Below are 46,255 nucleotides of genomic sequence, written 5' to 3'. Positions count from 1 at the left end.
GACCGGCGGTCGAGGCCGCAGAAATCCCTCGACGGCCTGGTCGGCGCCTGCAAAGTGGCCCTGGCTTCCGGCGCACTGCCCGCCACCGGAGGGCTCCGGCCCCAGGTCATGGTCACCATCGATTACCGCGACCTCCTCGAACGCCTCCAACGAGACACCGGCACGGCCGCCGACGGGGCCGGCCAGGTCAGCGCCACCGGCCAGTTCGAGCGGGCCGGAACCACCGGACCGGGCCAGTTCGGCCGGGTCGGAGCCACCGGACACGGCCCCGGGGCGGGATCGCTCGGGTTCACCGGCACCGGGACGCTGGCCTTCACCGGCCCCGTCACCGCCGCGACCATCCGCAAAATCGCCTGCGACGCGGACATCATCCCCGTCCTGCTCGGAGCCCAGGGCCGGATCCTGGACATCGGCCGCACCAGCCGGATCTTCCCGCCCCACCTCCGCAAAGCCATCACCGCCCGCGACCAGGGCTGCGCCTTCCCCGGCTGCACCATCCCCGCACCCTGGTGCGAAGCCCACCACATTAACTACTGGTCCACAGGCGGCACCACATCCACCGACAACGGAACGCTCCTCTGCTCCCACCATCACCACCTGACCCACAAAGAACAATGGTCCATCCAGATCCGTGCCGGGATCCCGTGGTTCATCCCGCCACCCCACCTCGACCCACGCCAAACACCCCGAAGAAACCACTACTTCAGAAGCTGAACGGCGCACCCGGAGTTGCTGAACGGCGCACCCGGAGTAGCTGAACCACGCACCCGGAGTTGCTGAACGGCGTACCCGGCCGACCGGAATCCGAACGGTCACACGATAGGGGAGCCCAGCAGGGCCGCCGCGTCCGGCCGTGACTGCAGCGAAGGTGTCATGCCGCCTGGGCTCCGAGACCGACGACCCGAGACCGACGACCCGAGACGGACGACCCGAGACCGAAGTCCGAGAGGGAAGGCCGACGGCCGAAGACCTGCGGCCCGGGGCTGTGGACCGGACGTTGGGCCACGGAGGCGGCATCGGTCGCTAGAGGAACCGCACAGCAGATGCGATAGTGACGGGATGATTAACCAGCAACAGCTCTGGGACGACGAGACCGCGAGGAAGTACGACACGCCTGGAGAGGGAATGTTCGCGCCCGAGGTTCTCGGCCCCACGGTAGAGGTCCTGTCGGAGCTCGCGGGTGACGGTCCGGCCATCGAATTTGCCATTGGCACGGGCCGGGTTGCGATTCCGCTTTCGGAAGCGGGGGTTCAAGTCAGCGGTATCGAACTGTCCCACGCGATGATCTCCCGTTTGCGTGAGAAGGCCAGCGAACGCAACATTCCCGTCGTTCAGGGCGACATGACCGAGGCATTGGCGGGGGAGAACTTCTCGCTTGCATTCCTGGTGTTCAACACCATCGCCAACCTCTTGACGCAGGACGATCAGGTGCGCTGTTTCCAGAACGCTGCGCGTCATCTTGCGCCTGGCGGGCGCTTCGTCATAGAGCTCTGGGTGCCACAACTCCGCTCACTGTCGCCCGGCCACGGTGGGACGGTTGAAGAGAGCGAGCCCGGGTATCTCCTAGTCGATACCTACGATGTGCTGAATCAGCACGTCATCTCGCACCATGTGCGGTTCGCCCCGGAGCTAGCGGACGGTCAGGAGGCGCGGATCGGACGGACGCCGCACCGGTACGTCTGGCCCAGCGAGCTGGATCTCATGGCCCGGCTGGCCGGGTTCGAGTTGGAATCCAGGTGGGCGGACTGGGATGGCAGCGAGTTCACCGGAGAATCCCGCAGCCACGTCTCGGTGTACCGGCTTACTTCACCCTGAAGGACCGCTCAGCCGGTCTTGAAGGGGATCGGGGTGCCCGGCGGGAACGGGACAGTGCCCTGGTCCGGCGTCATCGTAAACCAACCGTCGTTTTGCTCGGTCAGGAAGAAGAGATGCCGGCCGCCGACGTCGAGCGGGTCGCCGTCGGGATAGGACTTTCCGCAAGTCACCGGCATGGACGCGATACGGACCGGGCCCTTGCCCAGGCTGCCTTTGAGCACTTTCTCCACTTCCACCACGTGGACATTGGCCTGGTAACCGTAGATCCGGATCTCACCGTCTCTCTGGAGGGGCGTGCCGACCAGGACCGCGCCGGCGTGGTCGAAGCGTTGTTGCATGGTCTCGAAGCGGACCCAGTCAACGCAGGCGTCCGTGCGGGTGACAGGCACCAGCCAACACCCGCAAAGCAGCACGCCCAACACGACGCCGATCGTCGCTGTCCCCGCCAGTCTCCGCATGCTCGAACCTTAGCCGCCACCGGGAGTGCAGTCCATGAAAAGCGTTCTCCCAAGCGCCGCGACGGCAAGGGGCAATAGCCGCAGACCGGTGCTAGCGGATCAACGCGAAAACCCGCAACGGCTCAGGGCTGAAGTCAGCGCCTTCGGTGAAACCCAGGGCTTCGTAGAAGGCTCGCTGGCCCGGCTCGTTGTCGGTGAGGAGGACCGTCTGCCGGACGTGCCCGTACCGCGCCTGGACGGCTTCCAGCAGCGTCCTTCCCACACCGGTTCCTTGGAACGCCGGGTCCACGAGGATGTCCTGCAAGTAGCAGATGGTCGCATCGTCGGAGACGGCCCGGGCAAGCCCAACCAGTTCCCCTCCGACACTCCGGGCAGTGACCACAAACGAAGAATTCCGGATGGCCCGAACGAGCAGTCCCAGGTCCCGGGAGTAGGCGGCCCACCCGACGGATTCATAAAGCGCCAGCGCCTCGGCGTCGGTCACGTCGGCGCTGGCGGAGATAGAGAACTGGGGCATCGCACCAGTGTGGCATGCTGAACTTCGTGCACCCCCGGAATCCAACCGCTGCCCCCTCGCGAGTCCTCTTCTACGGCGTCACCGGGAGCGGGAAGTCCTCCGCCGCCCGTGCCTATGCGGCGAGAACGGGGCTCCCGGAGTTCTCTGCCGACGACGACATTGGCTGGCTTCCGGGCTGGCGGCAGCCGGACACCGCCGTGCAGCGGGAGCTCGCGGCGCGCATCGCCGGCCAGGACAAGTGGGTCCTGGACAGCGCCTATGGAGTGTGGCGTGACCTTGTTGTGCCGCGAGCGGAGCTGATTGTCGGACTGGACTATCCGCGCTGGCTTTCGCTGCTCCGGCTGCTCCGCCGCTCCTTTCGCCGGGTCATCGCCCGAGAGGAAGTCTGCAACGGGAACCGGGAAACGTTCGGCCGCCTCTTCGCCCTGGACTCGATCATCGGGTGGCATTTCCGCTCGTTCAGCCGCAAGCGACGGGTCATGCGCGAACTGGAGAGCAACCCTGGCACCGCCGAGGTCCGCATCTTCCGCCACCCGCGGGAACTCGAGGCGTGGCTCCAAGGGCTCCCGACAGCAGGCCCGCACCCAGCCGGGTAATGCCAGCCCCGCTCCTGGAGGCCCAATCCAGCGTCAGCGGACGCTATTTCTTCCCGAACAGTCCACCCAGCAGGCCGCCGAGGCCGCCGTCGTTCTTCCGGGGCTCAGCGTCCTGCGGCGCCTCTTCCTGAGGCTGGCCCGGGAGGTCAATGTCGATCAGCTCACCCGGTCGCGGCCCACTGCCGGACGGCTGGACCTGCGGGACAGCCTGCTCGGCGGCATTGCCGGCGTCCGGGGCTACAGCTTCATTGGCCGTCCGCTGCTGCCCGCCGCCAAGCATGCCCCCTAGGATGTCGCCCAGGCCGCCGCCGGCTGCGCCCGCGCCGCCGCCGAGAATTCCACCGAGGATGCCGCCCAGGTCAATGCCTCCGGCTCCGGTTCCGCCGCCGGCCTGGCCGCGACCGCCCAGGACCTTGTTGGCGAGGTAGGACATGACGATCGGCGCGAGCAGCGGCAGGAGCTTGCGGACCAGGTCCCCGCCCATGCCGCCGAGCTGCGCGGTTCCCGCCAGCTGGTTGGCGACCTGGTCCTGCTGGCCGCCAAAAACATGGTTGACGATCTTTTCGCCGTCGGCAGTGTCCACCTGCGCCGCATCGACGCCGCCGTCGACCAGCCCGTCGCGGTGCTGGCCGAGCGCGGACTCCAGCGAGGCCGCGCCCTCCGGAGCCTGTGCGTTGTTATGCAGTCCGGCGAGGAGCGTGGGCACGGCAGCCTCCACCGCGGCCTGGGCGGTCTGCCGGTCAGTTCCGAGCATGCTGGCAATTTGGTCTACCGGGATCTGCCCGAGGATGTCCTGAAGCTCAGTCATGGCGTTCTCCTTCAGCCGCGGGCCGGGCCGCGGACATTGTTGGCGGCGCCGGCAGCGTTGCCGTGGCCGAACTGGTGCCCTTGCATCGTAGCCCGGGGCGGGGGAGGCGGAAAGGCGTCCGCCGGAGCCCCGGGTGCCGTCCAAGAACCGGGGCGATAGCGGGTAATCTTAGAGAGTTCCGGAGCCGGTCCCAACCCTCCGGAGGAGTCAATGGCAGGCAGCAAAAGGCGAGGTAGATGGTCCACATCTGGAACGATCCGTCCGAAGTCCCGGCGGACTTCGGCCCGTCCGTGGTCACGTTCGGCAACTTCGACGGCGTGCACCGCGGCCACCAGCAGGTGCTCTCGCAGCTCATCCGTACCGCCCGCCTGAACCATGCCCGCGCCGTCGCCATCACCTTTGACCCGCACCCGGCGCAGGTCCACCGCCCCGAATCCGCCCCCGAGCTGATCATGGGCCTGGAGGACAAGCTCGTCGCCCTCGGCGAGGTTGGCCTCGACGCCGTCCTGGTGATGAAGTACTCGCTCGAACTGGCCAGCCTCACGCCGGAAGAGTTCGTCTCCTCCGTGCTGGTCGATGCGCTCAAGGCCAGCCACGTGGTGATCGGCCACGACGCCCGCTTCGGCCGCGGCAACTCCGGGGACCTGGACACCATGAAGGAACTGGGGGAGAAGCTCGGCTTCGAGGTCCAGGTCATCAGCGAGTTCGGTTCCGAAGGCTACCCGTTGCACGGACACCACGGCGGCGGACAAGACGACGGCGGCGCGAGCGACCGCCGTTGTTCCTCCACCTGGGTCCGGGAAGCGCTGCGGGAGGGTGACGTCGCCACCGCCGCCGCCGTCCTGGGCCGGCCGCACCGGATGCGCGGCGAGGTGGTCCACGGGGCAGCTCGAGGCCGCGACCTCGGTTTCCCTACGGCCAACCTCTCCTCCGATGCCAGCGGCTACATCCCCGCGGACGGCATTTACGCCGGCTGGCTCGTGGACCAGGCCGGCACGCGGTGGCCCGCCGCCATTTCCGTGGGCTCCAACCCGACCTTCGACGGCGTTAGCCGGCAGGTCGAGGCGCACGTGATCGACCGCCCGGAAGAGGCCGTCGAGGACTTCGATCTGTACGGCCAGACAGTGGTGGTCGAGTTCGTGGCCCGTTTGCGCGGCATGGTCGCGTACCGTGGCCCTGAGGCGCTGGTTGAGCAGATGCGGCTTGACGTCGTGCAGGCGCACGACATCCTTTTCGCCGGCTAGCGCGCCCCGTTTGGCAAGGAAGGCAAGACGTGACGATTGAGAAGAACACGCGGGAGCTGGACAAGGACATAGTCCGCGACTTCAGCGCCCGGATGAGCTACGCCTCGTACCTGCAGTTGCCGACGCTTCTCAGTGCCCAGCAGCCGGTCAGCGAGCCGGAGCACCACGACGAGATGCTGTTCATCATCCAGCACCAGACCACGGAACTGTGGCTCAAGCTCGTGCTGCACGAACTCCGCAGCGCGGCCGCCTGGCTGCGGGCGGACGACCTCGGCTCCGCGCTCAAGGCGATCGCCCGGGTCAAACACATCCAGAAAACCCTGACCGAGCAGTGGTCCGTGCTGGCCACGCTCACACCCACCGAGTACTCCCAGTTCCGCGGCTTCCTCGGCAACTCGTCCGGGTTCCAGTCCAGCCAGTACCGCGCGGTGGAATTCCTGCTCGGCAACAAGAACCGCAAAATGTTGCCGGTGTTCGAATCGGACCCCGAAGCCCACCGGATGCTCCAGGAACTCCTCGAAGCCCCGAGTATCTACGACGACTTCCTCGCCTACCTCAAGCGCCAGGGCTTCGACGTGCCGGCCTCGGTGCTCAACCGGGACGTGAGCCAGGCCCACGAGTTCTGCCCCGAGCTGGTCCCGGTGTTCAAGTACATCTACGAAAACGCCGCGAGCAACTGGGGCGCCTACGAAGCCTGCGAAGAACTCGTGGACCTGGAGGACAATTTCCAGCTCTGGCGCTTCCGGCACCTGCGCACCGTGCAGCGCACCATCGGCATGAAGGCCGGCACCGGCGGATCCAGCGGCGCCGCGTTCCTGCAAAAAGCCCTCGAACTGACCTTCTTTCCCGAGCTGTTCGCGGTCCGCACGGAGATCGGCCAGTGAGCGCCGAACCGGCGGCCCCCGCGGGCACCGATGCTCTCTGGCAGCGCGCGCTCGACCTCGACGCCGCGGATCCTCTTGCCTCCTACCGCGAGCACTTCCTCGGCACCGATTCGGAGCTGTCCTACCTCGACGGCAACTCACTGGGCCGTCCGCTCAAACGGACCGTCACGGACATCAGCAGCTTCATCCAGGACAGCTGGGGCGGGCGCCTGATCCGCGGCTGGGACGAGGAATGGCTGGAGCTCCCGCAAGCAATTGGAGACCAGCTCGGCCGCGCAGTGCTCGGCGCCGCCCCTGGGCAGACCATCATCGCGGATTCCACCACGGTGGTGCTCTACAAGCTGATCCGCGCCGCGCTGGCCGCCGTCACCGACCCCAGCCGCACCGAGATCGTGCTGGATACGGACAACTTCCCGACCGACCGCTACCTCGTCGAAGGCATCGCGCGCGAAGAGGGCCTCACCCTGCGCTGGATCGAGGCGGACCCGGCCTCCGGCGTGACCGTGGAGCAGGTGCGCGCCGCCACCGGCCCGGCCACCGCCGTCGTGGTCCTGAGCCAGATCGCCTACCGCTCCGGATTCCTCGCGGACCTTCCGGGCATTACCGCCGCCGTGCACGACGCCGGCGCGCTTGTCGTGTGGGACCTGTGCCACTCCGCCGGTTCGGTGGAGATCGGCCTGGACGCCGCGGACGTGGACTTCGCCGCGGGTTGCACCTACAAATACCTGAACGGGGGACCCGGCTCGCCCGCGTTCGCCTACGTCAACGCCCGGCACCTGCCCGGGCTGCAGCAGCCGATCTGGGGCTGGATGGGGCGCAAGGACGCCTTCGAAATGGGGCCCGGCTATGAGGCCGCTGCCGGCATCCGGGGTTTCCTCAGCGGCACCCCGGCCGTCTTCGGCATGCTCGCCATGCGCGGCACGCTGGACCTGCTCGAGGAAGTCGGCATGGCCGCCGTGCGGGAGAAGTCCCGGCTGCTGACCGCGTTCGCCGTCGAACTCCATGACGCCTGGCTGGAACCGGCCGGCGTGCGGCTGGCAACTCCGCGGGACCCGGAGCTGCGCGGCAGCCACATCACCGTGGACCACCCGGCCTTCCGGGAGATGACGGCGGTGCTGTGGGAGCAGGACGTGATCCCCGACTTCCGTGCACCGCAGGGCATCCGGATCGGTCTGTCGCCGCTGAGCACCTCGTTCGCCGAGCTGTACCGGGGCGTCGCGGCGATCCGCGGGCTGCTGGCAGACTCCGAGTAACGGTGGACGGCCCGCGGACTGTTTAGACAACTTCGACGGCGTGCCAGTAAACTAAACGTTGGATCCGGCTGCAGTCCGTGGCGGCTGGCTCTTGTTGTGCTGTGGAAGCCTTCCCAAGGGCGGGGATTTCCGGCGCGGCACACCCGGCAGTGAATTACTGATTCGGGCCTCACGGCACATCTCTAGGAGTTAACGTGGCACTTGAAGCCGCTGTAAAGCAGTCCATCATGAAGGATTTCGCAACGTCCGAGGGCGACACCGGCTCGCCGGAGGTCCAGGTTGCAGTCCTGACCCAGCGGATCAAGGATCTGACGGAGCACATGAAGGTGCACAAGCACGATTACCACACCCAGCGCGGTCTGCTGGCCATGGTTGGTCGTCGCAAGCGCATGCTCACCTACCTCAAGAACACTGACATCAACCGCTACCGTGCGCTCATCGAGCGCCTCGGCCTGCGCCGCTAGTCAGCTCTAGGGGGCGGCCCTTTCCATCGGAAGGGGCCGCCTTCTGCAAAAAAACTCAACAGGAGGATCAACCGCATCACGCATTCGCGGTCCTCGGTAGTGATCTCCGGGAACGGCTTCAAGGACTGAAGCCTTGGCCCGTGGGTCTCGATCGATGACCGGGTGCAGTGCAGTCCAGTAGACAGATGCTGGACTGGGTTGATGCGGCTGGACTCCGTAAATCAAGAAACGGAGGTGACTCTCTTGGAGGGTCCCGAAATCCAGTTCTCAGAAGCCGTCATTGACAATGGCCGCTTCGGCAAGCGGGTTATCCGCTTTGAAACCGGCCGTCTTGCCAAGCAGGCAGCCGGCGCAGCAATGGTCTACATCGATGAAGAGACCGCGCTGCTGTCCGCAACTACCGCCGGAAAGCACCCGCGCGAAGGTTTTGACTTCTTCCCGCTGACCGTCGACGTCGAAGAGCGCATGTACGCCGCGGGCCGCATCCCGGGCTCGTTCTTCCGCCGCGAAGGCCGTCCCTCGACGGAAGCCATCCTGGCCTGCCGCCTGATGGACCGCCCGCTGCGCCCCGCGTTCGTGAAGGGCCTCCGCAACGAGGTCCAGATCGTCGTCACCGTGCTGTCCATCAACCCGGACGAGCTGTACGACGTCGTCGCTATCAACGCGTCCTCGATGTCCACCCAGCTCTCCGGCCTGCCCTTCTCCGGCCCGATCGGCGGCGTCCGCGTTGCCCTCGTCGCCGACGAGCACGGCTCGCAGTGGGTTGCCTTCCCGAAGCACTCGCAGCTGGAGAACGCCGTCTTCAACATGGTTGTTGCCGGCCGCATCGCGGGCGACGACGTTGCGATCATGATGGTCGAAGCCGAAGCCACGGACAACTCCTGGAACCTGATCAAGGAACAGGGCGCCACCGCCCCGACCGAAGAGGTTGTTTCCGAGGGCCTCGAGGCCGCCAAGCCGTTCATCAAGGCTCTCTGCGAAGCGCAGTCCGACCTGGCAGCCCGCGCCGCCAAGCCGACCGTCGAGTTCCCGGTCTTCCTGGACTACCAGGACGACGTCTACGCCGCCGTCGAGTCCGCTGCCGCCGAGAAGCTGGCCGCTGTCTTCCAGATCGCCGACAAGCAGGAGCGCGACACCGCCTCCGACGAGCTGAAGGACGAGGTCACCTCTTCCCTGGCCGGCCAGTTCGAAGGCCGCGAGAAGGAACTGTCCGCAGCCTTCCGCTCCGTCACCAAGCAGGTCGTGCGCCAGCGCATCCTCAAGGACCAGATCCGCATCGACGGCCGCGGCCTGACGGACATCCGCCAGCTCACCGCCGAGGTCGAGGTCCTGCCCCGCGTCCACGGCTCGGCCATCTTCGAACGCGGCGAGACCCAGATCATGGGTGTCACCACGCTGAACATGCTCAAGATGGAACAGCAGATCGACTCGCTGTCTCCCGTGACGCGCAAGCGCTACATGCACAACTACAACTTCCCGCCGTACTCCACCGGCGAGACCGGCCGCGTCGGTTCGCCGAAGCGCCGCGAAATCGGCCACGGTGCCCTCGCAGAGCGCGCCATCATGCCGGTCCTGCCCTCCCGCGAGGAATTCCCCTACGCGATCCGCCAGGTATCTGAGGCTCTCAGCTCCAACGGTTCGACGTCGATGGGTTCCGTCTGCGCCTCCACGCTGTCCCTGCTGAACGCAGGCGTGCCGCTGAAGGCCGCCGTTGCCGGTATCGCCATGGGCCTGGTCTCCGACCAGGTTGACGGCCAGACCCGCTACGCAGCCCTGACCGATATCCTCGGCGCCGAAGATGCCTTCGGCGACATGGACTTCAAGGTTGCCGGTACCTCCGAGTTCGTCACGGCCATCCAGCTGGACACCAAGCTCGACGGTATCCCGGCGTCGGTCCTGGCCGCCGCCCTGAAGCAGGCCCGCGAGGCCCGCCTGCACATCCTGGACGTGCTGAACTCCGCGATCGACACCCCGGACGAGCTCTCCGAGTTCGCGCCGCGCGTCATCGCGGTCAAGATCCCGGTAGACAAGATCGGCGAGGTCATCGGCCCGAAGGGCAAGATGATCAACCAGATCCAGGAAGACACCGGAGCCGACATCTCGATCGAGGACGACGGAACTGTCTACATTGGCGCCACGAACGGCCCGTCTGCCGATGCAGCACGGTCCGCGATCAACGCCATCGCCAACCCGCAGGTCCCGGAAATCGGCGAGCGTTACCTGGGCACGGTCGTCAAGACCACGACCTTCGGCGCCTTCGTTTCCCTGACCCCGGGCAAGGACGGTCTGCTGCACATCTCCGAGCTGCGCAAGATCGCCGGCGGCAAGCGCGTGGACAACGTCGAAGACGTTGTTTCCGTTGGACAGAAGATCCAGGTGGAAATCACCAAGATCGACGACCGCGGAAAGCTCTCCCTCTCGCCCGTCGTGGCCGATGAGGAAGGGTCTGCGGACGCTGCCAACACTGAGGTCTCCGAGGAGTCCGCAGAGTAGTCTTTCCTGACCCAAGCAGCGGGGCCGGTGGATTCGTCCACCGGCCCCGCTGCCGTTAAAGGCAGGTAGGATTGCAGGCAGATTTGGCACGTTTCCCGTGACGGTTTTATTGAAAGGCCTTAATGACTGTCGTTCCCCTGCCGCTTGAGCAGAACCAGCACGCTGACACCCTCATCCACGGAGCCGACGGCGGCTCGCAGGTGCGTCGGTCGGTACTGCCCGGCGGCGTCCGGGTGCTGACCGAGGCAATGCCGGGGCAGCGCTCCGCGACCATCGGTTTCTGGGTCGGCGTCGGCTCGCGTGATGAGGCCCCCGGGCAGCACGGCTCCACCCACTTCCTGGAGCACCTGCTGTTCAAGGGCACCAAGCGGCGCACCGCGCTGGAAATCGCCTCCGCCTTCGACGAGGTGGGCGGGGAATCGAACGCCGCCACCGCCAAGGAGAGCACCTGCTACTTCGCCCGGGTGCTGGACACGGACCTTCCGATGGCCATCGACGTCATCGCGGACATGATCACCGGCGCCGTGCTGGACCCGCAGGAGATGGAGCAGGAGCGCGACGTCATCCTTGAGGAAATCGCCATGGACAGCGACGATCCCACCGACGTCGCGCACGAACACTTCGTCGCCGCGGTCCTCGGCACGCACCCGCTCGGCCGCCCGATCGGCGGCACGCCGGATGCCATCCGCGCCGTTGCCCGCGACTCGGTCTGGGACCACTACCGCCGTTACTACCGACCGGATGAGCTGGTCATCACCGCCGCCGGGGGACTGGACCACGACGTCGTCTGCGAACTCGTGGTGCACGCTTTGCACTCTGCCGGCTGGGAACTCGAACACGACGCCGCCCCCGTGCAGCGCCGCTCCACCGAACGCGCCTCGATCACCGGCACCGCGGGATTGCACGTGGTCAAGCGCCCGGTGGAACAGGCCAACATCATCATGGGCTGCCCGTCCCTGGTAGCCACCGATGACCGGCGCTTCGTGATGAGCGTGCTCAACGCCGTGCTGGGCGGCGGCATGTCATCGCGGCTGTTCCAGGAGGTCCGCGAGAAGCGCGGCCTGGTGTACTCGACCTACTCCTTCGCCTCCTCCTACGCCGACGCCGGCTACTTCGGCATGTACGCCGGGTGCACGCCGTCAAAGGTCCGGCAAGTCCTGGAGCTCCTCGGCGCCGAGCTGGACAAACTGGCCGAGGGCGGCATCTCCGAAGAGGAACTCCGCAAGGCCGTCGGCCAGCTCAGCGGTGGCATCGTCCTGGCCCTGGAAGACACCGGTTCGCGGATGTCCCGGCTGGGCCGCGCCGAACTGGTCTCCGGCGAGTACCAGGACATCGACGAGACCCTGCGGCAGATCAAAGCCGTCACCGCGGCCGAGGTCCAGGAGCTGGCGCGCGAACTCGCGGCCGCCCCGCGGACCGTCACCGTGGTAGGTCCCTTCGAGGAAACCGAGACGTTCGGCCTCTAAGCCGGTCCTCCCGCAGCTCGGGAGGGGTAATTGCCGGTCCTCCCGCAGCTCAGGCGGCGACGGGCGCGGGCTCCGGGACGCGGCGGCACACCGTGGTCATGAAAGGGCTGAAGTCGCTCGCGCTCCCTAGCCGCAGCCCGGCGGAGTGCGTCAGCTGGCCGTTCTCAACCCGCAGGGTGTGCCGGGCGGTACCGCGGTCGCTGCGCCGTTCGATGGTCAGGGTGCCGTCGTGCCAGCTGGCCCGGGCGGGCGCCTCCGGGGGCAGGCCCATGCTGTTGACGTGGTACCAAAGCGTATCGGGATGGTCGGGGTCCATGGTGAACACCCCGACGCCCTCGGTCTTGGCGCCGTCGGCGCCGGTATGGCGGTAGCTCATGGTCACAGCCAGGCCGGCTGCGGCGCGGGCGAAAACGACCTCGGCCGCGGCGGCCCGGGCGGGACCCCAGGCGGTGGCTTCCCACTGGGTGGTGCCGCTCCATTGCCCCAGGAATGCCTCAAGGGCCTCGTGTGCGCTGCCTGGCAGCGGTCGATCCATGCTTCCTCCGACTGGGCTTCGCTTCGGCTGGCCCCGCCACCATCATCACGCCGTGCCCCGCGGCTGTAAAGGATCGGACCCGATTGGGATCCGGGGGAGGGCTCGACGGTCCCGCTCCGGATCCGGGGGAGTGGCGGATGTTCCGCACCCTTCTGCGGGAGGGCCGTTGACGCACGCGGCGCCGGAAAGTTGCCGTTTCGTTACCGGGGCTGCCCCGAATCCCATTGACATGGTGTGAGCCGCGTCATAGGTTTGCCGTAATCTGAATCACCTTTCAGGTTCAGCTGCTACCTCCTGTCGGATCTCCTGCTGAGATTCCGCGGATTCTCAACGAAAGGCATCCCGTGACGGATACAAAGAAGTTCCTGATGGCCGCCGTGATGGCCACGGGGCTCGCCCTCAGCGCCTGTGCGCCCACCGCCGGGTCGGCTGCGCCGGCGGGCTCCGGCGGTGCCGGCAAAGCCGAGCCCGTCAACGTCGGCATCATCTATTCCAAGACCGGACCGCTCGCGGCGTACGGGGCGACCTACTACGAGGGCCTCCAGGCCGGCATTGACTACGCGACCGGCGGCACCGGCGAGATCAACGGCGCCAAGATCAACCTGACCTACGCGGACGACGCCGGCGACCCGGACAAGGCCGTCACCGCCGCCAAGGACATGATCGGCAAGGGCTACAAGATTATTGGCGGCACCGCGTCGTCAGGAATCGCCGTGAAGCTCGCGGAGCAGGCCCAGCAGAACAAGGTGCTGTACATCTCCGGGGCAGCGGCCACCGACGCCATCCAGGGCGTTAACAAGTACACCTTCCGTTCCGGCCGGCAGAGCCTGCAGGACGTCGCCACCGCCGGCACCTTTATCAACACCAACGGCAAGAAAGTCGTCGTCTTTGCACAGGACAACGCGTTCGGCCAGGGCAACGTCGCCGCCGTTAAGGCTGTCCTCGGAGCCAAGGGCGCCACTGTGGGCTCGGTCCTGGTCCCGGAAAACCAGGAATTGACCCCGTTTGCCCGTCAGCTCCTCGACACCAAGCCGGATATGGTTTTCGTGGCCTGGGCCGGGGCGACCACCGGCAGCATGTGGCAGGCACTGAGCCAGCAGGGCGTCTTCGACGCCGCCCCCGTCGTGACCGGCCTGGGAGACGCGTCCAGCTTCGGCGCCTACGGCCCGGCGAGCTCCAAGATCAGCTTCCTCAGCCACTACTTCCCGGGTGCCTCAGGCACCGAGGTGGAAAAGAAGATGATCGCCGCCGTCGAGAAGGCCGGCCACAAGGCCGACCTGTTCACCCCGGACGGCTTCGTCCTTGGCCAGCTGATCGCCCAGGCAATCAAGGAAGGCGGCGGGACGGACCCTGACGCCATGGTCAAGGCCCTTGAAGGCTTCAGCTTCGATGGCCCCAAGGGCAAGGAAACCGTGCGCGCGTCGGACCACGCCCTGGTCCAGGACATGTACCAGGCCAAGCTGGTCCAGAAGGGCGCCACCTGGGCTCCCGAGCTCGTCAAGGTGGTTCCCGGCGACACGGTCGCGCCGCCGGAAAAGAAGTAGCCGCCCGGCCCGTTGGGGCCAGGCACCCTTCCCCGGACCAGACCGCGAGAAACGAAGGAACCGTATGACAACCCCAGCCCTGCCCGCCCTTGCGGTGGATGGCCTTGGTCTGCAGATCGGCGGTGCGCGCATCCTCCAGGATGTGGGCTTCGCCGTCGGCGCCGGCGAGATGATCGGCGTCATCGGCCCCAACGGGGCCGGCAAGACCACCTTGTTCAACCTGATCTCCGGCGTGCTGCGGCCCACCGCGGGCAGCATTACGCTGAACGGCAGGGAGATCACGGCCGCGCCTATCCACCGCCGGGCCAAGGCAGGGCTGGGACGGACCTTCCAGACCTCCAACCTGTTTCCCCGGCTGAGCGTGCTGGAGAACGTCCGGCTCGCGGCCCAGGCGAAACTGGGCGGCAGCTTCAGCGTTCTGCGCTTTCCGTCGGCGTCGGACGAGGCCACCCGGATCGCGCGGGGCACCATCGCGGAGGTCGGCCTCACCGGCAAACTCACGACGGCGGCGGGGGACCTCTCGCACGGCGAGAAGCGCAAGGTCGAAATCGCCGTACTGCTGGCGACGGATCCCGCCGTCGTCCTGCTCGACGAACCGATGGCCGGGGTGGCGTCGGGGGACGTCCCGTCCCTCACCGCGATCATCCGGGGAATGCACCGGGACCGCGGCTGCACCGTGATGATGGTCGAGCACCACATGGACGTCGTGCTGGGCCTGGTGGACAGGGTGGCCGTGATGCACCACGGCAGCCTGTTGGCCCTGGACAGCCCGGCCGCCGTTATGGCCGATCCCACCGTGCAAAGCGCCTACCTCGGAGAACCCGTATGAGCCCCGCCACCGAACGCCCCGCCGCCGAAGCCCCGCCCATCCTGCGGGTCGAGGGCCTCAATGCCAGGATCGCCGGGCAGCAGGTGGTGGAGGATGTGTCCTTCACCGTCCCCGCGACCGGAATCACCGCATTGCTGGGCCGCAACGGCGTCGGGAAAACCAGCACCATCAAGGCCATCATCGGCCTGATCGACCGCGCGGGCATTGTCGAACTGGCCGGCGAACGGATAGAGAAGGAAGCGACCTTCAAGATCATTCAGCGCGGTGTTGGTTACGTCCCGGAGGACCGTGAGGTCTTTTCCGGGCTGACGGTCGCGGAGAACCTCCGGCTCGCCGAACGCGATGCCGCCCCGCGCCGGCAACTGGTAGAGGAACTCTTCCCGGACCTGCTGGCGCGCTCCGCCCAGATGGCCGGGACGCTGTCCGGCGGCCAGCAGCAGATGGTCTCGCTGGCACGGGCCCTGCTGAACACCAACAAGATCCTGCTGGTCGACGAGCCCACCAAGGGCCTCGCGCCCAAGATCGTCGGTGAGGTGGCGGAGACCCTGGCCGAGGCAGCCAGGACCGTCCCGATCCTGCTCGTCGAGCAAAACCTCCACGTGGTCCGCCAGCTGGCCGAGGGCGCCGTCGTGCTCTCCGGCGGACGCGTGGTCCACACCGGCCGCGCCCTCGACTTCCTCGATGACGCGGTGCTGATCCAAAGGCATCTGGGTGTCTCCAGCGAGACCGCGTCTCACCGGGACCCCGCGATGGACCCCGCCATGGAACCCGCCGCGGACCCCGCCGAGAAAGGCGCTGCCCTGTGAGCACCCTCGTCCTGCTGTTGTTCACCGGCCTCGGCCTGGGTGCACTCTACTTCCTCGTTGCTGCCGGCCTGTCCCTGATCTACGGGCTAATGGGGGTGCTGAACTTCGCGCACGGCGCCTTCCTGACCCTGGGTGCCTTTACCGGCTGGGAAATGGCCCGCCGCGCCGGCTCTGACAACTGGGGAATCTTCCTGCTGTCACTCGTCGTCGGGGCCGCCGCCGGCGCTGCGTTTGCCGCGTTCACCGAGTTCGTCCTGATCCGCAGGCTCTACCAACGCCACATCGAGCAGGTGCTCGTCACGCTGGGCCTGTCCCTCGCCGCCGTCGCGCTGTTTGACGGCACGTGGGGAACCGACCCGGTGTACATCCAGGGCCCTGCGTGGTTCAAGGACACTACCGACATCCTTGGCGCGCGGGTCCCCAACGACCGTTTCGTCTGCATCATCGCCGCGCTGTTGGTGCTGCTGGCGCTGGTGTTTTTCCTCAAAAAGACCCGCTACGGCATGATCATCCGCGCAGGCGTCGAAAACCGGTCCATGGTTACCGCCCTCGGCATCGACGTCCGCAAGGCCTTCACCCTCGTCTTCACCATCGGCGGGGCGGCGGCGGGCCTCGGCGGGGTTCTCGCCTCGCACTACTTCGGCTACGTCTCACCGATGCTCGGCGGCTCGCTGCTGATCTTCGCCTTCATCGTCACGGTGATCGGCGGCCTCGGCTCACTGACCGGCGCGGCCATCGCCGCCGTCGCCGTCGCTATCCTGCAGCAGTTCGCCAACTTCTACCTCGGCGGCACCGGTGACTTCGTCGTCGTACTGGCGCTGGCCCTCGTGCTGCTGTTCCGTCCCACCGGCCTGCTTGGGAGAACCGCATGACCACCGAAACTGACCCCAACAGCACCGACGGCACCAACATCGACGGCACCAACCCAGGACAGCCGGCGGCCGACGGCGCCGACGCCCGCCGGAGCCGGAAAGCCGCCGCGCAGGGAGGACCCCGCACCCCTTCCGACGGCGCACGCCCCGTCCCCGCGGGCCGCCGCCTCGCAGCGCGGGCCGCGGGCGCAGCCGGAGTGCTGCTCCTAGTCCTGCTCCCGCTGCTGAACATCTCCCTGCCAGGCGTGCTGCCCGGCCCCAGCTACACGCCCGGGTCCCTGCAGTTGCTGGCCATGTGCATGCTGATGGCAGCCGCCGCCCTGACCTACCACCTGCTCCTCGGCGTTGCCGGGCTGCTGTCCTTCGGGCACGCGCTCTACTTCGGCGCCGGGGTCTATGGCCTGGCGATCATTCTGCAGAACCTGGACATCCCGCTGCTGCCGGCCATGGGGCTCACGCTGCTGATGGTGGTCGTACTGGCCCACGTGGTGGGCAGCATCAGCCTCCGCGTCAGCGGCATCCCCTTCGCCATGGTCACGCTCGCGTTCGCCCAGGCCGGCTCGGTGATCGTCGGCCGTAACCCCGACGGCCGGACCGGCGGCGACGAGGGTATGACGCTGCGCACCGACAACCTGCCGGACTTCCTGGTGGGCGTGGTCAACACCCGCAACCTGTACTGGCTGGCACTGGCCGTGCTGGTTGCCGTGTTCGTCATCGTCACCTGGGTGCAGTCCTCCCGGGCCGGTCACACCGCGGCCGCCGTGCGCGAAAACGAACTGCGCGTCCGGGTCCTGGGCCTGCAGCCATACCTCGTGAAGCTGCTGATCTTCGTTCTCTCCGCGATCCTGGTCTGCGTGATCGGCATGGTCTTCCTGCTGCTGCAAAGCGGGGCCGTGCCGCGAGCCATCTCCTCGGACCTCACCATCATGCTGCTGGTGATGGTGGTCCTGGGCGGCGTGGGCTCGCGCTGGGGCGCTGTGGTCGGCGGCGTGTTCTACACCATCCTCGACCAGCGGCTTACGACACTCGCCAACTCCGAGGCCGTGAAATCCCTTCCGGACATCCTGCGGGTACCGTTGTCAGAACCGTTGTTCATCCTCGGCACGCTCTTCATCCTGGTGGTGCTCTTCCTTCCCGGCGGCCTCGCCGGAACCGCCGAGCGGCTGGCGCAGCGCCGCAGGGGCACCCGTGCCGGCAGCAGCGGTATCGAGACGCCCCAAAACATCCTGGAGGACGCTGCATGAGCAACCCGACCGGTCCGAACCAGGCCGACGGCCTGCACACCCTGGGCCGCTGGACCACCGACCGCAGCCTTTCCACGCCGCACCGGGTCGCCATCGACGACCGCGGCTGCACCCTGCTCTACAGCGAGCTGGAACGCCGTGCCTCGGCTCTTGCTGCCGGGTTCCGTGCCGCCGGTTACGCGATCGGGGACCGGATCGCGAGTCTCACCGGCAACAGCTCGGACCATGTGGTGGCCTTCTTTGCCTGTGCCAAGGCCGGGCTGGTCCTGGTCCCGCTGTCCTGGCGGCTCTCGCCCCGGGAACTCGCGGCGCAGCTCGAACTCGCCGAGCCCCAGCTGCTGCTGGTGGAAGGCGAGCTCGACTCGCTCGCCGCGGCGGCGTGCGCACTGCTGCCGCACCGGCCGCGGACCGCTGCCCTGGGCCCCGGCGGCGTCGAAAGGGCCGTCCCGCTGCCCTCGCGCGTGCGGCCGGCGCCCTCGGCCGACGCCGGCGCGCCACGCCGCGACGTGCGCGACGACGACGCCCTGCTGATGATTTTCACCTCCGGCACCGAGGGGGCCAGCAAGGCCGCCGTCCTGACCCACGCCAACTGCTTCTGGAACAACCTCTCGCTCTCACGGACCCTGGACATGGGCAGCAATGACGTGGTGCTGGCCGTGCTCCCGCAGTTCCACGTGGGCGGCTGGAACATCCAGCCGCTGCTGGCGTGGTGGGTCGGCGCCACCGTGGTGCTGGAACGCGGGTTCGATCCGGGCCGCGTGCTGCAGCTCATCGCCGAGCGGGGCGTGACCATGCTGATGGGTGTCCCCACCCAGTACCTGATGCTGGCCGAACACCCGGACTTTGCCCGGGCCGAACTCGGCAGCCTGCGCCACGCCGTGGTGGGCGGGGCGCCGATGCCGGCGCCGCTGCTGCGGATCTGGCACCGCCGGGGAGTGGCCCTGAGCCAGGGCTACGGCCTGACGGAGGCCTCGCCCAATGTGCTGTGCCTGCCGAACGAGGACGCCGAACGGATGGTGGGCTACTCCGGCAAGCCGTATCCGCACGTCGCCGTCGCCGTGGCGGACCCGGTCACCGGAGAAATCCTCGACGGCGCCGCCAGCGGCGAGCTGCTGGTCGGGGGCCCGGGCGTATTTGCCGGCTACTTCCGCGATCCCGCCGCCACGGCTGCCGTCCTCGCCGGCGGCTGGCTGCGCACCGGCGACCTGGTGGAGCGCGACGCCGAGGGGTACATCAAAGTCGTGGACCGGCTCAAGGACATCTACATCTCCGGCGGCGAGAACGTGGCCCCGGCCGAGGTCGAGGCCGCCCTGCTGGGCCACCCGGCGGTGGCGCAGGCCGCCGTCGTCGGGGTGGAGGACGCACGCTGGGGCGAAAGCGGCATGGGCTTCGTCGTGGTCCGTCCCGGGATGGCCACCGACGAGCAGGAGCTGCTGGAACACTGCGCCTCCCAGCTGGCCCGCTTCAAGGTCCCGGCCCGGATCGAGCTGGTCCCAGCGCTGCCACGCACCGCACTGAACAAGGTACTCCGCGCCAAGCTGCGCCAGGACCTGGCCGGTCGCGGCTCCGCGGCAGGGGGACGGGCATGAGCGCCGCGCCGCGCACCGCCCGCGGCACCCGTACCCGGGCCAAGCTGCTCGAGGCCGCGGAGTCCGTCTTCGCCTCCGTGGGCTACCACGAAGCCTCGATCGTCAAGATCACGGAGGCGGCCGGCGTCGGCCTCGGCACGTTTTACCTGTACTTTGACGGCAAACAGGCCATCTTCGACGAAGTGGTCGAGGACCTGAACCGGCGCGTCCGGCACGCCATGACCGATGCGGCCAAGAGCGCAGGTACCCGGCTCGAGGCGGAACGGGCCGGCTTCCGGGCCTTCTTCCGCTTCACCGCGCAGCACCCCGCCCTGTACCGGATCATCCGGCAGGCCGAGTTCGTCTCGCCCGGCGCGCTGCGTCTGCACTACACCCGGGTCGTGAACGGCTACATCGAGGGCCTGAAGGCGGCCCAGCTCAGCGGCGAGGTCCGGGAGATGGACCCCACCGTCGCGGCCTGGGCCCTGATGGGCATCGGTGAGCTGATCGGCATGCGCTGGGTCCTTTGGGACGAGGAGGGTGCCGAACCCGCCACCGGCGCCCGGCCCGACGTACCCGAAGAAGTCTTCGAGGAGATGATGCAGTTCATCGAACGGGCCCTTGCGCCCTCGCCCGGTTCCGCGCCAGGAACGGCCGCGAACCCCACACCGCCCCAGGAAGGGACAGCCCCATGACCCAGACAGCCAGCAAGGACACGTACCGCACCGCCGAAGTGGAGGTCCGCGGCGGCACGCTGCACACCGCCATCTGGGGCCCGGACGAACCCGACGCCCCGACCATCCTCGCCGTCCATGGGGTCACCGCCTCGCACAAGGCCTGGCCGTACCTGGCCGAGGCGCTGCCCGACGTCCGGATCATCGCCCCGGACCTGCGCGGACGCGGCCGCAGCAATGCTCTTCCCGCCCCGTACGGGATGCCCTCGCACGCGGAGGACCTCGCCGCGGTGCTGGCGGCGCTGGCCCCGGGGCCGGTCGTCGTCGTGGGGCATTCGATGGGCGCCTTCGCCTCGCTCGTCCTGGCGAACCTGTTCCCGGAGCGCGTCCGCTCCCTGGTGCTGGTGGACGGCGGACTGCCGCTCCAGGTCCCGGAGGGGATTTCCGACGAGCAGCTCATCTCCTCGGTGCTCGGCCCGGCTGCCGAGCGCCTCAACGCCACGTTCCCTAGCCGCGAGGTGTACCGGTCCTTCTGGCGGCAGCACCCGGCGTTCAGCGCCGGCTGGGGGCCGCTCGTGGAAGCCTACGTTGACTACGACCTCACCGGCGAGGAGCCGGAACTGCGGCCCGCCACGCGCTATCAGGCGATGGCCGAGGACACCGCGGAACTGCACCGGGGCGCCTCGCTGCTCAAGGCGCTGGCCGAACTCGCCGTGGACACCGTGGTCCTCCGGGCGCCGCGCGGGCTGCTGAACGAGCCGGCCGCCCTTTACGCGCCCGGCTACCTGGACGACTGGGCCGCGAAGCTGCCGTCCCTGCGGGTCCGGGAGGTGCCGGATGTCAACCATTACACGATCGTGATGGGCGAGGACGGCGCCGCGGCCGTGGCCGAAAGCGTGCGGGAGGCCCTGGCCGGCAGTTGAGGGAGCCTGTGGACGACGCCTAGCCGCCGGCGAAGGGCGGCAGCCGCCTCAGCCGGCGGACTCGAGGATCCGGGTTGTTGGAGTCCCCTGCAGTGCCGGGGCCGCAGCGGGCGAATTCCAGACACGTTCCTGCAAGCTGGCGAGCAGGGCTTCCGCCTGGACCCGCTGCCCGAAATCGAGCTCCACCACTACATACTGCGGATCGTCCACCGGCCGGCTGATGCGGTGCGCGGTAACCCCCGCCTCCGTCCGGTTGACGGGGTCACGGTCGAACGCTGTCTTCCACAAGTCGAAATCCTTGATCTTGTGCTCAATCTGCAAGGTGTACATCTCGAGTCCTCCTAACGTCTCTTCTGTGGCTGCGGGATATTCCACGGTAGGAGCCGCGGGCCGGCCCGCGGTATCCCAGATATCTGGGAGGCCGCCAGGGCCGCGCCGGGGTCCGGAGCGCCCTTGAGCCGGTCGATTCAGAAGGCGATGCCCAAGGTACATACTGATGTCATGACCACCAGCTGGGCGCTGAGCCGGAGTCTGGAACGCATCGGCAACCTCTGCCGGGACGTGCTGGATGACCATGAGCTGCGCCGGGGATTACTGGCTGAACTCGGAAGGACTGTACCATTCAGCGCCTATGCCTGGCCCTTGTCAGACCCGGAGTCGGCCACCGGTATCTCGCCGATGGCCAGGATTCCCTGCCCGGAAGAACTGCCCGAACTGATCCGGCTTAAATACCTGACGGCGGATGCCCGATGGACCTCCTTAATGCGTCAGCGCCGGCCGGCGACGACCCTGCTGCTGGCCACGGGAGGGCAGCCGGCGCGGAGCCGGCTCTGGAATGGGCTACTGAGGCGCTACGGCGTGACGGACGTGCTGTCCGTGGTATTCGCCGATAAACAAGGGTGCTGGGGCTGGCTCGACTTGTGGCGTGGAGACGATGAAGGCGCGTTTTCAGAGCCGGAGACCGATTTCCTGGCCACGGCGGCTCCGCTGGTGGCAGCAGGCCTGCGGCGGAGCCGGGCGGCACAATGGCGGCAGGGCGTCGACGTCGGTGCCGCGGCCCGGGCGGGCGTCGCTAAGCCCTTGCCGCCCCAGGCCGTGCTCGTCCTCGACGAGCGGCTCGCCGTGCGGGGCCAGACGGCTTCGGCCGCCGACTGGCTGGGGCTGCTGCAGCGCGGGCCCCGGCCCTACGAAGGGATCCCCGCCGAGGTCCTGAATGTCGCCGCCCAACTCCTGGCGGAGGAAGCCGGAGTGGACGACCACCCGGCGATGTCCCGCGTACCGGTGGGGCGCGGCGGCTGGGCTCTTTTGCGCTCCACCCGGATGGACCCCGGGACGGGGGCAACGCCTTCGCTCGCGGTGACCATCCAGGAATGCCCGGCGGCGGACCGGCTGGAAGCGTTCGCGCGCTGCTTTGCCCTGACGCCGCAGCAGCACCGGCTGCTGGGGCTCTCCGCGGGCGGCCTCAGTACCTCCGAGCTGGCAGCCGCACTGCAGATCCGCCCCTATACCGTGCAGGACCTTTTCAAGGCACTCTTCTTGGCCTGCGGTGTACGGAGCCGGGGCGCCCTGCTGGGGCTGGCCCTTGGAGCGGCGGCCGTGTCGCCTCCGGCCGCGGCAGCAGCTGACGGACAGTGATGACCAGGTGGGGCGCGCCTAGCCGCCGGCGAAGGGCGGCAGCACGTCGACGACGTCGTCCGGGCCCAGGACGGCGGCAGTATTGCGGACAGCCACCTCGTTGAGCAGGAAGCTGGAGCGGGAGAGGATGCGTGCCAGCGGCGGCGTGCCGGCGGGCGGTTCTGGGCGTTCGACGGCGAGGACCGCCTCGACCAGGGTGGCCAGCGTGGCGCCGTCGGGCAGCTCGAACTTTTCCTCGTCCATGCCGGCGGCAGCGCGCGCGGCAGCGAAGTAGCGTACGTTCACGGGTGGTTCAGCCTCCGATGGCGCTCATGCTGCGGTCCGGCTGGACGAAGTCCGGGGCGTCCAGTCCGACGTGGTCCATGCCGTGGGCCTTGGGCTTGAGCCACATGGCATCCTGCCAGCGCTCGGCGAGCTGTGCGTCGCTGGCACCGCCGCGCAGCAGCCCCAGCAGGTCGGTCTCCTCGCGCGAGAAGAGGCAGCTCATGATCTTGCCCTCCGCGGTGATCCGGGTGCGGCGGCAGTCCGCGCAGAACGGTTCGGTGACCGAGGCGATGATCCCCACGGTGCCCAGCACCGGGCCGGTGGCCTGGTCCGTGCCCGGCACGCGGGCGCGGACTTCGAATCGCTCGGCCGGGGCACCGTCGCGCTCCCGCGGATCGGCGCTGAGCACGTAGTCGACGGAGAGCAGGTCCCGGATCTCCGCGGCCGTGATCATGTTCCGGCGGGTCCAGCCGTGGTCGGCGTCGAGCGGCATCTGTTCGATGAACCGCAGTTCGTAGCCGCGGCCCAGGGCCCAGGCGAGCAGCGCGGGGGACTCGGCGTCGTTGATGCCGCGCATCAGCACGGCGTTGAGCTTCACGGGCCCCAGTCCGGCGGCCCAGGCGGCGTCGACACCGGCGAGGACTCGGCCCAGGAAAGGACGCCGGGTCAGCTGGGTGAAGGTTTCCTCGTGCAGCGAGTCCAGGGAGACGTTGATCCGGGTCAGCCCGGCTGCCTTCAGCCCGGCGGCCTTCTTGTCCAGCCCGACGGCGTTCGTGGTCATCGAGATCGGCAGGTCCGGGTGCGCCTGGCGAAGGGCCGAAATGATGTCCAGCAAGTCCGCCCTGACCAGCGGTTCGCCTCCGGTGAGCCGGAGTTCGCGGACCCCCAGCTGTTCGACGCCGATCCGCACAATCCGCACGATTTCCTCCGCCGTCATGACAGCCTGCTTGGACAGCCATTCGAGGCCTTCGGCCGGCATGCAGTAGCTGCAGCGGAGGTTGCATTTGTCCGTCAGCGAGAGCCGCATGTCGGTGGCGCGGCGGCCGTACCGGTCCACCAGCCCGGGAGCCATTCCGGCCGGGCGCCCGGCCGGCTGCGGCGCCGGTACGTTCGGGCCGGGGCCGCTTTCCGCACGGGGCTGGGGCATGCCAAGCTGAACACTCATAAAGTCAGGCTACGCCACTGCGGGCCAGGCATCACGCCCCGGAGCCAACGAACTGACGCCTGCGAACTTATGCTGGAAGCGTGAACACGTCCCAGGCCGTTCCATCTTCGGCCCCCAGCGGAACGCCGCAGCCCGCCCCGTGGCGCACCCTGTGGTGGGCCGCCGCTGCCGGGGTGGCCGCCGTCGGGGCCGGCGTCGTCCTGGGCGAACTCGCGGCCGGGCTGCTCAGCCCCTCGGTTTCGCCGGTCACGGCGGTCGGCGGCGCGGTGATCGACGCCGTCCCGCCGGGCGTCAAGGACTGGGCCATCTCGCTCTTCGGCACGGCCGACAAGCTGGCCCTGCTCGGCGGGATGGCGCTGGTGATCGCGGCGCTGGCCGCACTGGCCGGGGTGCTGGAATGGCGCCGCCGCTTCGCCGGGCTGGCCGTGATCGCCGTCTTCGGCCTGGTGGGCGTCGCGGCCGTGCTGACCCGGGCCGAGGGGAGCGCCAATGCCGTTCCCGTCCCGCTGCTGGCCGCCGCGCTGGGCATGGTGCTGCTGCGCTGGCTGATCCGCCGGCTCAAAGACTGGTTCGACGCCGGCCCCGCAGCGGAAGGCCCCGCAGCGGAAGGCCCCGCTGAGGCAGGCGCCGCAGATGGCGAACCGGCCGAGGTCACCAGGCGCGAACCGGCCGGCCGCCCTGCCCGCCGCCGCTTCCTGCAGTCCCTTGCGGTTACGGCGGCGATCGCGGGCGTGGGCGGGGTGCTTGCTTCTACATTGCGCGGCGCGGCGGCGGCCGTCGTGGAGCTGCGCGGCAGGCTGGTCCTGCCCCGCCCGGCGTCCCGTGCGCAGCCGATACCCGCCGGAGCCGAGCTGTCCCTGGCGGGACTGGACCCCCTGGTCACCCCGAACAAGGACTTCTACCGGATCGACACCGCCCTGCGTGTCCCGCTCGTGGATCCGCACGAATGGAAGCTCAAAGTCACCGGCCTGGTGGACCACGAGATCGAGCTGGACTTCGACACCCTGCTGGCCAAGCCCCTGACCGAGCGGTACATCACCATCGCCTGCGTCTCCAACGAGGTGGGCGGTGACCTGATCGGCAACGCGCGCTGGCTCGGCTGGCCGGTCCGGGAACTGCTGGCGCAGGCCGGGCCGAAACCGGGAGCGGACATGGTGCTCTCCCGCAGCGCGGACGGCTGGACCGCCGGCACGCCGCTGGAGGTGCTCACGGACACCCGGGACGCACTGCTGGCGGTGGGCATGAACGGGGAGCCGCTGCCGCTCGAGCACGGCTTCCCGGTCCGGCTCGTCGTGCCGGGGCTCTACGGCTACGTCTCGGCGACCAAGTGGGTCACCGAACTGAAGATCACCCGGTTCGCGGACGACGTCGCCTACTGGACCCCGCGGGGCTGGAGCGAGCGCGGACCGATCAAGACATCGTCGCGGATCGACGTGCCGCGGGCCGGCCGGAGCGTGAACGCGGGGACGGTGGACTTCGGCGGCGTGGCCTGGGCCCAGCACCGCGGCATCGGCAAGGTGGAAGTGCGGGTGAACCGTGGTGAGTGGAAGCAGGCCGAACTGGCACCCGCGATCTCCACAGACACCTGGCGCCAGTGGAAGCTCTCCCTGCCGCTGGGCCCGGGACAGTACGAGGTGCAGGTCCGCGCCACCGACCTCGACGGCGTCCCGCAGGCGGAGGAGCGCGCCCCGGTGGCGCCCAGCGGGGCCACCGGCTACCACACCGTTACAGTGGACGTGAAGTCCTAGCCAGCCGAGCCAAAGGTCAACAACGTATGCGCCGCACCGCCAACAGGCCCGTAACCGTGGAAGCCCACCGGGACAAGGTCCGGGCGCTGCTGGCGCCGCTCTCCGCCCGCGTCGACACCGTGCCGCTCCGGGAGGCGCTGGGCCGCGGACTGGCCCTCGGGATCACTGCCCCGCTGGACCTCCCGCCGTTCGCCAACTCGCAGATGGACGGCTTTGCCATCCGCAGCGCCGACGTGCCCGACGGCGGCGCCGAACTGCGCGTCGCGGATCCCGTCCCGGCCGGCGCACAGCCCGCCGGACTGGCCCCCGGCACAGCCGCGCCCATCATGACCGGAGCCATGATCCCGGCCGGGGCAGACGCCGTCGTGCCCATTGAGCAGGCCGTTCCGGATTCCTTCCCCGCCCCCGGGGAAGCCGCCACCGTCCGCCTGCCCGCGACCCCGGCGGGCACCTTCGTCCGCGACGCCGGCAGCGACATTGCCGCCGGGCAGCCAGCCCTGGCCGCCGGAACCTTCCTGGGCCCCGGCCAGCTGGGACTGCTGGCCGCGTTGGGCCTGAGCCAGGTGCCGGTGCACGCCGTTCCGAGGGTCTTGCTGGTGACGACCGGCGATGAGGTGGTGGAACCGGGCAACCCGCTGCAGCCCGGCAAGATCTACGACGCGAACGGCACCTTGCTCGAGTCCGCCCTCCGCCAGGCCGGCCTCCACGTCACCCGCACCGGCATCTCCGCCGACAACCCCGAGGAGCTGGCATCCCTGCTGCGCCGGCACGCGGCCGAGGTGGATCTGATCATTACCACCGGGGGAGTCAGCAAGGGCGCGTACGAGGTGGTCCGGCAGGCACTGGCGGGCCACGACGTCGAGTTCGGCGGCGTGGCAATGCAGCCGGGCGGCCCGCAGGGCATCGGCACCTTCGAGGGCGTGCCGGTCCTCGGCTTCCCGGGGAACCCGGTGAGCTGCCTCGTCTCCTTCGAAATGTTCCTGCGGCCCGTGCTGGCCGAACTGTTCGGCTCGCCGGCGCCGCGGACCGTGGTCCGGGCCCGGCTGGCCGAAGCACTGACTTCCCCCGAGTCCAAGCACCAGGTCCGGCGTGGCACCCTCGGCGCGGACGGCACCGTCCGCTTGGAAGGCGGCGCGGGATCCCATCTGGTGCACGCCCTGGCACACTCCAATGCCCTCGTTCAGCTTCCGGTGGGAACCGCGGCGCTCGCCGAGGGCGACGAGGTGGAAGTATGGATGCTGTGAACGAAGCAGATACCCCAGACAAGCCCGTGCTGACCCATCTCCGGCAGGACGGCACCGCGCAGATGGTCGACGTGTCCAACAAGGCCGAGACCACGCGGGAGGCCACCGCCACCGCCACCGTCAACAGCACCGCGGAGGTCCTGGCCCTGCTCGGTGCAGGTGAATTGCCCAAGGGGGATGCGCTGGCCGTCGCGCGGGTCGCCGGAATCCTGGCTGCCAAGAAGACCCCGGACCTGATTCCGCTCTGCCACCCGCTGCCGATCACCAAGGTGACTGTCGATTTTGAGCTCGCAGCCGAGTCCGTCACCGTGTTCGCCACGGTCAAGACCCGCGGTGTGACCGGGGTGGAGATGGAAGCCCTCACCGCTGTCTCCGTGGCGGCCCTGAGCGTGTACGACATGATCAAGGCCGTGGACAAGCATGCAGTCCTGACGGACATCAAGGTGCTGGCCAAAAGCGGCGGCAAGAGCGGGGACTGGACACTGTGAGCAGCACCGAACCGCACCGCCACGGCGAAGCCACCGGCCGGAAGGCCGGCATCGTGATCGCCTCCACCCGCGCCGCGGCCGGGGTCTATGAAGATCTCACCGGCCCCGTCATCGTCGACTGGCTGACCGAACACGGCTTCGAGACGTTTCCCGCGCTGGTAGTTCCCGACGGCGAGCCCGTCGGTGCAGCCCTGCGGGCGCTGCTGACCCAGCACCCCGCCGTCATCATCACCAGCGGGGGCACCGGCCTCAGCCCCACCGACGCCACCCCGGAACAGACGCTGCCGCTGCTGGACCGGGAGATCCCCGGCATCATGGAAGGCCTGCGGAGCGCGGGCACGGCCAAGACGCCGACCGCCATGCTGAGCCGCGGCCACGCCGGCGCCGCCGGCAGCACCTTCATCGTCAACCTCCCCGGATCCCCGAAGGGCGTCATGGACGGCCTGGGCGTGCTGGACCCGATCATCGGACACCTCTGCGACCAGCTGGAAGGCAGCCATGGACACTGAATCCGCCTTTGAAATCGTGCACGCCGTCCTCAGCGCCGAGCCCATCTCGGTGGACCAGGCCATCGCGGCGGTCGAATCGGACACGGCCGGAGCCGTGGTGAGCTTCAGCGGCGTCGTCCGCAACCACGACGGCGGCAAGCCCGTGCAGCGGCTCAGCTACAGCGCCCATCCCACGGCACACCAGGTGCTGGCCGACGTCGTCGCGCAACTCGTCGCCGAGCAGTCGGCGGCCGGGGCGGGCCAGCCGGGCCAGCCGGTCCGGATCTGGGCCGCGCACCGGACCGGCCCGCTGGAGATCGGCGATCCCGCCCTGGTCTGCGCCGTCTCCGCGGCGCACCGCGGACAAGCCTTCGCGGTCTGCGCCGAACTGGTGGACCGGATCAAGGAGCAGGTTCCGATCTGGAAGGAACAATTCTTCGCCGACGGCACTGTCGAGTGGGTCGGCGCGGGCGGGTAGGAGCCGCGGGCGGGGCGGGTAATGCACGGGTCCCGGTTCCAGCCGGGAAGCGCCACGGCGGTAGGGTTGATGCCATGACCGAACAACTCGCCGTCGCCGTCCTGGGCGCCAACGGGCGCATGGGCGCCGAGGCCGTCAAAGCCGTGGAAACCGCCGAAGACTTGAAGCTCGTCGCCGCCCTGGGCCGCGGTGACTCCCTCGACGCCCTGGTGGACTCCGGCGCCCGCATCGTGATCGACCTGACCGTGCCCGAGAGCACCGAAGCGAACGTCCGCTTCGCCGTCGAACACGGTATGCACGCCGTGGTCGGCACCACCGGCTGGGACGCGGAACGGCTGGCACGGCTGGAAGCGAACCTCGCGGGCCAGCCCGGCGTTGGCGTCCTCATCGCCCCGAACTTCGCCCTCGGCTCGGTCCTGGCGTCCGCGTTCGCCGCGAAGGCATCCCGCTATTTCGAATCGGTTGAAATCATTGAACTGCACCACCCGGAGAAGGTGGACGCCCCCTCCGGCACCGCCGTCCGCACCGCCCAGCTGATCGCCGCCGAGCGCGCCGGCGCCGGCGTCGCGTCCAGCCCGGATGCCACCACCAGCGAACGCCCTGGCGCGCGCGGCTGCGAGGTCGACGGCGTCCGCGTCCACAGCGTCCGGCTGCGCGGCCTCGTGGCGCACCAGGAGGTCCTGCTGGGCGGGCCGGGGGAGCAGTTGACCTTCCGCCACGACTCCTTCGACCGTGCCTCCTTCATGCCCGGCGTCCTGCTGGGGGTGCGCAACGTCGCGGCGCACCCGGGGCTCACCGTAGGCCTGGACGGCTACCTGGATCTGGGCCTCTGATGGCCACCCTCCTGGCGTCCTTCAAAGCCAACCGCACCAAGATCTGGGTGGGCGCGGTGACGCTCCTGCTGGTGTTCTACCTGGTGGTGTCCCTGCAGCGCTCGGTGCTGCTGCTTTCCGATTCGAACATGGTGGCGAAGGCCCTCGGTCTGGCCTATCTGCTGCTGCCGATCGTCGGGGCCTGGGCGCTGGTACGGGAGCTCTTGTTCGGGGCCCGGACCGAGCGGCTGGCCAAGATTCTGGAAGCCGAAGGCGGCCTGCCGGAGGACACCCTGCCGCGCACGCCTGCCGGCCGGATCATCCGCGAGGCGGCGGATCTGGAGTTCGAGAAATACCGGGCGGAAGCCGAGGCCGCCCCGGGGGACTGGCGCTCCTGGTTCCGGCTCAGCTGCGCCTACGACGCCGCGGGGGACCGCAAGCGCGCCCGCGCCTCGATGCGCGACGCCGTCCGCCTCTTCCGCGCCGGGTCACCGGACACCGGCGCCTAGCCGGGCGGACCTTGGCGGGTCGCTATCGGCCGGCGGACGACGGCGGCTAGCCGTTTCCCGGGCCTAGCGTGACCGTGCCCAGCGGCCGCGGCCCAGCTGGTTCGCGGCGTGGCCCACCCATTCCAGCGGTCCGCGCCAGGCTTGTGCCGCGAAAACGCCGCCAATGACCAGCGCGGCGACCGCCTGGGCCAAGTAAACGCCTTCCGTGCTCCACCCGGCGGGTAGTGGGTGTCCGTGCAGGGACGCCATCAGGCACACATGCGCCGTATACAGACTCAGGGTCAGGGCGCCGGCGCCGCGGAGCGGGAGCAGCGGGTCCAACTGCACCCAGTCGGCGAGCCGTGCCAGCAGCAGGCAGAAACCCACCACCGCGGCGGCGACCCCAGAGGTGTGCAGCAGGTCCAGCGTGGTGCCAGAATGCGGGGCGCTCGACGCCAGCCACCAGACGGAACCAGACTGGTCGATGCCCGCGAGGTTCACCTGCAGCAGGCTCGCCAGCGGATAGGCCGGATCGCCCACCTTCTCCTGCAGCGCCGCCCGGCCGCCCCAGTCCTCCATCAGCACCACGCTCAGCCACTTTGCGAGAACCGCGGCGATGGTTCCGGCGGCCAGCAGCAGCCAGGGAACGGCCGCCTTGGCCAGCGCCAGCCGACCGATCGCCAGGCCGATCAGCAGGTAGGCGAGCCATTGCAGCACAGGGTAGTACCCGGTCAGGAACACGTCGCCGAGCAGCCGCGCCGGAGTGGCCAGATCCTCCCAGCCGGGGTTGTGGCCGAGCCGGAGGGGCGGTTCGGCGGACAACAGCCAGGGCCGCAGGAGATAGGCCAGGACCGGGGTTGCCAGCAACCAGGCCGCCGCCAGGGTCCAGAGGCGTTTCGCGCGGAGGCCGACGAACGGCAGCACACAGAGAAACAGCAGGGCGTAGTTGACCAGGATGACCGCGATGTTGACCTCCAGGCCGCCGAGGGAAAGCCCGACGGCGCCCACGACGAGTGCCCGGAGCGCTATGCCGCGGCGGGCCGCCCATAACTCCGCGCCCTCCAGCGGGCGCTCCTTTCCGGTGGACAGCGCCAGGCCGATCCCCGCGAGCACGGCAAAGAGTGCGGCCGCGCGGCCGGAGAACGTGAGGCCGACCAAGGTCGGGGTGAGCTGCGGATCGGTTTCGAAGGTGGGGAGCACGTGGGTCGCCATCATGCCCAGCAGCGCCAGCCCCCGGGCTGCGTCGACGCCGGTAAGCCGGGGCGCCGCCGCCTTGGCACTGGCGGTCCTTGAAGTCGTAGCCATACCGCGCGAGGTCATCTTCTGATCGTCTCATGTACCGCCGGCCCCGGCCCGTCGCCGGGGCTGCGCCGGCAGGGGTGGCTGTTCGGGTACAGCGGCAAAGCAGTCCTTGTATTCGAATATATGTTCGAATAACATGGCCAGCATGAACAATGCATCAGAGCCGGGCCCCGAAGTCCGCCAGACGGCCGCATTCCACCAGACAGCCGGTTTCCACCAAACGGCCGGTTTCCATCAGACTGCCGCTCCTCTCAAGGCAGCTGGCGCCGTAGATACCACCGGCGTCCTCAAGGCCATGAGCCCGGGTGTGGTGGATTTCCTCTTCCGGCGCCTGGTCGCGGGGGAGGCCGCCGAAGACGTCCAGTGGCACCGTGAAGGGACGGCCCTGTCCGCCCAGGCGCCCGGCGCCGAACTGGCCCGCCGGCTCGCCGAGACCGACCTCGAGGCGCTCACCCCTACGGAGCTGTTCCACTATGTCCGTGCCGCGCAGCGGCTCTCGGCCTGGGCTGAGGCGTTGCGCGAGGAGGCTGTGAGCCGCTACTGCGCCGTTCCCCCGGGGCGTCCCGGAACCCCGGCAGACGCGGCGCGGGAGGGCTGAATTTGACGCGCATCACTCCGTCGCCATTGTCCTAACAAGCCACGGACAAGGTAACGTTTTTCCTATGGCTGACTCTGACATTCGCTCTTACACGTTTGGAACCCTTGTGACCGCCATGGTCACTCCGTTCACCAACGACGGTGAGGTCGACTATCAGCAGTCCGCAGAGCTGGCCAACAAGCTCGTCGACGACGGCAACGACGCCCTCGTAATCTCCGGCACCACGGGTGAAACCTCGACGCTGGAAGATGACGAAAAGGAAAAGCTGTTCCGCGTCATCGTCGAGGCCGTGGGGGACCGGGCCAAGGTCATCGCCGGCACCGGCACCAACCACACCTCGCACTCGATCGAGATGGCCAAGCGGGCCGCCAAGGCCGGCGCGCACGGCCAGCTGATCGTCACCCCCTACTACAACAAGCCGAGCCAGGCCGGGATCCAGGCCCACATCGAGGCCGTCGCCGACGCCGCGGACCTGCCCGTCATGGTCTACGACATCCCGGGCCGTGCCGGTGTGCCGATCCTGCCCGAGACCATGATCCGGCTCGCGGACCACCCCCGCGTCATCGCCCTCAAGGACGCCAAGGCCGACTTCGCCGCGGTCACGCGCGTGATGGCGAACACCGAACTGGATGTCTACTCCGGAGACGACGGGCTGACCCTGCCGTGGATGGCGGCCGGCGCCGTCGGGCTGGTCAGCGTCTCGGCGCACGTGGCCACCAAGCAGTTCCGTGCGATGATCGATGCCGCACTTGCAGGCGATTTTGCCACCGCCCGCACCATACATTTCGAACTGGACCCAGTGGTCCGTGCAGTGATGACCCATATCCAGGGTGCTGTTGCTGCGAAGCAAGTTCTTAAGTGGCAGGGAGTCCTGCCCAACTCGGTTGTCCGTTTGCCCCTCGTGGAGCCGGGCGAAGCCGAGATCGAAACGATCCGCGAGGACTTGGCGGAAGCAGGACTCGTCTTCTCCTGATCCGGCCCTGCCTGATCGAACAGAAGATCCCTCCTGCTCCGCCTGGAAAGTAGTGCACTATGACCCAAACCGCCCTTCCCGGCCTCGTCACGCCGCCGAAACTGCCCAAGAACACCCTGCGGATCGTTCCGCTTGGCGGCCTCGGGGAGATTGGCCGCAACATGACTGTCTTCGAAATCGACGGCAAGCTGCTCATCGTTGACTGCGGCGTCCTCTTCCCGGAAGAGACCCAGCCCGGCGTTGACCTGATCCTGCCCGATTTCTCCTACATCGAGAACCGCATGGACGACATCGTCGCCGTCATCCTCACGCACGGCCACGAGGACCACATTGGTGCCGTCCCGTACCTGCTGCGCCTGCGCAACGACATCCCCATCGTCGGCTCGCAGTTGACGCTGGCCCTGATCGAGGCGAAGCTCCTGGAACACCGGATCAAGCCGAACACCCAGATCGTGAGTGAGGGCCAGATCCAGAAGCTCGGCCCCTTCGAGTGCGAATTCGTAGCCGTCAACCACTCGATCCCGGACGCCCTCGCCGTCTTCCTGCGCACCTCCGGCGGCACCGTGCTGCACACCGGCGACTTCAAGATGGACCAGCTTCCCCTCGACGGCCGGATCACCGACCTGCGCCACTTCGCCAAGCTCGGCGAAGAAGGCGTGGATCTGTTCATGTCCGACTCCACGAACGCCGACGTCCCCGGCTTCACCACCGCGGAAAAGGAAATCGGCCCCACGCTGGACCGGCTCTTCGGCCAGGCGTCCAAGCGCATCATCGTGGCGTCGTTCTCCTCGCACGTGCACCGCGTCCAGCAGGTCCTCGACGCCGCCGCGAACCACAACCGCAAGGTGGCCTTCGTCGGCCGCTCCATGGTCCGCAACATGGCCATCGCCGCCAAGCTCGGCTACCTCGAGGTGCCGGCGGGCATCCTCGTCGACATCAAGAACATCGACAACCTGCCGGATAACCGCGTGGTCCTGATGTCCACCGGCTCCCAGGGCGAGCCGATGGCGGCGCTGTCCCGCATGGCGAACGGCGACCACCGCGTCATCGTCGGCCAAGGCGACACCGTGATCCTCGCGTCCAGCCTCATCCCGGGCAACGAAAACGCCGTCTTCCGCATCATCAACGGCTTGCTCAAGCTCGGCGCGGATGTCATCCACAAGGGCAACGCCAAGGTCCACGTCTCCGGCCACGCGGCCGCGGGCGAGCTTCTTTACTGCTACAACATCCTTGAGCCGCTCAACGCGATGCCGGTGCACGGCGAGACGCGCCACCTGATCGCCAACGGAAAGATCGCCCTCGAGTCGGGCGTCCCGGAGGAGAGCATCCTGCTGGCGGACAACGGCACCGTCATCGACCTCCGCGACCACCAGGCCGACGTCGTCGGCCAGGTCGAGGTCGGCTTTGTCTACGTTGACGGCTCCAGCGTCGGCGAAGTCACCGAAGCGGACCTCAAGGACCGCCAGACCCTGGGCGACGAGGGCTTCATCTCGATCATCACGGTCATCCACCGTGCCACCGGCAAGGTGGTCTCCGGGCCGGAGATCCACGCCCGCGGCGTGGCCGAGGACGATTCCGTTTTCGATGAGATCATCCCTAAGATCAACGCCGCACTCGAGGAAGCCGTGCAGAACCGGGATCACACCTCGCAGCAGCTCCAGCAGGTTGTCCGCCGCGTCGTCGGTACCTGGGTCAACCGCAAGCTGCGCCGCAAGCCCATGATCATCCCGGTGGTCCTGGAGGCGTAGGCCCGCGCACGGCCCGGCAAAAGCACAGCCAGGCAACGAGCACAGCCCACGAGCTGCACCGAAACGGCCCTCCCCGCCGGCACCGCCTTCCCGGCGGCGCCGCCGGGGAGGGCCGTTTCCGTTGCCAGGAAGCCCCTTGGGCGCGGTGGCGGCGGGGAAACCAGCCGCCCGGGCGGTTCAACATGATCCCCGCCTGCCCCGGAAATCCGCGGTTTTCCGCCCGGCGTCGGGTACCGTTGCGGGTATGGCGACACGCACCTCCTCCGCGCCTAGAGGCAACTCCAGCGGCAACTCACGCGGCAATTCAAAGAGCACCACCGGCGGCTCTGCGGGCCGGGGCTCGGGCGCAGCTGCGTCCAAGACCAGCCGTCCGCAGGGAACCGCGCGCACCCGGCAGCTTGCCGCCGTCGAACCGCGGCAGCCATGGCTGGTGCGGATTGTGGCCGGGGCCTGGCTGGGGGTAGGCCATGTGGTGGGCGCCGGTATCCGCCGGATCGGCCACGATGTCAGCGACCTCGACCCGGCCGACCGCCGCGACGGCGCCGCCCTGTTCAACCTCGCGCTCGGCGTCTTCATTGCCACCTTCGCCTGGTGGGGCTTCCAAGGCTGGCTCCCGGACCTGGTCTTCGGAGTCGTCAACGGCACCTTCGGCTGGATGTCCCTGCTGCTGCCGCTGATGCTCTTCGTCTGCGCCTTCCGGCTGTTTCGCCAGCCGGTCGACGGCCGCGGCAACAACCGGATCGGCATCGGCTTCCTCATCATGACCTTCGCCGGCAGCGGCCTGGCGCACATCATCGGCGGCCAGCCGACCGTCGCCGACGGCTTCGACGGGCTCCGCCGCGCAGGCGGCATGCTGGGCTACCTCGCCGCCGCCCCACTGGCGACCATCCACGCCGCCGTGCCGGTCGCGCTCTACAGCCTGCTGGCCTTCACCTCGCTGCTCATCGTCACGGCCACACCTTTCGGCGCCATCCCGTCCCGGCTGCGCGGCGCCTACGAGCACCTGATGGGCATCGACCTGCAGGACTACCCGGACGAAGCTGGGAACGACGCCCACGACCGCAGCTACCTGTACGAGAACGACGCCCCCGCACCCAAGAAGAAGCGCAAGCGCCTGTTCGGCAAGGACGACGACGGCGACGCCCGGCTGGAAGGCTACGTCGGCGACGAAGCCTTCGAACACGCCGTCGTCGACGACGACGAAACGACCGCAGGCGCCGCCGGCACAAAGGCAGGCGGCAAGGCCGCCAAGGCCGTGGCGCCCGGCGTCCGGCGGCCCACACAGGCCGAAATCGCCGTCGAAAAGATCAAGGCGGCCCAGGGCCTTGGCAGCACCGCGGCCGGCGCCGCGGCGGAGAACGCCACCGAGGCGATCCCGCTCGTCACCCCCGGCATGGTCGCCGCCGGATCCCTGAACCCCTCCCCGAACGCCGGCGCCGCCGCTCCCAAGGTCCCCGCGAACCCGGTTGCCCCGGCGCCGCCGCCCACCCCGATCCCGCAGCGCACCGAACAGCTCTCGCTCGCCGGCGACGTCACCTACACGCTGCCGGCGTCGGACATGCTCACCCCCGGCTCCATCCCCAAGGAACGCACCGAGGCCAACGACGCGATCGTCGCCTCGCTGACCGAGACGCTCACCCAGTTCAACGTCGATGCCCAGGTCACCGGATTCAGCCGCGGACCCACCGTGACCCGCTACGAAATCGAACTGTCCCCGGGCACCAAGGTGGAACGCGTCACCGCCCTGTCCAAGAACATCTCCTACGCCGTCGCGAGCTCGGACGTGCGCATCCTGAGCCCCATCCCGGGCAAGTCGGCCATCGGCATCGAGATCCCCAACACGGACCGCGAGACGGTGTCGCTCGGCGATGTGCTGCGCAGCCAGAACGCGCGCCGGACGGACCACCCCATGGTCATGGGCGTCGGCAAGGACGTCGAGGGCGGCTACGTCGTCGCCAACCTCGCGAAGATGCCGCACCTGCTCGTGGCCGGCGCCACCGGTGCCGGTAAGTCCTCGTTCGTGAACTCGATGATCACCTCGATCCTGATGCGCGCCACCCCGGACGAGGTCCGCATGGTCATGGTGGACCCCAAGCGGGTGGAGCTGACCGCCTACGAGGGCGTCCCGCACCTGATCACCCCGATCATCACCAACCCCAAGAAGGCAGCCGAGGCGCTGCAATGGGTGGTCCGAGAAATGGACGCCCGCTACGACGACCTCGCCAACTACGGCTTCAAGCACATCGACGACTTCAACAAAGCGGTCCGGGCCGGAAAGGTGCACCCGCCGGAGGGCTCCAAGCGCGTCATCCGCCCGTACCCGTACCTGCTGGTGATCGTGGACGAACTCGCCGACCTCATGATGGTGGCCCCGCGCGACGTCGAAGACTCCATCGTCCGCATCACCCAGCTCGCCCGCGCCGCCGGCATCCACCTGGTGCTCGCCACGCAGCGGCCCTCCGTCGACGTCGTCACCGGCCTGATCAAGGCCAACGTCCCGTCCCGCATGGCCTTCGCCACCTCCTCCGTGACCGACTCCCGCGTGGTCCTGGACCAGCCCGGCGCCGAGAAGCTGATCGGCCAGGGCGACGCGCTCTTCCTGCCGATGGGTGCCTCCAAGGCGATGCGCGTGCAGGGCGCCTGGGTGACCGAGTCCGAAATCCATAAGGTCGTCGAACACGTCAAGGGCCAGCTCAAGGCCGTCTACCGGGACGACGTTGCCCCCGAGGCGCAGAAGAAGCAGATCGACGACGACATCGGAGACGACCTCGAGGTCCTGCTGCAGGCCACCGAGCTCGTCGTTACCACGCAGTTCGGCTCGACGTCGATGCTGCAGCGCAAGCTCCGGGTCGGCTTCGCCAAGGCCGGCCGCCTGATGGACCTGCTGGAGTCCAGGGGAGTGGTGGGCCCCTCAGAGGGCTCCAAGGCCCGCGACGTCCTGGTCAAGCCGGACGACCTTGCCGCGGTCCTGGCCGCCATGAAGGGCCAGGACGGCCCGGTCGCCACCGATTCGCAGACGGCCGCGCTGAGCGAGAACGCGAACGCCAACATCGCCCAGGGCGGCTACGCGGAGGACCTGGTGGCCGCCGACCTGGACAACCGCACCCAGAGCGTCGACTACTACGACGGCGCCGACGGCCCCGGCGACGACGACGAGGGTTCCGAGGACGCCTGGTCGCTGACCGGACGGTAGCCGGCGGCGAGACGGTAGCCTAGGAAGGTGACTAGCGCCGAAACCAACGCCGGGTCCGCCCCGCGGATCTGGAACCTGCCCAACATCCTCACGATGCTGCGGATCGCGCTGGTGCCGTTTTTCGTCTGGTTCCTCCTCGCCGATGCCCCGGGCCTGGACGCGCAGAACGGCGCGTGGCGCTGGGCCGCGGTCGTCGTCTTCGCGGTGGCGATCTACACTGACAAGCTCGACGGCGACATCGCGCGCAGCCGCGGGCTAATCACCGACTTCGGCAAGATCGCGGACCCGATCGCGGACAAATTGCTGATCGGCTCGGCCCTGGTGATGCTTTCCCTGCTCGGCGAACTGCCCTGGTGGGTCACGGTCCTGATCCTCGTCCGCGAGTGGGGGGTCACGGCGCTGCGCTTCTTCGTGATCCGCTACGGCGTGATCCCGGCATCCCGCGGCGGCAAGCTCAAGACCGTCGTGCAGACCGCGGCGATCTTCCTGTACGTGATGCCGCTGGCCTCGATTGCGCCGTGGCTGGGATTCTTGGCCTTCGCGGTCATGATGGCCGCCCTGGCGATCACGGTCTGGACCGGCGCCGAATATGTCGTTGAAGCCCTCAAGCTGCGCGCCAGCGGCATCCGGGCCAAAAAGCAGCAGGTCCAGGAGGGGACGCCATGAGCAATCCGCAGCCGAACGCCCACCCGGGGCTGCACCCGAATCTGCACCGGCTCGCCGAGCAGGCTGTGGCCCGCGCCATTGAGCGCGGGCTGACCGTGGCCACGGCTGAGTCGCTCACCGCCGGAATGGTGGCCGCCGTGCTGGCCGATACCCCCGGTGCGTCCGGCATGCTGCAGGGCGGTGTGGTCGCCTATGCGAACTCGGTCAAGGCCAGCATCCTGGGCGTGTCCCGCGAACTCCTCGACGCCGCCGGGTCGGTGGACGGTCAGGTTGCCGCGGCGATGGCCGCCGGTGCGCGCACCGCGTGCGGTACCGACGTCGCCGTGGCCACCACCGGGGTGGCGGGCCCGGAGGCGCACGACGGCAAGGATGTGGGAACCGTTTTCATCGGACTCGCCACGGCAGAAGGCGCGACGTCGTTCGCGTACCACTTCGAGGGGAGCCGCCAGGAGATCCGGGCGCTGGCGTGCGGCGCCGCCCTGGAGCGCCTGCTCGAAGCCCTATCGCCGGCAAGCTACCGCGGGTAAAGTTGCCGGGAACAAAAGTTGATTCCGAATAGTTGTTACATTGTGTCGCCCCCGAATAAGGGTGGCGCCTAGGATGAAATCATCACAACGTTCGCACTAAACCGCGAACAACACATACGAGGGAGCAAGGCGATACAGATGGTAAAGCAGCCCGTATCCGTAAACGGCGTTGTCCGCTGGAAGGATGTGGGCCTCGCCGATCAGGCAAAGAGCGAACAGAAGGAGCGCAAGATGGTTGTACTTCGTCACGAAATCGGTGATGTCCTGCGCGATGTCCGCCAACGCCAAGGCCGTACCCTCCGCGAAGTCTCGCACAGTGCCCGTGTATCCCTGGGCTACCTGAGTGAAGTGGAACGCGGCCAGAAGGAAGCCTCCTCGGAGCTGCTCTCCTCGATCTGCTCGGCCCTCGACGTCCCGTTGTCCAGCATGCTCCGCGAAGTCAGCGACCGCGTCGCCGTGGCCGAGGGCGTAGCGGTACCGGACACCGTGCCCCAGGAATTTGCGCAGCGCTACGGCCGTGACCTGGACCGTGAACTCAACACCGAGCTGAACGACGAGCTGGCCACAGGCCTGCTCTCCGGGGCCCGCTAGCCCCACTCCATTCGATCCAAAGGAAGGTCCCCGGCGGTGTGCCGGGGACCTTTTCCGTGTCCTGGAGCCATATGTTCTGGCCGGTGCTCCTTCGCCGGAGCGGCTTAGAGGCCTTCGTCGCGCGGGAAGCCGTCGCGTTCGTAGGTGGCGTTGAGCTTCGCCATGTAGCCGGCGAAGGCTTCCAGTTCCCCGGCCGGCCACTCTGCCAGCCGTTCGCGGAAGACCTCGCGGCGCGCATCCTGGACCAGGTGCATCTTCTCCTCGCCCTTGGCCGTCAGGCTGATGGCCTGGGCGCGGCCGTCCAGCGGGTCGGCTTCCTTTGATACCAGGCCGAGGCCTTCCAGGAAGGCGACCTGGCGGCTCACCGAGGGCTTGCCGACGCCGATGCAGGAGGCCAGTTCGGTCAGCCGGATGGGGCCCTTGGTCCGAAGGACCGACAGCAGCCCGTACGCCGCAGGCTCCATCTCGGGATGGACTTGGCGGGAGAGCTGCTGCGACATGGAACGGGCACGCCGCCACAGCAGGCTCAACTGGCGCTCGACGGCGGCCAGCGCCTCCTCCGCGGCGGGTTCGCCGGTCCCGGAAATTGGCGCCGGATCCGGGGCGGCGTCGCTTGGGTTGCTCATAGCAACCATTCTAGGGTCCGCGCCCGTGAGAGACTTTATCGGTGAGAATCAGCGACTTCTGGCGGCTTATGGACGACGAGTTCGGGGCGGGATATTCCCGGGTCCTCAGCAGCTCCCTGGTGCTGGCGGGTGTGGGCGGACGCACCGCGGACCAGGCGCTGAGCGCGGGCGTACCGCCCAAACAGGTCTGGCTGGCGCTCTGCGATGTCCAGGATGTGCCCGCCGAACGGCGGCTCGGCCGCGACGTTAAGCCGCGCTGACCGGGCCCTCCCCGGCGCCGCGCCGGCACCGGTCCGGCACCGGTCGTCGGGCATCGGACGACTGACACGCCGCTGCGATTGTTCGAATATCTGTTCGGGTCGGGCTATGCTTTTTTCAGAGCGTTATCCACATACGCGACGGCGGCGGCAACTTTGTCAGTGGCTGCCACTAGCGTCAGGGATGACATAACAACGGCCGCGACGGCCACTCTCCAGCGAGAAAGTATTAGAGGTGTGAATCATGGCCGCAGCCCCGGATCGCCAGAAGGCGCTCGACGCAGCGCTAGCCCAGATTGACAAGCAGTTCGGCAAGGGCTCCGTCATGCGCCTGGGCGACGAAGTCCGCGCACCCATCGAGGTCATCCCCACCGGCTCCATCGCACTGGACGTGGCCCTCGGAATCGGCGGCCTGCCCCGCGGCCGCGTCGTCGAGATTTACGGCCCTGAGTCCTCCGGTAAGACCACCGTCGCGCTGCACGCCGTGGCCAACGCCCAGCGCCAGGGCGGCATCGCCGCATTCATCGACGCCGAGCACGCCCTCGACCCGGAATACGCCGCCAAGCTCGGTGTGGACACCGACGCGCTGCTCGTCTCCCAGCCGGACACGGGTGAGCAGGCGCTTGAAATCATGGACATGCTGATCGGCTCCGGCTCGCTGGACGTGATCGTCATCGACTCCGTCGCCGCTCTGGTACCCCGCGCCGAAATCGAAGGCGACATGGGCGACAGCCACGTCGGCCTGCAGGCGCGGCTGATGAGCCAGGCGCTGCGTAAGATCACCGGCCGGTTGAGCCAGACCAAGACCACGGCAATCTTCATCAACCAGCTGCGCGAGAAGATCGGCGTGTTCTTCGGCTCCCCGGAAACCACCACCGGCGGTAAGGCGCTGAAGTTCTACGCCTCGATCCGCATCGACGTCCGCCGCATCCAGACCCTCAAGGAGGGCGCGGACTCTGTCGGCAACCGGACCAAGGCGAAGATCGTCAAGAACAAGATGGCTCCGCCCTTCAAGATCGCCGAATTCGATATCATCTACGGCCAGGGCATCTCCCGCGAGGGCGGCATCATCGATATGGGTGTCGAGCACGGCCTGATCAAGAAGTCCGGCTCGTGGTTCACCTACGACGGGGACCAGCTGGGCCAGGGCATGGAGAACTCCCGGCGATTCCTGCGGGACAACCCGGAACTCGCCGCCGAACTCGAGCGCCTGATCAAGGAAAAGCTCGGCGTCGGCGTCAAGGCCGCCGACCCGGAGGAATCACCGAAGCTGAAGGCCGTTGACGGCTTCTAACAGCCGGGCCTCCGCCGCACGACGCCGTAAGGGGTCAGGATTCTCTTCCCGGAATCCTGGCCCCGGCGTCGTTGACGGCCCCGGCGACCCGCACCGGACCGTGCAGCCGGCGCCCGAGCAGGATGCCGACGCTGATCCCGCCGCCGTGGCACGCGCCGTCGTGCTGCGGCAGCTGACCAACTCGCCCAAGAGCCGGCTGCAGCTTTCCCGCAAGCTGGCCGAGCGCAACATCCCGGACGACGTGGCCGAGGCCGTCCTTGACCGCTTCGAAGAGGTCGGCCTCATCGACGACGCCGAGTTCGCCGATATGTGGGTGCGGAGCAGGTCCCAGACGCGGAAGCTGGCCAAGGGCGCCCTGCGCCGGGAGCTGGCTGAGAAGGGCATCGACGAGGAGACCGCTGCCGGCGCCCTCGAACAGCTCAGTGACGAGGACGAGGAAACCGCGGCGCGGGAACTCGTGGAACGCAAGCTGCGCAACGCGAGGGGACTGGAAGACCGTGCCGAGCGGGACAAAACGGTGCGTCGGCTGGCCTCCATGCTCGCGCGAAAGGGCTACCAGCCGTCGCAGGCCTTCCGGATCGTGGGGGAGGTCCTGGACGCTGGCCTCAAAGAGCAGGACGGCGGTGCCTGATGCGAGGCCCTTCGCGGCATCGAAACGAGGCATCCGCGAATACGGCCACGCCGAACCGGTACCCTTAACAGGTGAGTTTGACCATTCCTTCCCCCGCCGCCGGCGGAGCCCCTTATCCGGATGAGACTGCCCCGGCCCGCACCTACCAGGTGCGGACCTTCGGCTGCCAGATGAACGTGCACGACTCCGAGCGGATGTCCGGAATGCTCGAAGCCGCCGGTTACGTCCGCTCCGAAGGCGAACTGGCCGACGTCGTCGTCTTCAACACCTGCGCGGTGCGGGAAAACGCCGACAACAAGCTCTACGGCAACCTCGGCATCCTCCGCCCGGTCAAGGAAGCCAACCCAGGCATGCAGATCGCCGTTGGCGGCTGCCTGGCGCAGAAGGACCGCGAAACCATCCTCAAGAAGGCGCCCTGGGTCGACGCCGTCTTCGGAACGCACAACGTCGGCGCCTTGCCCGCCCTGCTGGACCGCGCACGCCACAATGACGAGGCGCAGCTGGAAATCCTGGAATCGCTCGATGTGTTCCCCTCGACGCTGCCCACCAAGCGTGACTCCGTCTATTCCGGCTGGGTCTCCATCTCGGTCGGCTGCAACAACACCTGCACCTTCTGCATCGTCCCCGCGCTGCGCGGCAAGGAAAAGGACCGCCGGCCCGGCGACATCCTCGCCGAAATCCAGGCCCTCGTCGACGACGGCGCCATCGAAGTCACACTGCTGGGCCAGAACGTGAACTCCTACGGCGTTGAGTTCGGCGACCGGCAGGCGTTCTCCAAGCTGCTGCGCGCCTGCGGCGAGATCTCCGGGCTGGAGCGCGTCCGGTTCACCAGCCCGCACCCGGCCGCCTTCACCGACGACGTCATCGACGCCATGGCCGAGACCCCCAATGTCATGCCGCAACTGCACATGCCGCTGCAGTCCGGCTCGGACAAGGTGCTCCGGGAGATGAAGCGGTCCTACCGTTCCACCAAGTTCCTCGGCATCCTGGACAAGGTCCGGGAGAAGATCCCGCATGCCGCCATCTCCACCGACATCATCGTCGGGTTCCCCGGTGAAACCGAGGAGGACTTCCAGGCCACGCTCGACGTCGTGGAGAAGTCCCGCTTCGCCACCGCCTTCACCTTCCAGTACTCCAAGCGGCCCGGCACGCCTGCCGCGGAACTCCCGGACCAGCTGCCCAAGGCCGTGGTCCAGGAACGCTTCGAACGGCTCACCGCCCTGCAGGACCGGATCGCCGCCGAGGAGAACGCCCGCCAGCTGGGCCGCCGCGTCGAGGTCATGGTGACTGCGCAGTCGGGCCGAAAGGCCGGGGAAACCCACCGCCTCTCCGGCCGCGCCCAGGACCAGCGCCTAGTGCACTTCTCCGTACCGGACGGCGCCGAAGCACCCCGCCCCGGAGACCTCGTCACGGTGACAATCACCGAGGCCGCGGCGTTCCACCTCGTCGCCGACCCGGCCACTGCAGACGACTACAGCCTGCGCCGCTCACGCGCCGGCGACGCCTGGGACCGGTCCCAGGCCGATTCCTGCGGCGCTCCGGCCGCCGGCAGCGGCTCGGGAGGCGCATCCGGCGTTTCGCTGGGCATGCCGAGCCTCCCGGTCCGCGGCCGCTAACCCCGTGCCCGCCCCCGCCCCTTACGACGGCCCCGACCCTGCCGGCGCCCCCGACGATTCCGCGGCACCGGGAAACTCCGGCGCCGCGGAACCGACACCGCCGGTCATCGCCGTCGTCGGGCCCACCGGCTCCGGAAAGTCGGATCTGGCTGTCTCGCTGGCACTGGCCCTCGACGGCGAGGTCGTCAACGCCGACGCCATGCAGTTCTACCGCGGAATGGACATCGGTACGGCCAAGATCACCGCCGCCGAACGCCGGGGAGTGCCGCACCACCTCCTGGACATCCTCGACGTGACCGAGGAGGCCAGTGTCTCGGACTTCCAGCAGCAGGCGAGGGCCGTGATTGCGGACATCCACGCCCGGGGCAAACGGGCCATCCTCGCCGGCGGCTCAGGCTTATACGTCCGCGCCGCCCTGGACGTGCTCGAATTCCCCGGAACCGACCCCGCCATCCGGCGCCGCCTGGAAGCGGAGGAGGCAGCGGCCGGCCTCGCGCCGCTGCGTACCCGGCTGGAACTCGTGGATCCGGTCTCGGCCGGGCGGCTGGGTGATGCCCGCCGCGTCATCCGGGCACTGGAGGTCTTCGAACTGACCGGGCGGCCCTTCAGCTCCTTCATGCCCACCCGCGAGTACTTCCAGCCGGCCGTGCAGATCGGGCTCCAGGTGGACCGCGAACAGCTGCGGGCACGCCTAGCCGCCCGGGTTCACGCGATGGTGCAGCAGGGGCTGCTGGCGGAGGTCCGGCGCCTCGACGCCGAAGGGCTGCGCCGCGGCAAGACCGCCTCGCGGGCCCTGGGCTACGCGCAGTTCCTGAAAGTCGTCGACGGCGCGGCGGACCAGGAGCAGGCCGCCGAAGAGACCATTGTCGCGACCCGGCAGTTCGCCCGGCGCCAGCTCACCTGGTTCCGCGCCGACCCCCGGATCAACTGGCTTGACTGGCAGGACCCCGGACTGCTGGGGAAGGCCGCTGCGCTCTCCCGCTGAAGATCTCCCGCTGAAGATCTCCCGCTGAAGCCACCGCCAAAGATCCATCGCTACGGATCCCGGCGCTGCGGCTTTTGACGGGGTGGCTGGTGTCACGGTTCCGTCCCGGCCTGGCCGGAACGGTACCCTTGGAGCATGGACGAAACCCTTGCCACGGCCGCTGACCACCATGCTGCTTCAGGCACTGCCGCGCTCGGCGGCCTGAAGTTCTCGAAGGGCCACGGAACCGGCAACGACTTCGTCCTGATCGCGGACCCCAACGGTGCCCTCTCCGTCACCCCGGAGCAGGTCGCCGCCCTCTGCGACCGCCACCGCGGCATCGGTGGCGACGGACTCATCCGCGCCGTTCCCTCTCGGCTGCTCGCCGAAGGCCGGGAGTTGCTTGCCGACCACCCCGGGGCCGAATGGTTCATGGACTACCGCAACGGTGACGGCTCGCTGTCGGAAATGTGCGGCAACGGCGTCCGCGTCTTCGTCCACTTCCTCATCAACGAGGGGCTGGTCGACCTGCCGGCCGGCGAGTCGCTCACCATCGGAACCCGCGGCGGTGTGAAGACCGTGGTCCGGACGGCGGCCGGCTACGCCGTGGACATGGGCCCCTGGGAGTTCATCTTCCCGGGAGAAGCAACCGCGCGGGCCATGGATTCGCTGGTCAGCGCCGACGGTCTGGAAGTCGCCAGGCCCGCGCTGTCCGTCAGCATGGGGAACCCGCACACCGTGGTCGCGCTGGCGGAACTCGCGGAACTCGACGCCACGGACCTCTTCAGGGCACCCCGCGTCGACCCGGTGCCGCCGCACGGGACCAACGTTGAGTTCGTCGTGCCGTCCGAGCCGCTCGTTCACGACGGTGTCGGGACCATCACCATGCGCGTGCACGAAAGGGGAGTGGGGGAGACCCTGTCCTGCGGGACCGGCGCCTGCGCCGCCGCCGTCGCGATCCGGCACTGGGCCGGCCAGGGCGCCCCGGACACCTGGAACGTTGCGGTTCCCGGCGGCGTCGTCGGCGTGAAATTCTTCCTCGCCGCGGACGGCCACGAGCACGTGGAGCTTAGCGGCCCGGCCGTGATTGTTGCTAGCGGGACGCTTTCCTGACCCGCAGGATCCGGAAGGATTTTGACGTGCTCTCGCGGGTGACGCTGAAGCTGCTGTCGAGCTCCGCCGTGAGCCAGCGCTGAAGCGAATCCGAACCAAGGTTCTTCTGGACCACCAGCCAGGCCGACCCGCCCGGGGCAAGGCGCGGCAGCCAAAGCAGCAGCAGGGCGTGGAGTTCGTCCTTGCCGATCCGGATGGGCGGGTTGGACCAGATCGTGTCGAAGCGCAGTTCCGGGTCGACGTCCCCGGGTGCGCTGGCCGTGACATTCTCCAGCCCCAGCAGGGCTGCATTTTCATTCGTCAGCGCCACGCAGCGCTCATTGACATCCACCGCATAAACCCGGGCATGGGGC

The 46,255-nt window shown here is 68.5% G+C and carries 48 protein-coding genes (1 of these 48 running past the window's edge); 38 read left to right on the top strand and 10 right to left on the bottom strand.

Annotation, left to right across the window (positions count from 1 at the left end; translation table 11 throughout):
- Both AC1DBL_RS16280 and AC1DBL_RS16275 read left to right on the top strand, forming a co-directional pair.
- The coding region (locus AC1DBL_RS16280; RefSeq protein WP_476926473.1) for an HNH endonuclease signature motif containing protein at positions 1 to 714 on the top strand (714 nt) is incomplete at its 5' end.
- A gap of 345 nt (positions 715 to 1,059) precedes the next feature.
- Complete coding sequence (locus tag AC1DBL_RS16275; protein ID WP_441419373.1) at positions 1,060 to 1,815, top strand: class I SAM-dependent methyltransferase; 756 nt, start codon at positions 1,060 to 1,062, stop codon at positions 1,813 to 1,815.
- Between the two features lie 8 nt (positions 1,816 to 1,823).
- Here the strand turns inward: AC1DBL_RS16275 and AC1DBL_RS16270 are convergent, their stop codons facing one another.
- Positions 1,824 to 2,273, bottom strand: coding sequence for an MBL fold metallo-hydrolase (locus tag AC1DBL_RS16270; protein ID WP_476893617.1), 450 nt, complete (start codon positions 2,271 to 2,273; stop codon positions 1,824 to 1,826).
- Positions 2,274 to 2,364: 91 nt separating this feature from the next.
- On the bottom strand, positions 2,365 to 2,790 hold the full coding sequence (locus tag AC1DBL_RS16265; protein ID WP_441419375.1) for a GNAT family N-acetyltransferase: 426 nt from the start codon (positions 2,788 to 2,790) through the stop codon (positions 2,365 to 2,367).
- A gap of 14 nt (positions 2,791 to 2,804) precedes the next feature.
- On the opposite strand from AC1DBL_RS16265, the gene AC1DBL_RS16260 reads away from it, so the two are divergent.
- Entirely contained in the window at positions 2,805 to 3,386 is a 582-nt protein-coding gene (locus AC1DBL_RS16260) for a P-loop NTPase family protein (RefSeq protein WP_476926472.1), read from the top strand.
- Positions 3,387 to 3,429: 43 nt separating this feature from the next.
- On the opposite strand, the gene AC1DBL_RS16255 is transcribed toward AC1DBL_RS16260, so the two are convergent.
- Entirely contained in the window at positions 3,430 to 4,194 is a 765-nt protein-coding gene (locus AC1DBL_RS16255) for a DUF937 domain-containing protein (protein ID WP_476926471.1), read from the bottom strand.
- 236 nt (positions 4,195 to 4,430) lie between these two features.
- Between AC1DBL_RS16255 and AC1DBL_RS16250 the strand changes: the two genes are divergently transcribed.
- From AC1DBL_RS16250 to AC1DBL_RS16225, 6 genes are all read left to right on the top strand, one after another.
- A complete protein-coding gene (locus AC1DBL_RS16250) occupies positions 4,431 to 5,438 on the top strand; it encodes a bifunctional riboflavin kinase/FAD synthetase (RefSeq protein WP_476917827.1) in 1,008 nt (335 codons plus the stop codon).
- A gap of 29 nt (positions 5,439 to 5,467) precedes the next feature.
- Entirely contained in the window at positions 5,468 to 6,322 is an 855-nt protein-coding gene (gene kynA / locus AC1DBL_RS16245) for a tryptophan 2,3-dioxygenase (protein WP_476893613.1), read from the top strand.
- Complete coding sequence (gene kynU / locus AC1DBL_RS16240) at positions 6,319 to 7,575, top strand: kynureninase (RefSeq protein ID WP_476893612.1); 1,257 nt, start codon at positions 6,319 to 6,321, stop codon at positions 7,573 to 7,575. Before kynA ends, kynU begins: the two co-directional genes overlap by 4 nt.
- Positions 7,576 to 7,769: 194 nt before the next feature.
- Positions 7,770 to 8,039, top strand: coding sequence for a 30S ribosomal protein S15 (gene rpsO / locus AC1DBL_RS16235; RefSeq protein WP_290258342.1), 270 nt, complete (start codon positions 7,770 to 7,772; stop codon positions 8,037 to 8,039).
- A gap of 243 nt (positions 8,040 to 8,282) precedes the next feature.
- Positions 8,283 to 10,532 (top strand): polyribonucleotide nucleotidyltransferase, encoded by a 2,250-nt coding sequence (locus tag AC1DBL_RS16230; protein WP_441419447.1) that lies wholly within the window; start codon positions 8,283 to 8,285, stop codon positions 10,530 to 10,532.
- A gap of 122 nt (positions 10,533 to 10,654) precedes the next feature.
- Positions 10,655 to 11,998, top strand: coding sequence for a M16 family metallopeptidase (locus AC1DBL_RS16225; protein ID WP_441419381.1), 1,344 nt, complete (start codon positions 10,655 to 10,657; stop codon positions 11,996 to 11,998).
- A 49-nt stretch (positions 11,999 to 12,047) separates the two neighbouring features.
- On the opposite strand, the gene AC1DBL_RS16220 is transcribed toward AC1DBL_RS16225, so the two are convergent.
- Positions 12,048 to 12,533 carry a DUF1579 domain-containing protein gene (locus tag AC1DBL_RS16220; protein ID WP_441419382.1) on the bottom strand — a complete coding sequence of 162 codons (486 nt, stop codon included), beginning with the start codon at positions 12,531 to 12,533 and terminating at the stop codon, positions 12,048 to 12,050.
- A gap of 344 nt (positions 12,534 to 12,877) precedes the next feature.
- Here AC1DBL_RS16220 and AC1DBL_RS16215 point away from each other — a divergent pair, with 344 nt between their 5' ends.
- The 8 genes from AC1DBL_RS16215 (at position 12,878) to AC1DBL_RS16180 (ending at position 20,993) form a co-directional block, all read left to right on the top strand.
- Complete coding sequence (locus AC1DBL_RS16215) at positions 12,878 to 14,077, top strand: substrate-binding domain-containing protein (protein WP_476909767.1); 1,200 nt, start codon at positions 12,878 to 12,880, stop codon at positions 14,075 to 14,077.
- A 64-nt stretch (positions 14,078 to 14,141) separates the two neighbouring features.
- Positions 14,142 to 14,906, top strand: coding sequence for an ABC transporter ATP-binding protein (locus AC1DBL_RS16210; RefSeq protein WP_476893609.1), 765 nt, complete (start codon positions 14,142 to 14,144; stop codon positions 14,904 to 14,906).
- Positions 14,903 to 15,712, top strand: coding sequence for an ABC transporter ATP-binding protein (locus AC1DBL_RS16205; protein WP_476893608.1), 810 nt, complete (start codon positions 14,903 to 14,905; stop codon positions 15,710 to 15,712). Before AC1DBL_RS16210 ends, AC1DBL_RS16205 begins: the two co-directional genes overlap by 4 nt.
- A complete protein-coding gene (locus tag AC1DBL_RS16200) occupies positions 15,709 to 16,584 on the top strand; it encodes a branched-chain amino acid ABC transporter permease (protein ID WP_476909765.1) in 876 nt (291 codons plus the stop codon). The genes AC1DBL_RS16205 and AC1DBL_RS16200 overlap by 4 nt, the downstream gene beginning before the upstream one ends.
- The gene (locus AC1DBL_RS16195) at positions 16,581 to 17,828 is read left to right on the top strand and encodes a branched-chain amino acid ABC transporter permease (protein ID WP_476926470.1); all 1,248 of its coding nucleotides are present in this window, start codon (positions 16,581 to 16,583) and stop codon (positions 17,826 to 17,828) included. Before AC1DBL_RS16200 ends, AC1DBL_RS16195 begins: the two co-directional genes overlap by 4 nt.
- A complete protein-coding gene (locus tag AC1DBL_RS16190; RefSeq protein WP_476909763.1) occupies positions 17,825 to 19,417 on the top strand; it encodes a class I adenylate-forming enzyme family protein in 1,593 nt (530 codons plus the stop codon). Before AC1DBL_RS16195 ends, AC1DBL_RS16190 begins: the two co-directional genes overlap by 4 nt.
- The gene (locus AC1DBL_RS16185) at positions 19,414 to 20,091 is read left to right on the top strand and encodes a TetR/AcrR family transcriptional regulator (protein WP_441419383.1); all 678 of its coding nucleotides are present in this window, start codon (positions 19,414 to 19,416) and stop codon (positions 20,089 to 20,091) included. The genes AC1DBL_RS16190 and AC1DBL_RS16185 overlap by 4 nt, the downstream gene beginning before the upstream one ends.
- Positions 20,088 to 20,993, top strand: coding sequence for an alpha/beta hydrolase (locus tag AC1DBL_RS16180; RefSeq protein ID WP_476926469.1), 906 nt, complete (start codon positions 20,088 to 20,090; stop codon positions 20,991 to 20,993). Before AC1DBL_RS16185 ends, AC1DBL_RS16180 begins: the two co-directional genes overlap by 4 nt.
- Positions 20,994 to 21,041: 48 nt before the next feature.
- On the opposite strand, the gene AC1DBL_RS16175 is transcribed toward AC1DBL_RS16180, so the two are convergent.
- Entirely contained in the window at positions 21,042 to 21,323 is a 282-nt protein-coding gene (locus tag AC1DBL_RS16175; protein ID WP_476926468.1) for a hypothetical protein, read from the bottom strand.
- A 171-nt stretch (positions 21,324 to 21,494) separates the two neighbouring features.
- Here AC1DBL_RS16175 and AC1DBL_RS16170 point away from each other — a divergent pair, with 171 nt between their 5' ends.
- On the top strand, positions 21,495 to 22,628 hold the full coding sequence (locus AC1DBL_RS16170) for a helix-turn-helix transcriptional regulator (RefSeq protein WP_476926467.1): 1,134 nt from the start codon (positions 21,495 to 21,497) through the stop codon (positions 22,626 to 22,628).
- Positions 22,629 to 22,646: 18 nt separating this feature from the next.
- On the opposite strand, the gene AC1DBL_RS16165 is transcribed toward AC1DBL_RS16170, so the two are convergent.
- Positions 22,647 to 22,913 (bottom strand): MoaD/ThiS family protein, encoded by a 267-nt coding sequence (locus AC1DBL_RS16165; protein WP_441419387.1) that lies wholly within the window; start codon positions 22,911 to 22,913, stop codon positions 22,647 to 22,649.
- 7 nt (positions 22,914 to 22,920) lie between these two features.
- Entirely contained in the window at positions 22,921 to 24,057 is a 1,137-nt protein-coding gene (gene moaA / locus AC1DBL_RS16160; protein WP_441419388.1) for a GTP 3',8-cyclase MoaA, read from the bottom strand.
- Positions 24,058 to 24,206: 149 nt separating this feature from the next.
- On the opposite strand from moaA, the gene AC1DBL_RS16155 reads away from it, so the two are divergent.
- The 7 genes from AC1DBL_RS16155 to AC1DBL_RS16125 all read left to right on the top strand — a co-directional run bounded on the left by AC1DBL_RS16155 (position 24,207) and on the right by AC1DBL_RS16125 (position 29,824).
- On the top strand, positions 24,207 to 25,805 hold the full coding sequence (locus AC1DBL_RS16155; RefSeq protein ID WP_476926478.1) for a molybdopterin-dependent oxidoreductase: 1,599 nt from the start codon (positions 24,207 to 24,209) through the stop codon (positions 25,803 to 25,805).
- 26 nt (positions 25,806 to 25,831) lie between these two features.
- Positions 25,832 to 27,049: a molybdopterin molybdotransferase MoeA gene (locus AC1DBL_RS16150; RefSeq protein WP_476909759.1), complete on the top strand. Its 1,218-nt coding sequence runs from the start codon at positions 25,832 to 25,834 to the stop codon at positions 27,047 to 27,049.
- On the top strand, positions 27,037 to 27,537 hold the full coding sequence (moaC, locus tag AC1DBL_RS16145; RefSeq protein ID WP_441419390.1) for a cyclic pyranopterin monophosphate synthase MoaC: 501 nt from the start codon (positions 27,037 to 27,039) through the stop codon (positions 27,535 to 27,537). Before AC1DBL_RS16150 ends, moaC begins: the two co-directional genes overlap by 13 nt.
- On the top strand, positions 27,534 to 28,046 hold the full coding sequence (locus tag AC1DBL_RS16140) for a MogA/MoaB family molybdenum cofactor biosynthesis protein (protein ID WP_441419391.1): 513 nt from the start codon (positions 27,534 to 27,536) through the stop codon (positions 28,044 to 28,046). The genes moaC and AC1DBL_RS16140 overlap by 4 nt, the downstream gene beginning before the upstream one ends.
- A complete protein-coding gene (locus tag AC1DBL_RS16135) occupies positions 28,036 to 28,503 on the top strand; it encodes a molybdenum cofactor biosynthesis protein MoaE (RefSeq protein ID WP_441419392.1) in 468 nt (155 codons plus the stop codon). The genes AC1DBL_RS16140 and AC1DBL_RS16135 overlap by 11 nt, the downstream gene beginning before the upstream one ends.
- 74 nt (positions 28,504 to 28,577) lie before the next feature.
- Positions 28,578 to 29,336 (top strand): 4-hydroxy-tetrahydrodipicolinate reductase, encoded by a 759-nt coding sequence (dapB, locus tag AC1DBL_RS16130; protein WP_441419393.1) that lies wholly within the window; start codon positions 28,578 to 28,580, stop codon positions 29,334 to 29,336.
- The gene (locus AC1DBL_RS16125) at positions 29,336 to 29,824 is read left to right on the top strand and encodes a hypothetical protein (RefSeq protein WP_441419394.1); all 489 of its coding nucleotides are present in this window, start codon (positions 29,336 to 29,338) and stop codon (positions 29,822 to 29,824) included. The genes dapB and AC1DBL_RS16125 overlap by 1 nt, the downstream gene beginning before the upstream one ends.
- 63 nt (positions 29,825 to 29,887) lie before the next feature.
- Here AC1DBL_RS16125 and AC1DBL_RS16120 read toward each other — a convergent pair whose 3' ends face one another.
- The gene (locus AC1DBL_RS16120) at positions 29,888 to 31,123 is read right to left on the bottom strand and encodes a heparan-alpha-glucosaminide N-acetyltransferase domain-containing protein (protein WP_441419395.1); all 1,236 of its coding nucleotides are present in this window, start codon (positions 31,121 to 31,123) and stop codon (positions 29,888 to 29,890) included.
- A 127-nt stretch (positions 31,124 to 31,250) separates the two neighbouring features.
- On the opposite strand from AC1DBL_RS16120, the gene AC1DBL_RS16115 reads away from it, so the two are divergent.
- From AC1DBL_RS16115 to AC1DBL_RS16085, 7 genes are all read left to right on the top strand, one after another.
- A complete protein-coding gene (locus AC1DBL_RS16115; protein WP_441419396.1) occupies positions 31,251 to 31,703 on the top strand; it encodes a hypothetical protein in 453 nt (150 codons plus the stop codon).
- Positions 31,704 to 31,767: 64 nt separating this feature from the next.
- Positions 31,768 to 32,676, top strand: coding sequence for a 4-hydroxy-tetrahydrodipicolinate synthase (dapA, locus tag AC1DBL_RS16110; RefSeq protein WP_441419397.1), 909 nt, complete (start codon positions 31,768 to 31,770; stop codon positions 32,674 to 32,676).
- A gap of 59 nt (positions 32,677 to 32,735) precedes the next feature.
- Positions 32,736 to 34,424, top strand: a complete 1,689-nt coding sequence (locus tag AC1DBL_RS16105; protein ID WP_441419398.1) for a ribonuclease J — start codon at positions 32,736 to 32,738, stop codon at positions 34,422 to 34,424.
- A 244-nt stretch (positions 34,425 to 34,668) separates the two neighbouring features.
- On the top strand, positions 34,669 to 37,617 hold the full coding sequence (locus tag AC1DBL_RS16100) for an FtsK/SpoIIIE family DNA translocase (protein WP_476926466.1): 2,949 nt from the start codon (positions 34,669 to 34,671) through the stop codon (positions 37,615 to 37,617).
- A gap of 27 nt (positions 37,618 to 37,644) precedes the next feature.
- Complete coding sequence (pgsA, locus tag AC1DBL_RS16095) at positions 37,645 to 38,283, top strand: CDP-diacylglycerol--glycerol-3-phosphate 3-phosphatidyltransferase (protein WP_476917653.1); 639 nt, start codon at positions 37,645 to 37,647, stop codon at positions 38,281 to 38,283.
- On the top strand, positions 38,280 to 38,810 hold the full coding sequence (locus AC1DBL_RS16090; protein WP_476909752.1) for a CinA family protein: 531 nt from the start codon (positions 38,280 to 38,282) through the stop codon (positions 38,808 to 38,810). Before pgsA ends, AC1DBL_RS16090 begins: the two co-directional genes overlap by 4 nt.
- Before the next feature lie 138 nt (positions 38,811 to 38,948).
- Positions 38,949 to 39,401 carry a helix-turn-helix domain-containing protein gene (locus tag AC1DBL_RS16085; RefSeq protein WP_138769747.1) on the top strand — a complete coding sequence of 151 codons (453 nt, stop codon included), beginning with the start codon at positions 38,949 to 38,951 and terminating at the stop codon, positions 39,399 to 39,401.
- Between the two features lie 104 nt (positions 39,402 to 39,505).
- Here the strand turns inward: AC1DBL_RS16085 and AC1DBL_RS16080 are convergent, their stop codons facing one another.
- On the bottom strand, positions 39,506 to 40,027 hold the full coding sequence (locus tag AC1DBL_RS16080) for a MarR family winged helix-turn-helix transcriptional regulator (protein WP_441419401.1): 522 nt from the start codon (positions 40,025 to 40,027) through the stop codon (positions 39,506 to 39,508).
- A 41-nt stretch (positions 40,028 to 40,068) separates the two neighbouring features.
- Here AC1DBL_RS16080 and AC1DBL_RS16075 point away from each other — a divergent pair, with 41 nt between their 5' ends.
- The 6 genes from AC1DBL_RS16075 (at position 40,069) to dapF (ending at position 45,902) form a co-directional block, all read left to right on the top strand.
- Entirely contained in the window at positions 40,069 to 40,287 is a 219-nt protein-coding gene (locus AC1DBL_RS16075) for a DUF3046 domain-containing protein (protein ID WP_056740635.1), read from the top strand.
- A 241-nt stretch (positions 40,288 to 40,528) separates the two neighbouring features.
- Positions 40,529 to 41,578, top strand: a complete 1,050-nt coding sequence (gene recA / locus AC1DBL_RS16070; RefSeq protein WP_138769744.1) for a recombinase RecA — start codon at positions 40,529 to 40,531, stop codon at positions 41,576 to 41,578.
- A 145-nt stretch (positions 41,579 to 41,723) separates the two neighbouring features.
- The gene (locus tag AC1DBL_RS16065; RefSeq protein WP_476909750.1) at positions 41,724 to 42,209 is read left to right on the top strand and encodes a regulatory protein RecX; all 486 of its coding nucleotides are present in this window, start codon (positions 41,724 to 41,726) and stop codon (positions 42,207 to 42,209) included.
- Positions 42,210 to 42,280: 71 nt separating this feature from the next.
- Complete coding sequence (gene miaB / locus AC1DBL_RS16060; protein ID WP_476926465.1) at positions 42,281 to 43,825, top strand: tRNA (N6-isopentenyl adenosine(37)-C2)-methylthiotransferase MiaB; 1,545 nt, start codon at positions 42,281 to 42,283, stop codon at positions 43,823 to 43,825.
- Between the two features lie 106 nt (positions 43,826 to 43,931).
- Positions 43,932 to 44,810 carry a tRNA (adenosine(37)-N6)-dimethylallyltransferase MiaA gene (gene miaA / locus AC1DBL_RS16055; RefSeq protein WP_476926477.1) on the top strand — a complete coding sequence of 293 codons (879 nt, stop codon included), beginning with the start codon at positions 43,932 to 43,934 and terminating at the stop codon, positions 44,808 to 44,810.
- 135 nt (positions 44,811 to 44,945) lie between these two features.
- Positions 44,946 to 45,902, top strand: coding sequence for a diaminopimelate epimerase (dapF, locus tag AC1DBL_RS16050; RefSeq protein WP_476926464.1), 957 nt, complete (start codon positions 44,946 to 44,948; stop codon positions 45,900 to 45,902).
- On the opposite strand, the gene AC1DBL_RS16045 is transcribed toward dapF, so the two are convergent.
- Positions 45,883 to 46,255 carry the 3' portion of a class I SAM-dependent methyltransferase gene (locus AC1DBL_RS16045; RefSeq protein WP_441419404.1) on the bottom strand. It continues 242 nt past the right edge of the window, so 373 of the gene's 615 nt are visible here — the last part of the coding sequence; its start codon lies beyond the right edge, outside the window; the stop codon is at positions 45,883 to 45,885. The two genes, dapF and AC1DBL_RS16045, sit on opposite strands and share 20 nt — an antisense overlap.

The organism is Arthrobacter sp. 10T44 (assembly GCF_056393885.1).
This window is presented reverse-complemented; position numbering and strand designations above follow the sequence as displayed.

Bases quoted from the DNA above. Each gene is read 5' to 3' on its own strand.
- AC1DBL_RS16275 (WP_441419373.1), top strand. From the start codon at position 1,060: ATGATTAACCAGCAACAGCTCTGGGACGACGAGACCGCGAGGAAGTAC.
- AC1DBL_RS16270 (WP_476893617.1), bottom strand. From the start codon at position 2,273: ATGCGGAGACTGGCGGGGACAGCGACGATCGGCGTCGTGTTGGGCGTG.
- AC1DBL_RS16265 (WP_441419375.1), bottom strand. From the start codon at position 2,790: ATGCCCCAGTTCTCTATCTCCGCCAGCGCCGACGTGACCGACGCCGAG.
- AC1DBL_RS16260 (WP_476926472.1), top strand. From the start codon at position 2,805: ATGCTGAACTTCGTGCACCCCCGGAATCCAACCGCTGCCCCCTCGCGA.
- AC1DBL_RS16255 (WP_476926471.1), bottom strand. From the start codon at position 4,194: ATGACTGAGCTTCAGGACATCCTCGGGCAGATCCCGGTAGACCAAATT.
- AC1DBL_RS16250 (WP_476917827.1), top strand. From the start codon at position 4,431: ATGGTCCACATCTGGAACGATCCGTCCGAAGTCCCGGCGGACTTCGGC.
- AC1DBL_RS16225 (WP_441419381.1), top strand. From the start codon at position 10,655: ATGACTGTCGTTCCCCTGCCGCTTGAGCAGAACCAGCACGCTGACACC.
- AC1DBL_RS16220 (WP_441419382.1), bottom strand. From the start codon at position 12,533: ATGGATCGACCGCTGCCAGGCAGCGCACACGAGGCCCTTGAGGCATTC.
- AC1DBL_RS16210 (WP_476893609.1), top strand. From the start codon at position 14,142: ATGACAACCCCAGCCCTGCCCGCCCTTGCGGTGGATGGCCTTGGTCTG.
- AC1DBL_RS16205 (WP_476893608.1), top strand. From the start codon at position 14,903: ATGAGCCCCGCCACCGAACGCCCCGCCGCCGAAGCCCCGCCCATCCTG.
- AC1DBL_RS16195 (WP_476926470.1), top strand. From the start codon at position 16,581: ATGACCACCGAAACTGACCCCAACAGCACCGACGGCACCAACATCGAC.
- AC1DBL_RS16190 (WP_476909763.1), top strand. From the start codon at position 17,825: ATGAGCAACCCGACCGGTCCGAACCAGGCCGACGGCCTGCACACCCTG.
- AC1DBL_RS16185 (WP_441419383.1), top strand. From the start codon at position 19,414: ATGAGCGCCGCGCCGCGCACCGCCCGCGGCACCCGTACCCGGGCCAAG.
- AC1DBL_RS16180 (WP_476926469.1), top strand. From the start codon at position 20,088: ATGACCCAGACAGCCAGCAAGGACACGTACCGCACCGCCGAAGTGGAG.
- AC1DBL_RS16175 (WP_476926468.1), bottom strand. From the start codon at position 21,323: ATGTACACCTTGCAGATTGAGCACAAGATCAAGGATTTCGACTTGTGG.
- AC1DBL_RS16170 (WP_476926467.1), top strand. From the start codon at position 21,495: ATGACCACCAGCTGGGCGCTGAGCCGGAGTCTGGAACGCATCGGCAAC.
- moaA (WP_441419388.1), bottom strand. From the start codon at position 24,057: ATGAGTGTTCAGCTTGGCATGCCCCAGCCCCGTGCGGAAAGCGGCCCC.
- AC1DBL_RS16150 (WP_476909759.1), top strand. From the start codon at position 25,832: ATGCGCCGCACCGCCAACAGGCCCGTAACCGTGGAAGCCCACCGGGAC.
- moaC (WP_441419390.1), top strand. From the start codon at position 27,037: ATGGATGCTGTGAACGAAGCAGATACCCCAGACAAGCCCGTGCTGACC.
- AC1DBL_RS16135 (WP_441419392.1), top strand. From the start codon at position 28,036: ATGGACACTGAATCCGCCTTTGAAATCGTGCACGCCGTCCTCAGCGCC.
- dapB (WP_441419393.1), top strand. From the start codon at position 28,578: ATGACCGAACAACTCGCCGTCGCCGTCCTGGGCGCCAACGGGCGCATG.
- AC1DBL_RS16125 (WP_441419394.1), top strand. From the start codon at position 29,336: ATGGCCACCCTCCTGGCGTCCTTCAAAGCCAACCGCACCAAGATCTGG.
- AC1DBL_RS16120 (WP_441419395.1), bottom strand. From the start codon at position 31,123: ATGACCTCGCGCGGTATGGCTACGACTTCAAGGACCGCCAGTGCCAAG.
- AC1DBL_RS16115 (WP_441419396.1), top strand. From the start codon at position 31,251: ATGAACAATGCATCAGAGCCGGGCCCCGAAGTCCGCCAGACGGCCGCA.
- dapA (WP_441419397.1), top strand. From the start codon at position 31,768: ATGGCTGACTCTGACATTCGCTCTTACACGTTTGGAACCCTTGTGACC.
- AC1DBL_RS16105 (WP_441419398.1), top strand. From the start codon at position 32,736: ATGACCCAAACCGCCCTTCCCGGCCTCGTCACGCCGCCGAAACTGCCC.
- AC1DBL_RS16100 (WP_476926466.1), top strand. From the start codon at position 34,669: ATGGCGACACGCACCTCCTCCGCGCCTAGAGGCAACTCCAGCGGCAAC.
- AC1DBL_RS16090 (WP_476909752.1), top strand. From the start codon at position 38,280: ATGAGCAATCCGCAGCCGAACGCCCACCCGGGGCTGCACCCGAATCTG.
- AC1DBL_RS16085 (WP_138769747.1), top strand. From the start codon at position 38,949: ATGGTAAAGCAGCCCGTATCCGTAAACGGCGTTGTCCGCTGGAAGGAT.
- AC1DBL_RS16080 (WP_441419401.1), bottom strand. From the start codon at position 40,027: ATGAGCAACCCAAGCGACGCCGCCCCGGATCCGGCGCCAATTTCCGGG.
- recA (WP_138769744.1), top strand. From the start codon at position 40,529: ATGGCCGCAGCCCCGGATCGCCAGAAGGCGCTCGACGCAGCGCTAGCC.
- dapF (WP_476926464.1), top strand. From the start codon at position 44,946: ATGGACGAAACCCTTGCCACGGCCGCTGACCACCATGCTGCTTCAGGC.